36 protein-coding genes and 2 tRNA genes are annotated in these 47,732 nt (G+C 38.1%); 17 read left to right on the top strand and 21 right to left on the bottom strand.

Annotated elements, in window-relative coordinates; genetic code table 11:
- The first annotated feature begins 244 nt into the window (after positions 1-244).
- On the top strand, positions 245-670 hold the full coding sequence (locus LVD47_RS22020; protein WP_236980703.1) for a transposase: 426 nt from the start codon (positions 245-247) through the stop codon (positions 668-670).
- A complete protein-coding gene (locus tag LVD47_RS22015; RefSeq protein ID WP_236980701.1) occupies positions 667-1,641 on the top strand; it encodes an IS3 family transposase in 975 nt (324 codons plus the stop codon). The genes LVD47_RS22020 and LVD47_RS22015 overlap by 4 nt, the downstream gene beginning before the upstream one ends.
- An 86-nt stretch (positions 1,642-1,727) precedes the next feature.
- Here the strand turns inward: LVD47_RS22015 and LVD47_RS22010 are convergent, their stop codons facing one another.
- Both LVD47_RS22010 and lipB read right to left on the bottom strand, forming a co-directional pair.
- A complete protein-coding gene (locus LVD47_RS22010) occupies positions 1,728-2,240 on the bottom strand; it encodes an acyl-CoA thioesterase (protein WP_236980699.1) in 513 nt (170 codons plus the stop codon).
- Between the two features lie 206 nt (positions 2,241-2,446).
- Positions 2,447-3,172, bottom strand: a complete 726-nt coding sequence (gene lipB, locus LVD47_RS22005; RefSeq protein ID WP_236980696.1) for a lipoyl(octanoyl) transferase LipB — start codon at positions 3,170-3,172, stop codon at positions 2,447-2,449.
- Positions 3,173-3,463: 291 nt separating this feature from the next.
- On the opposite strand from lipB, the gene LVD47_RS22000 reads away from it, so the two are divergent.
- From LVD47_RS22000 to LVD47_RS21985, 4 genes are read left to right on the top strand one after another with little or no spacing between them, the layout of a single operon-like run.
- Positions 3,464-4,144, top strand: coding sequence for a metal-dependent hydrolase (locus LVD47_RS22000; RefSeq protein WP_236980694.1), 681 nt, complete (start codon positions 3,464-3,466; stop codon positions 4,142-4,144).
- Positions 4,145-4,147: 3 nt separating this feature from the next.
- Complete coding sequence (locus tag LVD47_RS21995; RefSeq protein ID WP_236980692.1) at positions 4,148-4,948, top strand: ParA family protein; 801 nt, start codon at positions 4,148-4,150, stop codon at positions 4,946-4,948.
- A 42-nt stretch (positions 4,949-4,990) separates the two neighbouring features.
- Positions 4,991-5,893: a ParB/RepB/Spo0J family partition protein gene (locus tag LVD47_RS21990; protein WP_236980690.1), complete on the top strand. Its 903-nt coding sequence runs from the start codon at positions 4,991-4,993 to the stop codon at positions 5,891-5,893.
- Positions 5,894-5,895: 2 nt separating this feature from the next.
- Positions 5,896-6,489, top strand: coding sequence for a DUF5683 domain-containing protein (locus LVD47_RS21985; RefSeq protein WP_236980688.1), 594 nt, complete (start codon positions 5,896-5,898; stop codon positions 6,487-6,489).
- Positions 6,490-6,612: 123 nt separating this feature from the next.
- On the opposite strand, the gene LVD47_RS21980 is transcribed toward LVD47_RS21985, so the two are convergent.
- The 5 genes from LVD47_RS21980 to LVD47_RS21960 all read right to left on the bottom strand — a co-directional run bounded on the left by LVD47_RS21980 (position 6,613) and on the right by LVD47_RS21960 (position 17,316).
- Positions 6,613-6,933, bottom strand: a complete 321-nt coding sequence (locus tag LVD47_RS21980) for an SCP2 sterol-binding domain-containing protein (RefSeq protein ID WP_236980687.1) — start codon at positions 6,931-6,933, stop codon at positions 6,613-6,615.
- A 133-nt stretch (positions 6,934-7,066) separates the two neighbouring features.
- Positions 7,067-12,643, bottom strand: coding sequence for a T9SS type B sorting domain-containing protein (locus LVD47_RS21975; protein WP_236980686.1), 5,577 nt, complete (start codon positions 12,641-12,643; stop codon positions 7,067-7,069).
- Positions 12,644-12,652: 9 nt separating this feature from the next.
- Positions 12,653-15,055, bottom strand: coding sequence for a hypothetical protein (locus LVD47_RS21970; RefSeq protein WP_236980685.1), 2,403 nt, complete (start codon positions 15,053-15,055; stop codon positions 12,653-12,655).
- 10 nt (positions 15,056-15,065) lie between these two features.
- Positions 15,066-16,088 carry a PorP/SprF family type IX secretion system membrane protein gene (locus LVD47_RS21965; protein ID WP_236980684.1) on the bottom strand — a complete coding sequence of 341 codons (1,023 nt, stop codon included), beginning with the start codon at positions 16,086-16,088 and terminating at the stop codon, positions 15,066-15,068.
- Positions 16,089-16,323: 235 nt separating this feature from the next.
- Entirely contained in the window at positions 16,324-17,316 is a 993-nt protein-coding gene (locus tag LVD47_RS21960) for a Gfo/Idh/MocA family protein (protein WP_236980683.1), read from the bottom strand.
- Positions 17,317-17,405: 89 nt separating this feature from the next.
- Here LVD47_RS21960 and LVD47_RS21955 point away from each other — a divergent pair, with 89 nt between their 5' ends.
- Positions 17,406-18,536 carry a putative sugar nucleotidyl transferase gene (locus LVD47_RS21955; RefSeq protein WP_236980682.1) on the top strand — a complete coding sequence of 377 codons (1,131 nt, stop codon included), beginning with the start codon at positions 17,406-17,408 and terminating at the stop codon, positions 18,534-18,536.
- Complete coding sequence (locus tag LVD47_RS21950; RefSeq protein ID WP_236980681.1) at positions 18,520-19,188, top strand: spermidine synthase; 669 nt, start codon at positions 18,520-18,522, stop codon at positions 19,186-19,188. Before LVD47_RS21955 ends, LVD47_RS21950 begins: the two co-directional genes overlap by 17 nt.
- A 485-nt stretch (positions 19,189-19,673) precedes the next feature.
- Here the strand turns inward: LVD47_RS21950 and nagB are convergent, their stop codons facing one another.
- Positions 19,674-21,605, bottom strand: a complete 1,932-nt coding sequence (nagB, locus tag LVD47_RS21945; protein ID WP_236980679.1) for a glucosamine-6-phosphate deaminase — start codon at positions 21,603-21,605, stop codon at positions 19,674-19,676.
- Positions 21,606-21,712: 107 nt separating this feature from the next.
- Here nagB and LVD47_RS21940 point away from each other — a divergent pair, with 107 nt between their 5' ends.
- Entirely contained in the window at positions 21,713-22,783 is a 1,071-nt protein-coding gene (locus tag LVD47_RS21940; protein ID WP_236980677.1) for a substrate-binding domain-containing protein, read from the top strand.
- Between the two features lie 65 nt (positions 22,784-22,848).
- Positions 22,849-23,457 carry a hypothetical protein gene (locus LVD47_RS21935; protein ID WP_236980675.1) on the top strand — a complete coding sequence of 203 codons (609 nt, stop codon included), beginning with the start codon at positions 22,849-22,851 and terminating at the stop codon, positions 23,455-23,457.
- A gap of 108 nt (positions 23,458-23,565) precedes the next feature.
- Here the strand turns inward: LVD47_RS21935 and LVD47_RS21930 are convergent, their stop codons facing one another.
- From LVD47_RS21930 to LVD47_RS21915, 4 genes are all read right to left on the bottom strand, one after another.
- Positions 23,566-24,009, bottom strand: a complete 444-nt coding sequence (locus LVD47_RS21930; protein ID WP_236980673.1) for a hypothetical protein — start codon at positions 24,007-24,009, stop codon at positions 23,566-23,568.
- An 87-nt stretch (positions 24,010-24,096) separates the two neighbouring features.
- Positions 24,097-24,534, bottom strand: a complete 438-nt coding sequence (locus LVD47_RS21925) for a hypothetical protein (RefSeq protein ID WP_236980672.1) — start codon at positions 24,532-24,534, stop codon at positions 24,097-24,099.
- A gap of 148 nt (positions 24,535-24,682) precedes the next feature.
- On the bottom strand, positions 24,683-25,072 hold the full coding sequence (locus LVD47_RS21920) for a DUF6122 family protein (RefSeq protein WP_236980671.1): 390 nt from the start codon (positions 25,070-25,072) through the stop codon (positions 24,683-24,685).
- 627 nt (positions 25,073-25,699) lie between these two features.
- Positions 25,700-25,787: transfer RNA gene (locus LVD47_RS21915), tRNA-Leu, on the bottom strand.
- Between the two features lie 168 nt (positions 25,788-25,955).
- On the opposite strand from LVD47_RS21915, the gene LVD47_RS21910 reads away from it, so the two are divergent.
- Positions 25,956-26,028 (top strand) — tRNA-Gly (locus LVD47_RS21910).
- A gap of 237 nt (positions 26,029-26,265) precedes the next feature.
- On the opposite strand, the gene LVD47_RS21905 is transcribed toward LVD47_RS21910, so the two are convergent.
- Positions 26,266-27,138, bottom strand: coding sequence for a bile acid:sodium symporter family protein (locus LVD47_RS21905; protein ID WP_236980670.1), 873 nt, complete (start codon positions 27,136-27,138; stop codon positions 26,266-26,268).
- Positions 27,139-27,358: 220 nt separating this feature from the next.
- Between LVD47_RS21905 and LVD47_RS21900 the strand changes: the two genes are divergently transcribed.
- Positions 27,359-29,428 carry a T9SS type B sorting domain-containing protein gene (locus LVD47_RS21900; protein ID WP_236980669.1) on the top strand — a complete coding sequence of 690 codons (2,070 nt, stop codon included), beginning with the start codon at positions 27,359-27,361 and terminating at the stop codon, positions 29,426-29,428.
- Between the two features lie 509 nt (positions 29,429-29,937).
- On the opposite strand, the gene LVD47_RS21895 is transcribed toward LVD47_RS21900, so the two are convergent.
- Both LVD47_RS21895 and LVD47_RS21890 read right to left on the bottom strand, forming a co-directional pair.
- Positions 29,938-30,555, bottom strand: a complete 618-nt coding sequence (locus tag LVD47_RS21895; RefSeq protein WP_236980668.1) for an L-threonylcarbamoyladenylate synthase — start codon at positions 30,553-30,555, stop codon at positions 29,938-29,940.
- 11 nt (positions 30,556-30,566) lie between these two features.
- Complete coding sequence (locus LVD47_RS21890; RefSeq protein ID WP_236980667.1) at positions 30,567-32,021, bottom strand: sigma 54-interacting transcriptional regulator; 1,455 nt, start codon at positions 32,019-32,021, stop codon at positions 30,567-30,569.
- A gap of 295 nt (positions 32,022-32,316) precedes the next feature.
- Here LVD47_RS21890 and LVD47_RS21885 point away from each other — a divergent pair, with 295 nt between their 5' ends.
- A complete protein-coding gene (locus tag LVD47_RS21885) occupies positions 32,317-33,210 on the top strand; it encodes a glycosyltransferase family A protein (RefSeq protein ID WP_236980666.1) in 894 nt (297 codons plus the stop codon).
- 168 nt (positions 33,211-33,378) lie between these two features.
- Here LVD47_RS21885 and LVD47_RS21880 read toward each other — a convergent pair whose 3' ends face one another.
- The 4 genes from LVD47_RS21880 to LVD47_RS21865 form a co-directional block, all read right to left on the bottom strand.
- Positions 33,379-33,594 (bottom strand): hypothetical protein, encoded by a 216-nt coding sequence (locus LVD47_RS21880; RefSeq protein ID WP_236980664.1) that lies wholly within the window; start codon positions 33,592-33,594, stop codon positions 33,379-33,381.
- Entirely contained in the window at positions 33,563-34,405 is an 843-nt protein-coding gene (locus tag LVD47_RS21875; protein ID WP_236980662.1) for a S24 family peptidase, read from the bottom strand. Before LVD47_RS21875 ends, LVD47_RS21880 begins: the two co-directional genes overlap by 32 nt.
- 97 nt (positions 34,406-34,502) lie before the next feature.
- Positions 34,503-35,255: a triose-phosphate isomerase gene (tpiA, locus tag LVD47_RS21870; RefSeq protein ID WP_236980660.1), complete on the bottom strand. Its 753-nt coding sequence runs from the start codon at positions 35,253-35,255 to the stop codon at positions 34,503-34,505.
- A 75-nt stretch (positions 35,256-35,330) separates the two neighbouring features.
- Positions 35,331-37,529, bottom strand: a complete 2,199-nt coding sequence (locus tag LVD47_RS21865) for a glutamine synthetase III family protein (RefSeq protein WP_236980658.1) — start codon at positions 37,527-37,529, stop codon at positions 35,331-35,333.
- Positions 37,530-37,778: 249 nt separating this feature from the next.
- Between LVD47_RS21865 and LVD47_RS21860 the strand changes: the two genes are divergently transcribed.
- From LVD47_RS21860 to LVD47_RS21845, 4 genes are all read left to right on the top strand, one after another.
- Complete coding sequence (locus LVD47_RS21860) at positions 37,779-39,761, top strand: ComEA family DNA-binding protein (protein WP_236980656.1); 1,983 nt, start codon at positions 37,779-37,781, stop codon at positions 39,759-39,761.
- Between the two features lie 54 nt (positions 39,762-39,815).
- Positions 39,816-41,204, top strand: a complete 1,389-nt coding sequence (locus LVD47_RS21855) for an exonuclease domain-containing protein (RefSeq protein ID WP_236980654.1) — start codon at positions 39,816-39,818, stop codon at positions 41,202-41,204.
- A 105-nt stretch (positions 41,205-41,309) separates the two neighbouring features.
- Positions 41,310-41,891, top strand: a complete 582-nt coding sequence (locus tag LVD47_RS21850) for a MiaE family protein (RefSeq protein WP_236980652.1) — start codon at positions 41,310-41,312, stop codon at positions 41,889-41,891.
- 236 nt (positions 41,892-42,127) lie between these two features.
- Entirely contained in the window at positions 42,128-43,423 is a 1,296-nt protein-coding gene (locus tag LVD47_RS21845) for an ATP-dependent DNA helicase (RefSeq protein ID WP_236980650.1), read from the top strand.
- 860 nt (positions 43,424-44,283) lie between these two features.
- On the opposite strand, the gene LVD47_RS21840 is transcribed toward LVD47_RS21845, so the two are convergent.
- Together LVD47_RS21840 and LVD47_RS21835 are read right to left on the bottom strand one after the other, a co-directional pair.
- A complete protein-coding gene (locus LVD47_RS21840; RefSeq protein WP_236980648.1) occupies positions 44,284-47,139 on the bottom strand; it encodes a T9SS type B sorting domain-containing protein in 2,856 nt (951 codons plus the stop codon).
- An 89-nt stretch (positions 47,140-47,228) separates the two neighbouring features.
- Positions 47,229-47,732 (bottom strand): hypothetical protein (locus LVD47_RS21835; protein WP_236980646.1); only part of this gene is annotated, 504 nt, incomplete at its 5' end.

Here is a 47,732-nt window from a genome sequence, read left to right as displayed (position 1 = left end):
ACGGTACATATAGAGAATACACAATGACCGGAAGGGGGATAGCATTTTTTTAAAAGGGTGAAATAAGGGGTAAGACAAATCCCTTTCCCACAAGCACATCCGAATCTTCCTTCCCCAGCCGAATTGATCTTTGAAAGATTGTACATTGATTACCAACTGTCTATGACACCTCGAGGTTTATAACCCCCGACTTGTCAATGCCTGAAATAAGTTGACCATTTTAGGATTAAAAAAAGGAAATAAAATGGCAAAGAGGAAACAATTTAAAATGACAATCGAAGAGCGTCGAAAAAGAAGTTTTAGTACTAACTTTAAAATTCAAAAGGTACGGGAAATTGAAAGTGGGAAGACAAAAATTTCAGAACTCTGTTCCCAGTATGAGCTTGCATCGACAAGTGTATACAGGTGGCTGAGAAAATTTGGAACGATGAAAAATAAGACTGAACGGGTGATTGTTGAAGTGGAAAGCGACACGAAACAACTTTTAGAGTTAAAGCGTCAGGTAGCAGAACTGGAGAAAATAATCGGACAAAAACAAATCCTTCTTGATTTTAAAGACAAGATGATAGAACTGGCCGAGCAAACGTACGGAGTAGATATTAAAAAAAAATTTTCTACCCCACACTCGAACATATCTGGCTCACGCGAGAACAATACCCCTTCACCATGAACCGGTTATTTCAGGCAGTTGGATTAAGCAAACAGGCTTTTCATCAGAAAATGGATCGTTTGCACAAGGTGCGTTCTGAAGAGCAGCAACTTTTGTTGCTTCTGTATCAGATACGGGACGAGCACCCTACAATGGGAGTTAGGGATATATATTATAAACTACATCCGACACATATTGGCCGGGATGCATTTGAGGCCTTCTGTTCCACACAGGGGGTACGGATTAAGCGAACAAAAAACGAGCGCAGAACAACAAACAGCTCGGGAGTGATTCGATTCGACAATTTAATAAAGGGCTTTGAATTGGTAGGACTCAACCAAGTTTGGCAGAGTGATATTACTTATTTTGAAGTGAACCGCAGGTTTTATTATCTCACTTTTATTATGGATGCTTTTTCCAGAAGGATCGTGGGGCATGCAACAGCAAAAAACTTGACAACAGAATGCACGACCCTGCCCGCTTTAAGAAGGGCTATAACAGTCAGGAAAAAGGAAAAACAAGACATCAAGGGAGTAATATTCCACTCCGATGGGGGCGGTCAATATTATGATAAAGAATTTTTAAAAGTAACTCAAAAAGAACAGATTCAAAATAGTATGTGTGAGTTTGCCTGGGAAAACGGTAAAGCAGAAAGACTCAACGGGGTAATAAAAAACAATTATCTCAAACACCGTTCTATTACCAGTTTTATAGATCTAGCCAAAGAAGTTGACCGTTCAGTAGCACTCTATAATTTTGAAAAACCACATATAAAGTTACAACGAAAAACCCCAATTGAGTATGAAAAACACTATATTGAGTTGGGACAACAATCCGACGATGACAAGTCAGCGACGGAAGTAAAAACTCAGTATAGAAGGGCTTTTTCAGCCCTTCGGGCTGAGGACAACAATCCTTCTGAATCCAATATCTCTCAAAAAGTAAAATTCAGAAGAAGTTTTAAGTACGAAAAAAAAGTCAACCTTATTTAGGCATGAACAACTAGCTTCTGACTCGTAACTCGTAACTTTTCACTTACTACTAACTAATAATTTGCCTACTGCTGGCAACTAAAGGATCAGCTAAAAATCTTCTTCAGGTGGTCAGCACTTTTGGGATCCATCCTTCCTGCCATAATCAATCGTAAATCCCTTCGACGCAACGCTCCTTCAAAAAGCTCTTTTTCCCGCTTTGATTCAGGAATAATACCCGGCGCCTTGGAAGGTCGTTTGGTATCCTCATCAAGTGAAACAAAGGTAAAAAAGGCATCATTGCATTTTGTCTTCGTACCTTTGAGGTCTTCTGAATATACTTCTACGAAAACTTCCAGCGAAGTACGGAAAGTCCGGGTCACAAACCCCTCCAATGTAATCATAGACCCCAGATCAATCGGTTGCTGAAATGATATATGGTCTACTGCTGCCGTAACGACAGGGGTATTGCAATGCCTCATTGCACTCAACGCACAAACAATATCCATCCAGCGCATCATTACCCCCCCCATCAAGTTACCGAGATGATTGGTATCATTGGGCATTATCAATTGAGTCATTATTGTATGGGAATCTTTTACCTTTTTTGTGCTACTCATACCTCCTGGGCTTTTATGAAAAATAAAGACGAAGATATACAAAGAAAATGTTTATAAAAACTTCAAGTAATCGTGACGTTGCTATCCCTGAAAACTCAAATATTCACTTAAGAGCCAGTCGGTTGCTCTTCTAAAATTCAAGAAAGGATACTCTTTATTGAGTCAAGACAATTTCTAATACAGGCAATTCCATATATATAAACATCCTAATTCTCATCTTCCATATAGTCAAAACGGGATACCCGCGTTCCAAACAGGTCGTTAAAATGTTTAATAAATTTTCGTTGTACTTCACGCATATCTACGCTCTGTTTTAACTCCTGCGCTAATGAAGTTACTGTTTTGTCTTTTTCACGTATTCCACAGGGAATAATATTCTCAAAAAAATCCAGATCCGTATTTACATTAAAAGCTAAGCCGTGCATACTCACCCATCGACTCATGTGAACACCTATCGCACAAATCTTTCGTCGGGGATTTTCCCCTAGCCATACCCCGGTAAAATCATCAATCCTATACCCCTTAAGTCCATAATCATCCATAATCCGGATGATTACTTCTTCGAGCATTCTTATATATTTATGAATATCTCTAAAAAAATATTCCAGGTCTAAAATCGGATACGCTACCAATTGACCGGGACCATGATAGGTAATATCCCCACCTCTATTTATTTTATAAAAAGTGACTTCTTTTTCAATAAGAGATTCCGCATCTACCAATAGATTCCCTTCATCCCCAGATTTACCCAGGGTGTACACATGATTGTGCTCGCAAAAAAGTAAGTAATGTTCCCGCCCTCCTGTTTCCGAAACAGGAATGGACAATGCCCTCTTTTCCTCGATTATCTGCCTTTGTAAATTAAATTGCTCTTCCCACGCTTTGGCAAAATCAATTTTCCCCCAATCTTCAATAATTAATGAATTTTTCATACTTAGAAGTTTTCATCGGAACTTTATACACAAAGCAATCAATTTTCAAATGTTGAATTTGAACAGTTAAAGTATACAAAATGTTGCTGCGAGAGCCCTTTAACATTATATACATTCAACTTTTTTCTATATATTCCTTTTAATAAATAATATATATCTTCGCAATAGTTTGCAAAAATGGGCACAAATACGGCAAATATCATCACATAAATGTCATTATTTCAGGCAACACATAGTCTAGTGTCTACGTAAAATTCAAAGGTTGCAAGATCAAAATTAAAATTAAAAATTATGAATATTACCTTTTTGGGACATTCCTGTTTTTTATTTAAGCACAATGGTAAAGTCATACTAGTAGACCCATTTATTAGTGGTAATCCCCTGGCATCAGAAATTAATGTAGAAGAGATTCCTGCAGACTATATAATACTCACTCACGGTCATCAGGATCATGTACTTGATGCTGAAAGAATCCTGGAACGAACCGGAGCCAAAGTAATATCCTCGTTTGAAATAGTATCCTGGTACGGGGAAAAAGGATTCGATGGCCATGGAATGAATACAGGGGGTTGTTTTGAATTTGAATTTGGTAAAGTCAGGGCAGTAAATGCAGTTCACTCCAGCATGTTGCCTGATGGCAGTTACGGAGCCAATCCATTGGGTTTTGTAATAGAAAACGATTCATCTACCTTTTATATAGCCGGCGATACCGCCCTCACGATGGATATGAAATTGATTCCATTATTATGTCCTCCTTTGGATTTTGCCATTTTACCCATCGGTGGCAATTTCACCATGGATTATAAAGATGCAGTGCATGCAGCAAATTTTATCGAATGTAATAAAATAATTGGTTGTCATTTTGATACCTTTGACGTGATAAAAATAGACCACAAAGAAGCGGAAAATTACTTTAAGGAAAATAATATAGAAGCATATATTCCCAATGTAGGTGAATCACTAGATCTTTAATGTATGAGTAAAGTTATTGCAATAGCAAATCAAAAAGGAGGTGTTGGAAAGACCACAACAGCAATAAATCTTTCGGCCTGTTTGGCTATATTAGAAAAAAAGGTATTGGTCATAGATCTGGACCCCCAGTCCAATACCACATATGGGCTGGGAATCACAAAAGAACAAGTCGAAGTTTCTGTTTATGATTGTTTACTTAATGAACATCCTGTAGAAGACGCAATCATTGAAACGGACACCCCTAATCTTTTTGTTCTGCCATCCACCATAGACCTAGTAGGGGCTGAAGTCGAATTGGCCAATGCTTCACAGAGACATTTGAAAGTAAGAAATATTATCGACCAGGTAAGAGGGGATTACGATTATGTATTTATAGATTGTTTACCAAGTTTGGGTATTCTTACTTTAAATGCATTGTCTGCTGCTGATTCAGTGCTTATCCCTATCCAATGCGAAATATTTGCATTAGACGGGCTTGGAAAATTGAAAAATACGATAAAAGTAGTAAAGCAAAATTTTAACCCAAAATTAGAGATTGAAGGAATAATCTTATCCATGTACGATAAGCGGCTTAGATTGGCAAATATGGTTGTTGAACAAGTACGAGGAATGGTAAAAGATCACGTTTTCGATACTATTATACATAGAAACTCAAAAATCGGGGAATCTCCAAGTGTTCAAAAACCTGTTATTATATATGATGCCGGCAGTAAAGGATCTAGAAATTTTCTCAACCTAGCACATGAATTTATTAAAAGACAATCTAATAATATAAACTCCAGGAATAAAGTTGGAAGTGTGTAAAACATCATTAATAACAGATTGTCGGGAAATAAAAAGGATATTATGGCCAAGATAAAGAAGAAAGAATTAGGGAAAGGGTTAAAAGCATTGCTTTCGAACCTGGAAGAAGAGGAAATCACAGAAGGAATAGTCCCTGTGACAGAGGATAGTGCTGACACACAAGACCAATTGATTTTTAAAATCCCGTTGAAAAATATAGAACCCAATCCCGATCAACCCCGTACTGATTTTGATGATGAGGCCATAGAAGAATTAGCAAAATCGATAGAAACTTACGGATTGATCCAACCTATAACGATCCGAAAACTGAATTCCGATCAATACCAAATAATAAGCGGGGAACGAAGATTTCGGGCAGCGCAAAAACTAAAGTTGGAGCATGTTCCTGCCTTTGTCAGGATAGCAAATGACACAGAGCTTCTTGAAATGGCTTTGGTAGAAAATATACAACGGGAGGATCTCAACCCGTTGGAAATATCCATTACCTACCAGCGATTGATTGAGGAATGCTCCATCACACATGAAGAACTTTCCAATAGAATTGGAAAAAACAGAAGTACCATTACTAATTATATACGACTATTGAAACTGCCGCCACAAGTGCAAAAAGGGTTGAAGAACAGATCTTTATCAATGGGACATTCGAGAGCACTGGTGGGATTGGAGCATATTGATGAAATATTGTATGTATATGACAAAATAATCAGTGATGGCCTCTCTGTTCGTGCTACTGAAAAGTTAATTAGGGATATGCATACACCCAAAAGCCAACCCGCAACCGAAGAAAGAAAAGATCCGGAAATTCAAAAGATTGAAGATAAATTAACACACCTTTTCGGAGCGGAAGTAAAAATTCAAAGCAGGAACGGAATGAAGGGAGAAATCAAAATTAAATTTGAAACACCCAATCATCTCGAAGAAATTTTGGAAACCTTAGACCAGTAAGAATGTGGAAGAAAGCCTTCGCAGGATTAATCTTCGCGTATCTAGTATCACCCAATATATTAGCAGCCCAAAACAAGAACAGTTCAATTGAGTCTGATTCAATGGTGATGGCTGATTCAGCAACAATTTCGATTATATCTGAAGAACTGTGGTCACCGATACCGGAAAGAGCAGCATTATTGTCATTTATCTTGCCTGGCAGCGGCCAAGCTTACAATAGATCCTGGTGGAAAGTGCCTATTATTTACGGTGGATTGGGGGTAAGCGCATGGGTAATTGCCGACAATAAAAGAAATTACGATTTATTCCGAAATGCATACAACAATCGCGTCCAGGGAAATCCGGATCCATTTCTGGATATTTATCCCAACCTGAATACTTTAAGCTCAATAAGAGATACATATTATAAATGGTATCAGCTTAGTATAATCGTTACGGCTGCCATTTATCTAATGAATGGTATTGAAGCCTATGTAGATGCACACCTAAAAAATTTCGATATAGGTGAAGATCTCTCTTTTACCATTCCTTTGGATACCAATCCATATTCTGTATACCAGATTCCCGTTTTCGGAGTCACTTTCAGGCTACAATAGGTGTCTTGAGTCTTCTTAAATGCACAAAAATCGAAAAGCTTTTTATCTTTTACTTTAGTGGAACAATGTGAGCAATAAAAATGCTTCCATCCCTTCCTACTATAAATTCTCAAAATATCATTTTCACATCAGTCCAAAAATCTTTGCATACTTCAACATTTCTCCCTGATTAGATATTTTCAATTTTCCTGTTAAAATAGCCATCATAGGATTTAATTCTCCTTTGAGGATCTTTGTTAAATTATTCTCCGAAGACTTCACCACACAATTCGCATCTCCATGTAGTCCTTCTTCTGCTATACATTTACCATCCTCTACTTTCACCGTAATTTCATGAGTGGTATTATCCTCTGAAATGACAAAATGAAAATTAGTCTCCAAATCTGTCAGGACATCTTCATTAACCTTTTCCGGTAGGGAAAGTAAAAACTCTTTGCTATTCATATTTTCATTATTTATCCTATCATAAATTTTCCCCAAAAACGTATCGGGGTATATTGAAGTAAAATTACATAAAAAAGGCTGCCCAATACATACAATACAGGCAGCCTATACACATAGTTCTAGTTTTTAAACACTAGCGTATAATCGTCACATTTCCTTTTTCCTCGTAAGTATCTCCACCTATACACAAAACATTCAAATAATATCCATAAACATCCGGAGCCAGTTCTTCACCACGGAACGTACCGTCCCATCCTACTGACAAATCATTGGTTTCAAATACTTTTTGCCCCCACCTGTTATATACTATAAATTCGACTTCATCAATGCTTTCCCCTCTTACATATAATATATCATTGGTCCCATCCTGATTCGGGGTAAATGCCCGTGGTACAAAAATATACGGAGGCTCACATTGTGGGTTGAGAACAAAAATGGTAATACTCTTGGTAATGGAACATCCATTAGAATCCACTACCGTCAACATAAATTCGGTAGTTTCAGGAGGAATCACTTCCGTCACCGCTTGATCGGGGTTGTCCACCAAATCCGCTGGCTCCCATTGATACGATTCAAAATCCCCACCTACCGCAGTAAGGGTAGCTTTTTCACCACGTATTACGGTATCCCTGTCAGAGGTGATTTCCAACTCCTGCAACGCCGGTGGTATACGCAGCATTACTGTATCCATACTCAGGCAACCATCACTGAAATATACAAATGCGGTTACAATCGTATTACTGTCAGGGGTAATAATTCCCATCCTGGGATCAGTTCCTGAAACTTCAACCCCATCTGACCAAACAATGCTATCAAAGGCTTCCTCAGTATCAAATTCTACGGAAAGAATAACTTCATCCCCAGGGCATATTCCATCGGTTTGGGAAGCTGTTAGTTCAATATTTCTGAAACTTAAATTGATTGTATCCCTGAATGTACATCCATTAATTTCAGCCACAACTGAATATTCACCCATATCTTCAAATAAAAATCGTATCGGATTTTCAGTACCCATTAATACGCCGTCAGGATTATACCACTGAATATTCATAGCATCCCTTCCACCGCCTACTAATAGCTCTGCAGTATCCCCCATACAGAAAGTTGTATTTTCTGCAAAAATGATATCAGAATCCGCTTCTATAAATACAGTCACTCTACCCGTGGTTGTACAGGTGGTGTCGTTCGGATGTATAATTATAGCTTCATAAATACTATTTTCATCTATGAATGCAATTGGGTTAGCTATTGTATTATCTTCAATATTCGGCCCTGTCCAATTATAAAATAAATTAGGGTCTCCACCCGGATTCAATTCTACAGATTGTGGATCGCACAAATAAATAGTGTCATTAAAGAGTGGGCTATCAGGGTCGATCAAAGTTACCAGGGTAGTTGATTCCACACATTCATCACCGGTCAACCTCACGGTTAACTCAAAAGTACCAAATTCTCCAAAATCATAAACAAATGAAGGTTCAGTAGAAATTATGGAATCATTATATTCCCATTCAATATCACCTGAATCGGGTACATCAAGTGCTACAAGGGTAGCAATGGTTTCTCCGCATTCAAATGAATAATCGATATCAATCTGATCATCAATAGGGATTACAATTACATTCTTTCTGAAGCTATTGGAACATCCCGATTCAGGATCAGTAATAGTCACTACAAATTCCTGACTTGTATATAAACGAGCAGAAGGATTGGCCACTCTGGAATCTTCAAAAAAGGCTTCCGGTTGCCAATAATAATTTAAAGTACTATCGCCATTAGGGTTGAGGTATACAAGGTCACCCTCACAAATGGTTATCGTAGAAGTATCAAAGGCAATACTATCAGCAGAATCATCCAATAGAATAACTACTTCCCCATTATCTGTACATATCTGATCACCATCTTCCAAACTAACTTCAACAGCATAAGTTATATCATCATCCACTTCTGCTATAGGATTATAAGAATTTGGATTATCAAGACCAGTGGAAGGGGTCCATTCATAGTTAAGATCATTTCTACCGAAAGGGTTCAGCGCTATTAAACCAGGCTCACAAACAATAATAGTAGTATCCGGGGCTTGTATCCCGTCCGTAATGTTTATTCTTCTTACAAAAGACCTGCCACATTCATCATTCTCCAATTCCACCCTAATATCATATTGCCCCGCTTCTTCGAATGAATAGTCAATAGAAGTTCCCGTACCAATACTATCTAATGCTCCGTTGTTGTCTAGGTACCAGTTTACGGTATATCCAATGGCAGGATCATTGAGTACAAAGGTATAATCCAAACCTTCACATCCACCGTTGGTCGAAAAGTCCAACTGGTTGAAAAAATCTCCTACCTCAATAATTTGGGTCACTGTATCCACACAACCATCAGCAGTCTCGGCAATTAGTGTTACTTCATATTCGCCAAAACTGTCATACGTAAACGTGGGCATCTGAGCTGTACTTGTTTTGGATAGGTCATTACCATCAAAAAACCATTTCGTAGTATACAATCCATTGAACTGGGGCCTGAATTTCACTGTTCGGGTCACATCACAAATATCATAGATATGATCAAAACCAGCAACAGGAACTTCATTGAACCGAACTAATACAAAACCCGTATCGACACACATCGGATCATTACGATCGGTAACGATTACTTCAAACAGGTTACTCTGATCAACAAATACCAATGGATTGGCAGCTGTAGGATTTTCAATTAGGGTACTATCTATCCAATTATAGGTATAACCGACAAAAGATCCCGGATTCAGATAAACCTCTCCGGGTGTACACAAATCTATAGTGTCCATAGGAACGGTAACCCCCAAAAATACATTAATAGGATTTTGTATGGTAAAAGTACACTCCTCGTTAGAAATAACTGCTTGTACTACATATCTTCCTTCTTCCTCAAAATCGTATGAAATTAATTCACCTTGACCAATCTGTGAGACAGCATCGTTTTCGATCAAATTCCAAATTATATCATACCCGGAGACATCTTTGTTCAATTGCAAAAATTGAATATAGTCCTCACAATTGCCAAAATTTAATATTTCGAGGTCCGTTTCGGGATTATACACTTCAACAATTCTTGTCTGGGAATCTGTGCAACCGTCATACGTTTCGGCATACATTGTTACACGATAATACCCAACAGAAGGAAAAGTAACATTCGGGTTATTCTCCGTAAATTCAACAATTTCACCACCTATAACGATTTCCCACCTTACGTTTGCCAAATTCTCCACTACAGGTGAAAACACTACAGAAAGATCTTCACTACACAAGTCCGCAACATTGGTAAAATCGGCGATGGGCCTTTCATTTACGCGAACGAGTACAAACCCGGTTCCCACACATGCAGGATCATTTTTGTCACTTACAGTAACTTCAAACCTCGTGGTTTCATTCACGAATACAGATGGGTTCGGATGGTCCGTATCCTCGATTAATCCATTGTCTGTCCAGGTATAGATATATCCTTCGAAAAAAGAAGGGTTAAGGCTTATTTCTCCGGGAGTACAAATATCTATGGTATCCATAGGGACCGTTACGCCAAGGAATACATCCAATATATCGGAAACCCTGAAAGTACATTCTTCGTTCTCAATTACGGCTTCCACACTATACATTCCGGCACTTCCGAAGTCATAGGTAATTTGATTACCTTCCCCGATCTCTGTTACTTCATCGCCCTCTATCAAACTCCAGGTAATCGAATATCCTGATACATTCTTGTTTAATTTAAGTACCTGGTTAAAATTATCACAATTCCCAAAATTGAGAATTTCGAAATCGGTTTCAGGATTGATAACCTCAACCAGTTTGGAAGTCTCTTGTTGACATCCATCTTCGGTCTCAGCATAAAACCGGACGTTATAGTATCCGGGAGCCGGGAATTCAATTTCAGGTGAGAACTCTGTGCTTTCTATCACTTCCCCACCTATTTCAAATTCCCATTTATAGTTGATTATATTTTCGTATTCAGGCAAAAAGCTCACAAGAAAATCTTCAGAACAATAGTCCTGAACGTAAGAGAATTCGCCTACCGGCAATTCCCCTACTCTGACCAGGACAAATCCTTCCCCTGTGCAAGTTTCATCCGAACCATCGGTGATCGTAACAGGGAAAAGTGTAGTATTTGATACCAAAACCATCGGGTTAGGACTGTTAGGATTTTGTACCAAACTATCAATATTCCATTGATATATATAATTTTCGTTGAAATCAGGATTTAAATAAACCACCCCGGGTTCACAGATATCAATGGTATCCATCAAAAGATCTAACCCCTGAATAACATTTATTGTATCTGTAGCTGATACGGTACAACTCATACTCTCCGCCGTTACCTTAATTCCATAATCACCTTCAGAAGGAAATTCGTATGAAATGGTAGTGCCTGTGCCTATGGAAGTCTCACTTCCATTCTCCTCAATCAGGAACCAATTAATATTGTAATTTCTCACATCTTTATTCAGAGATAATTCCTGAATCAAATTATTACAATTACCCACATTGACCACTTCTATGTCGTCTTCAAAAGAATATACTTCTATGACCTTTCTTGCAGTGTCCACACAATCTTCATCATTTGAAACAGCTAATTCAACCATATACATACCAGGGCCCGGAAATGTCATTACCGGATTGGCATTACTTGATGTGGTTGATGTGCTGTCGTCAGTATAAAACCTCCAACTATATGAAGTAGCTCCAAAACTCCTGTTTTCGAACATTACCCTCCCTGGATTACAAAAGTCGACCGTGTAATCAAAATCAGCACTAAAGGTGCGGTCCGAACAATCCACAAAGTTCAATTGGATTTCTTTAATCGTAGAACCTACGAGTCGCCCTTTTTTATATTGCTCTACACAAATAGCAATGTTGTATGAACCGATTTTACTGTTAGTATAAGTAATAATCCCAGTATTTTCATCAATGGATAGGTCTCCATTATTTCCAAACGGATGGTGTGCATCAAAACCATTTTTGTATCCCACATTTTCGTATGGTGGTTTATCGGGTGTATCGTTTTCATTGTTCGGGGCTTCTCCATCATATGGAGTGCAAAGAGAATATTTATATTCTTCGTGTTTCTTTACCTCAAAACCGGGATCGAAAACTTCCTCCTCATTAATACAACTGTATAATGGTGTTACTTTGTCAAACGAAGGAATACTCGTATACCATAAATATCCGTTTAAGGTCATTGTCGTAACCAGCGTAAAGCCTGTGTTTTCAGGATCTAAAATATTTTCAATATTGTCGGGCCTGCAACAAGATGAATAAACGAATTGATACCCTTTGGCAGAAATGGGCACTTCAACGGTGCCTTTATAAACGGCCACTTCCCGGCACTCCTGGTCTTCTATTTCCACGCAACCGGAATTGAGATTATCTTCTTTTCTGTATTTCCGCTCCAGGTTTAAGGGAATCCTGCCGTTTTCTCCACAATCAACCAGTAGCTCATTTTCCAGGTTAAATACACCCAGGGTAACTTTATCACTAAACTCTGGTTGTGGACCAAACCGACCACAATCCCTTTCCAGCACCAAAGTGAATTCATACAATCCGTCTTTGATAAATTTATAGTTCAGCTCCCCTCCTGTAAATGGTATCGAATACACCAATGTCGATAATCCCACCAATATGATGGTCATCAGGACTTTAGGAAAACTAGAATTATATCTGTAAAAGTTTATCATCTGTTCGTATTAATTTCTAATTATATCAACTATTTCAATACGCCGTTCTCGGGAGGCTGCCGGGTTATACACTGAGTTTCGCACGTCTTCCGCATCACCACTTACGGTAGAAGGCGCGTTTTCATCACCGTAGGCCCGACCTTCAATATTGAGCTTGCCATTGGATATATACTGGGTCAAAAGGCCATCTTTATACTTTTCGATTTCCTGTTGCAGCGAGTTTATCCTTCTTTTACTTAAATTAAGATTATAATTTTTCAGGTATTTGGGACTTGCATAACCACTAACAACCAGGGTAATATTTTCGCCCTTTGACATCTCTTCTTCCAATTGTTCAAGGAAACGATCCAAATCTTGCTTACCGGCCAAAACTTCGTTATCGAAGAAATTCTCTACATCTGCCTCCGCCGTTTCTTTTGCTTCCCCCATTAAATCCTCACTAAACAACTCTGTAAATGTACTTTTCCTGGAATAATACGGTGGAAATGTTTCTCGATAATTCTTATCCGTAGTAACAGACCAGGTTCTGGGATTTGGAAAATCATTGTCAAAAAATAATGGTAGCACCAGGTAGGATTCAAGATTTCCTCGATTCAAATATATCTTTTTTACAATTTTGAGGTCATTTGGATAATCAGCACCTCGGATAGTGAGATCCTCATCCTGATACCCCCTTTTTGTTACGTTAATAGAATATTCAAAGTCTCTATCAATGGGCAACACCAAAGAGTTAGTTAAATTATTGAGTTGATATATATTCTCTTTATCAGGATTGGCCCGATCCGAAATGGATATAGTAGGACCATTTACCGGTTCTCTGGTTTCGAAATCAAATGTCAATAATTCCAGGGTCAATTCTTTTGGTGTCAGGAACAATCTCTTTATTATCGTATCCTGTCCGCTCAACTGCGCTAAATCCAATGTTGTTGAATCCGGAATAAATCCACCTTTAGACGCTTTTACTTTATAGGTACCCCGAAGTAAATCCAATTCATATTCATGAGATTCTTCATTGGTCTCCTCTATTACCAGGTCGCTATTTCGGAAGACTTCCAATGTAGATCCCAAAATGGGTTCCCCATTGAGTTTATTAAATACTAAAACTTTAATCAGTCGTTTACGCGGTTTTAGATCAGCCTCATAAATATCAAAGCAACAAGCTTGTAGTGCTGTATCCAATTTATAGGACTCATTCCGGTTAGACGCAAAATAGGCTTTTGACATTTCTTTATCCCAGGTGAAATATAAATCGTCAAAACTGGAATTTATCGGACTCCCCAGATTTTCAACTCTTGATTCATTTTTAATAGGTATAAAAACCTGGAACATATCCATTCCCCCGTATCCTGAATATCCATTTGAACCAAAAAACAGCGTCTTACTGACATCGTGGTAAAAAGGAGCAATTTCGTCTAATGGTGTATTTATGGCGTAAAGATTCTCAGGTGCTGAAAACGCTTCATTTTCAAACGTACTAAAATATATATCGTACCCACCACGTCCTCCGGCCCTGTTAGAGGAAAAATACAATCCTTCCGATTCTCCGTCCGGGCTTACTCCATAAAAGGGGGATGTATTGTTGTAGGCCGTATCATTGACATTTTCAATTTCGATAGGTGATGACCACTGTCCTTCAATCAATCCCGAATAATATATATCACAGCGGGTTAATTCTCCCGTCACATAGCTACAAATCGAATAAAATGCCTTTGTACTATCCGAATTGAGGGAAAAGTGGGATTGGTAAAATACCGAATCCGGATCATTAACAAATGAAAAAACGGAGTCCAGTTGGTCGTTTAGAACCACGCCTACCGGTTTTTTGGAAGGATCATCACCCGGATATCTTAACCCGGTAAAGACCAAATTTTCACCTACTTGTATAGGTGCAAACTCAGATTGAATAGTATTGACCGAATCTCCCAGTTTCTTTATGGTAGAAGTAAAAGGGGGCTCCTCGTTTTCTTCAGCCCAGTCAATCGACTCAAGTCGGTTCTGAGCAGTTTGAATATAAATATTATCTTCCTCGTCGTTTTGATTCAAATACTTGTTATAATATTTCTTAGCCTCCTCATAATCTCCAAGTTTAAACAATACCTCTGCTAAGTAATAGCTGGACAGCGGAAGTTCACCTTCATCCTTAAGCATATCAGCACTCTCATAGTAATCCCTGGCAATTTCAAATGCAAAGAAATTACGAGCAGATTCCGCAGCCTTATAATACATTTGGGCTGTTGGATTCTTAAACTCCAAAACCTCCTGATAGTATTTTAATGCCGCATAGTAATTCTTTTCCTCAAAAGATTCCTCAGCAGCATTAATAAATGCCTGTCGAGTTTGCCCGTGCAATACAGACATTGCACACATGACAAAAACTCCGGCAATTAAAATACTTTTATATAATTTGTTCAAAGCCATGCTTTTAATAAATTCTACATGTTTTAAAATCGTCAATTTCATCTACATCCTTAATGATGTAGCGCACCCACACTTCTGGGCCACCACGCTGATTAGTGGCTACATTAAATTGAGAGACATTGATATCATAAGTGACTCCGACATCAAATGAATTGTATCTTATACCCACATAAGGTGAAACAGCATCCCACATTGTACTCAGACGGGCGTAACTTCCAAGGGATAAGAACAGATCATCACCACGTCGTTGATTGACATGAAATTCAAACTTCGTTCCAAAGGTCAGTTCTTCATAACTTGATTGCCATTGACTCCCAGCATTTAGGTTCCAGCGGAATCGATCACCCAATCCCAGCCACAAATCCCCATACACAGTTGTTCGAAGAGGAAGCCTGGGAGGATTATCTGATTCAAGGAAATTCTGAGCGGGTTTATTAATATTAAAAAAGCCGGTCCCAATATTCAAAGAATTTTTTTCCGTTTGATATCGATAATTCAACCCTGCCGCTAAATGAAAAAAGCTGGCATTCATACGATCAAAATTTTCACCTGTTGGGTTAGCCGGATCATATTGCCCGTTTATAAATTGGCCGTCAAAACTCAAATCATCCTGACGTAAAGTTCTCTGGCCGAACCCTACTTGTAATCCGCCTGTAATTATGTTATTGGGATTTAGGAAGTGAGAATATGAACCATTCAACGCAATTTGCAACAAACTCAATTTGGAAAAGCCCGCACGGTCGTAATTCAAATTAAGACCATACCCAAACAAACTATTGTCAGAGGTGGGCGGTTGAAATTTGGAATCGTAAGAACCTGTAAATGTCATGTAATCTACCGGAACCTGTTTCCACTGTCGTTTGTAATTGCCTTCTAACCTGTGCTCGCCATTAAAAATCCCCGTCAAAGCAGGATTCATAATTCGAAAACTATGATCGAACTGAGACATGTGTATATCCTGTGTAAACACCTGATAACCAAATAAAACGAAGACCACAAGTATTTTAAAATGTAAATGTTTTCTCATACGATCGCTCTATATTCCCATTAGTACATTCAAATACTATACCAATTGTCGATATATAAAGTTAAATCGAGAAATTTATTACATAAATCCTATATTCTGGAAAAATATTAAGATATGAGATTATTTCACCATATTTAGTGTAATATATTCATGGAGAAAGTATATCGTTAAAAGAATTATATTAAAAAAATGATATATGAGATATTCCTCTCAATACTTTGATTAATATTATTTGTTAATTTCTTACAGATTCAATGTTATCTGGATATACCAAACCTATTTGATCTCTGATATGATCCAGGTTTCCCATTAATTCAATTGAATTTTCAAGATTAAATTTTGAGCTTTCTTTTTGACCATCCAGGATCATTTCATTTACGTGTTCTATCTCATGATAATACCCAAAACCAATTTTGGGGTACCTGTATTCCCTGAAATTTCTGCCTTCTTTACTAATGAATAAATCCGACTCATGCCATCTTTCAGGAATAACAATAGAACTATTCCCACATTTTATCAACGCTTGTACATTGGAATCCGTGGTAATATCAGAACTTACCATGGCAGACCTTCCTTCTCCATAATCAAATATGGATGAAAACCTCAAGTCTACACCTTTGCTGACGTATCCATTTGTAAGAATATTTTGGGGGCTTCCCATTATTTGAAGAGCCAAAAATACAGGGTATATACCAATATCCATTAAGGAACCACCAGCCAAAAGAGGATCATAAAGACGGCTGGATGAATCGTACTCCGAAGTAAAACAAAATTCAGCGTATAGCGCACGTATAGAGCTATCAAAGGATTCTATTGTCTCCATTAGCGGTTCAAAAAAAGGTAAAAAGCGTGTCCACAATGCCTCCATAACAAAAACCCCCTTATCATTAGCACGCTTTTGGATATCCAATAGCTGGTTTTGATTCACACAGATAGGTTTTTCACAAAGCACATTAATTCCCCTGTCAATGCATTCAATTAAAAGCGGATAATGATGGCTATGCGGAGTAGCGATATATACCACATCTATCAACGGATCTTCTAATAAGCTACTATAACTGCCATAGGCCTTATCAGCATAAAATGTACTTTTGTATTGATTTGCTTTATCCAGGTTTCTGCTTCCTACGGCATAAACATTACCTATCCTTGATAGATTAAGATCGTGCAGGAATTTTTTTGCAATTTTTCCCAATCCAAGAACTCCCCAATTAATTTGTTTTGACATAAATTTTCAATTTAACATTCAATATTCACTATAATTGCCGCTAACTTTCGCAATATAAAGACCGTACTTTTATATTTAATATAGTTTGTATGAAATTTTATAATATCAATTTTAAAACTTTTTTTCCGTTAACGCTTACCAAAAGTACTTCAGAAATACTTTTTGGGTTACATACACTGGGTGAAAAATGGAAAAATGTAAGAATAAATACCCACAAGAGCCAGGAATTATACATCAACCCACTTGCAATCCCCAATCCAACCCTTATAACAGAAATAAACCAATTACCTGAAAATACCAATCTCTTTTACGGGAAGTCCTTAATAGCCTCAAAAATCAATAAATTAAAAATAACGGACACAACCATTACTTCCACTATACCAGATCTTCAGAAAATGGAGACAATTTCGGAACCCGAAATTGTAATAGATCTAACTTATTTACTTAAAAACAACGCTAAACAAATAATTGAGGAAATTAAGAGCTTAGAATCAACGGAATGGCAAGGTAAATGGACTTCCTTCGAGAAAGACGTCTATATACATCATTCAGCACGAGTGGAAAATGCTTTGATCGATTCATCCGATGGTCCGGTCTTCATTGGCAGAAATGCTTATGTCATGAATGGGAGCATCCTCAAAGGTCCCTTAGCCATATTAGATAATGTGGTTTTGAAAATGGGTGCCAAAATATACCCGGGCACCTCAATTGGTCCCCATTCAGCAGTTGGAGGTGAAATTAAAAATTCTATTATCCATCCCTTTTCCAATAAAACCCATGATGGGTATCTGGGAGATAGTATACTCGGATCTTGGAACAACCTTGGGGCTAATACCAATGTATCAAATGTTTCCAATAATTTTGACTTCATCAAATCGGTGGATTGGGCATCTGGAAATATAATTACCCTTTCTACAATCAAACGGGGTGTAGTAACAGGAGATTTTGTAAAAACTGGAATAAACACTACTATATATTCAGGTACTTTAATAGGTCCTTTTTGCAGTCTCGCTACTACCCTGCCTATAAAAGGATTAATACCATCTATCAGGTGGATCACCAATGAAAAAAATACGACATACCAATTGGAAAAGTTGATAAGTCACTGCAAAAACCAAATGCAGCTGAAAAATAGGGAATGGACCGATGATTGGGAGCAAATTCTCAAAATTGTAGCAGATCAAAAAATAAAAGGAGCTAGTGATGATAAAATGGTATAAGAGAATACTATCTCATTTTTTTCCCCAACATATTGAATCCATAGAAAGCAGTAAGAATGATTACCTGGATTTGTATTTGATAAAAAATAGATTGCAATTGTCTACACACGATGCAATCTATTCCTTTGATGATTTATATTACAATTTTAATTACCTATTCAAAACCATTAAAATTCCACCCTCCGGGGCAAAAGTTTTGATATTGGGAATGGGACTTGGAAGTATTCCCTACATGCTGGAAAAAAATTTCAGGAAAAATTATGAATATACCGGTGTCGACAATGACGAAACGGTATTGTATTTATTTTCAAAATACCAACAAAAAAGACTTCAATCCTATATCCAATTATATGAGGCAGATGCATACAACTTTATCAATCTCGATGAAGAACGCTACGATATGATCTGTATCGACCTCTTTGTTGGTGAAATCATTCCCGAACAATTTTTCTCCATTCGATTTATTACGGACGTAAAATCATCGTTAAACCACAATGGAATCGTATTATGGAACATGTTATATTCCGATCGCAAATCACAAAAAGAAACGGATTATTATTACCACAATACCTTTCAACAGGTATTTCCAAACGCACAAAAAAAAGAAATTCTCGGAAATATGATGCTGATAGGACAAAAAAAGGGAAATTAGAAATTTGTCTATTAGGATCTATGACAAGCCATATTCAATAGGAATCAGTCCACCAGGTTTTACCGCCCCCCAACAATCTTTATTACAGTGAGAACTGATCTCCTGAGCTATTTTAGTCTGATCCCGGAGAAATAGTTTTTGTTGTAAAGGGAGAGGAAAGGGAATATACAAGACATCTTCCTGAAGCTATTTCAGGCTCAAGAAAAGGGCAGGAACGTAAAATATTTACCTTCCCGATCCAAGCTTTGAGATCTAAAATTATGTATTTACCACTTGAAAACAACAACCCTCTACCTAAACACCTTCGGTTCCCCTATTCGGTCAACTTTTCTATTCTCAAGTGCTCGGAATCCTACCCAATGCACTGAACTCCTATCAATATACAAATGTCATAACAACTATCCCTGGCAGCGTAACCTGATAGAGCCTCTTCCGACCTAGAATTCAAAAAAACATCAGATCAACTTATTTTTTTGAATACGGTACTATTTCAGGCTATTCGTCTCAAACTTCCATTTAACGAACGCCTCCATTGCTTCGTATTCCGCTAATCCCAATTCGTTGTATAAATTTGCCGTTTCACTGTTTCGATCTTCAGCCCTTTGCCAAAACTCACGTTTATCATTTCCAGGAAATGGAGCACGGTCTTTCTGAGATTGGTGCATAAATATTGCCATTCTTTTCCGCAGAACCTCATCGGGGCTTAAAGGGACAGCCATTTCAATTTCATCAATGCCCCACTCGTGCCAGGCGCCCCTATATAACCACAACCAACAATCCTTGAACCATGACTCTTTTTTAAGTTGTTCACAGGCTCCAAAAATAGCATCCAGGCAAACTTTGTGGGTGCCATGAGGGTCAGCCAGGTCTCCTGCAGCATAGATTTGATGGGGCTTTATTTCCTGTAGGAACTCTTTTATAATAGAAATATCTTCTTTGCCAATAGGTGATTTTTTCACCTTTCCGGTTTCATAAAACGGAAGGTCAAGAAAATGGATATGGTCATCTTTTGCTCCGGCTATTCTAGCACCTGCACGAGCCTCTCCCCTTCTAATCATTCCTTTTATTTCACGAACTAAAGCAATATCAGGCTCCCCACCTTTTTTTGATTTTAAAGCGTTGCGGATTCTTTCATACTTTTTATCCACAGCTTCTTTGTCGAGTTCATATGTATGGGTAATATCCTGAATAAATTCAACAAATCTTTTCACATCGTGATCGTGCACAGCAATATTCCCGGAAGTTTGATACGCGACATGAACATCGTGCCCCTGTTCCACTAACCTGATAAAGGTTCCTCCCATCGAAATAACATCATCATCCGGGTGCGGACTAAAGATTACTACTCTTTTTTTTCCGGGTTTTGCACGTTCGGGACGTTGTGAATCATCCGCATTGGGTTTTCCACCGGGCCAACCGGTGATTGTGTGCTGTAGTCGATTAAAAATCCGTATATTAATATTGTAAGCAGTATCATATTCCAGGATCAAGTCACTCAACCCATTGGTATTGTAATCTTCATCTGTAAGTTTAAGAATCGGTTTCCCTACTTTTTGAGCCAACCATACAATAGCTCTACAAATCAATTCATCGTTCCAATTGACTAATCCTACCGACCATGGTGTTTTTATTTGTGTCAAATCGTTAGCGGCACTTGAATCGACCAGGAACCGGGTATTCGGATGTTTTTGTAAATAAGTTGCCGGACACGAAGAAGAAATCTGTCCTTCTACCGTTCTTGCCACTATTTCAGCCTTTTGCTGGCCAAATGCCATAATATAAATCGTTTTGGCCTTCATTATCGTATCAATACCCATGGTGATTGCCCGATAAGGCACTTTTTCTTCACTGATAAAACTTTTGGTAGCGTCTTGCCGCGTGAGGTGATCCAATTTGACCAACCTTGTTCTACTGGAATCCCAACTACCAGGTTCATTAAACCCGATATGACCTGTTCTTCCGATGCCGAGAAGTTGGATATCTATCCCCCCCAAAGCATCAATTTTTTCTTCGTATTCCCTGCAATACTCTTCTACGTACTCGATTGGAATTTCTCCGTTTGGAATATGTATATTCTTGGGATCTATATCAATGTGATCAAAAAGATTTTCATGCATAAACTTCCAGTAACTCTGGTCGTCATCTTTTTTCATCGGATAGTACTCATCCAGATTGAAAGTAATAACATTCTTAAAACTCAATCCTTCTTTTTTGTGCATCCGAATTAATTCATCATACACTTTAACCGGCGTAGAACCTGTGGCCAGGCCCAAAACCATATATTCACCTTCTTGCTGTTTTTGTCGGATGGTAAGGGATATTGATTTTGCAACATTTTTTGAAGCCTCCAAATTATCTTCATAAATTCGAACCGGAATCTTTTCGAATGATCTTAATTGATACTTTAAAATATCCATGCTTTTTCAATTTAGATTACAAAGATAAAAATGATTTTTAATTCCATTGTGTTCGCACACACAATATTTATAAAAGATTTTATATAATAGACAAAAATTTAAGATACGTGAAAAAGAGAATAAAGATTAAAGATATTGCCATAAGAGCCGGTGTATCAACAGGTACTGTAGATCGCGTTATCCACAAAAGAGGGAAAGTATCAAAATCTTCTAAAGAAAAAGTGCTCAAAGCAATGGAAGAATTGAAATACAGCCCCAATATTATAGCACGGACTCTAGCTCGTAAAAAAGTGACTACACTTTCTATTCTCATCCCCTACCCCTACCAGGATTTTTACTGGAAAATGCTCAAATCGGGTATTGATACGGGATTGAGAGATTACGAGCACTTTAATCTATTGGGGAATATATATTTTTACGATATGTTTGACGAGTCTCATTTTCAGTCCGTAGCTGAGCAAGCCCTTACCCCGGAAACAGACGCAGTCATAGTCGGTTCCGAATTCAATCATCAAACCATTAATTTTTTAAAGAAGAGTAACAGGAATGAAATCCCTTCGATCGTAATGAATGCCGAAATAAAATCGGTTCCCTGCTTGTCTTATATAGGTACCAACTCCTATCAAACCGGATGCCTAACCGGAAAATTAATTGTCACCAAAGGCAATCTTACCCAAGTCCTCGTACTGCACAATACTAAAAACATTCAAAACGCACTTCACTTAAAAAATAAGGAAATAGGATTATCAGACTTCATCAGCGAATCAAAAGCAGAGGTGGGAATCCATACCCTTTCGGTTGATGACCATCAAATATCTGAAATAGAAATCGTAAAAAAAATTCGAAATAAAATCGACAAGCTCAATATTGATTGTATTTATGTAACTTCATCCAAAGGCTATATAATTGCTAAATCAATAAAAAGTCTCTACCCTGAAATTTATATAATCGGTCATGACCTGATCGACAATAATGTAAAACTTCTTACAGAAGACAAAATAGATGTCATCATCAATCAAAGCGCTGAAAAACTGGGATACTTTAGTATCAAAACAATGGTCAACCATATCATCCTGGAAAAGAGAATTGATAAAAAATATTACTTACCCCTGGATATTGTTTACAAAGAAAATTACCAGTTCTACCTCAAAGATTCTGATATAAATACCCTGTATTAAGGGTTAAGATTATTAGATTCCATCCGAATTGATTTTCTTTGTAATCTGAAAAAACTCATAAAACTATGTTTTCAATAAATATATACTTAAAACTGGCAATAATAGCTGTTTGTTTGGTCGGAGGAGCTGTCCTGGCTTCTATTTATGGATTTTGGTATGCATTCCCTTTCTTTTTGGTAGGAGTGTTGCTTTTAGTGAGTTATATTATGCTGGGGACTGTTCAATCTGCTGCACAAATCATGCAATCAATGGATATGGCAGGGGCAGAAAAAAGATTAAATCTAACTCTTACACCTAGGTTACTTTATCCTGCTAACAGAGCCTACTTCTACATGCTCAAAGGGACTATCGCTCAAAACGATAAAAATCCGGATGAAGCTGAAAGATATCTTCAATTAGCCAGATCTACCAAACTTCCTTCAGACAACGAAAGAGCCATGGTAAACATCCAATTGGCAAATATGCAAGCCAATCGGGGGAACTGGACTTTTGCACAAAAACTGTTTCGCGAAGTAAAAGATCTTAAAATAACGGAACCTCAAATAAAAGAACAGGTAGATCAATTTCGAAAGGCTCTCAAAAACAGGGGAAGCATTAAAGCCGCACAAAGAGGGGGTCAGGGGGGAGCCATGATGCAACAAAGTAAAAAGAGAAGACGTCCCAAAATGCGATAAAAAGGACCTATCGTACTATAATTTCGAAGGACTGGGATTTGCCCTGGAATTAATTCTATTGAATAAACCTTACTGATCCCAACATCCTTTCCGATACGGATTTGTATCTTATCTTTGAAGGCTGTCGAATTTGATCACAAAACCAGTCTTTTGTTTATACAGCGGATAATATCCTTTGGGAATATCGATATCATAATGATTTCCTTTAACAATAATCGTCCCATTATATCCGTCTTCCATTTCAAAGGATTTTCCTGAGAAAAATTCTTTTACAGCGAAATCACTCAAATCAGAACGCGCAATAAACATACTTCGTAAAGACTCCTTGTCAAAACTGAGCCTGGCTATTGTAATCCTATCTTCTATGGTAATGCTCTTAATATCACTGCCAATAACACACAATCCTTTCCCCTGGCAATTCTTTTTCTTTCTTCCAATACCAATTCCGGTTGTAGTAGTTTCAACGTTGTCATAAACCATGGAATTTACGTGAGTTTCACTACCTGCTAACGTCAATAGACACAATACCAGGATATAATAAACCATCGGCATAGATAATAGATTTTTTGGTTTTTAAATAAAGATATAAAAGAGAAGTGCGGTGAAGATTGGATATGTATTTCACCGCACCTCATAGTGTTATCCTTCGATTTGAATGAGAAAACCGCCCTCTGATTTCTTGATTCTGTGACTTCCTGCAGGAATTTTAATTTTTATGCTCTTCCCTCCCATTTTGAGATTACCTACATATGGATCCTTCATAATAAAACTCTTTCCGGAGAAATGTTTTTCTATGGTCGACTTGGTCATTGATCTACTTTCAGCAAAAATACTCGATACGGCTCCACTTTTTGCAAAGGTTAACCTCGCATTCCCGAAATTATCTTCCATGGTACCTTTGAAAGATGTCTCTGATACAAAACAGACGCCTGTTCCATCGCACTCTGCAGTCGGTCTTCCATATCCAATTCCGGTTGTAGTTGTTTCTACCATTAAATCCGAACTGACAGGTATTTCCCCAGACGGTGTTACCGAAAGAAACAACATTAAAAGATTAATAAATACATTAAATAACATAGCTCTTAAGTTTTATGAATTAAATAATTAATATCCATATCACTTCAAAACTATATCTATCACGGTATGGGATCCTCACCTAAAAGGGGGATTTACAGATGCCTTTTTACTATTTCATGCCTAAATACTTATTCATGGATATGAATTTTCAATTCACACCTAAAATATTTGAAATCCATCTCAAAAGTTCCATTGCCGGTGCATCATCCATACAGGTTCTGCAATAATTATACATGATCAGACAATCGATAAAATCCGTAACCATATGCCACAAAAGTCCTATGCCGATTATATTTATAGGCCTGCGAAAAAAGAGAAGCATTGCATACACAATCACAGCATAATATGTATGCAAAGGGTGATATTGTATACTGCACCTATTGGCCTGAAAAATTGGATTCGCCAGCAAATGGTCCAGGTCAACCAGCATGGTAGCAATAAGAATTAAATACACTTTTATCCAATCATTTCTAAAAAATACATAGGCTATAATTAAAGGAAAGCCAAAGTGTAAAAAGTAATGTATTATTCCTTCCAAAATTTACAACTTATAAAGTGTTATATGACCAAGAACTTGTGTACAAGGTACTATTATTCTATTCAGCACAAGACTAAATTCAACTTTTAGATGACCATCCAAGGCATCCCTGCAAATGGACATCCATTTAATCAATTTTGTTCAATATACACACCAATTTTCTATATGTGTCCGGCACCGGAGAATTTCTGTAGCCCGTTAATAATTGTCGGATAATAACCTTATTCACAAAGATATTAAGCCAGAGTTCAAGTATGTCTCAATTAGTACTTGATACGATTATTTGGTCCTCATTTTACAGCACAAAGAATGAACAAACAGGTCATTTACTCAAATTGGACGATAGTCACATAGTTCCGAAGCGGGTACGCTTTTTTAAATATTAATCTAAAAATCAGTTCTTTAGAAACAAAGGTTAGGATAGGAAAATACAAACCCTTGCGATCTTTTTCTAATACTATGATAGCTACAAAAATTCTAAACCTTTTGGAACCAAAGTTTCATATAGCGTTGTAAAGCATCAATGATCCCTTTTTACAAACTGGATTTCTACATATTACAATCGGGGCGATCTTGTAGGCGCATAAAAAAAGGAGTCACGAAAAAATTCATAACTCCTTGATTATCTGGTACCCGGGGCGGGACTTGAACCCGCACGACCGCAATGGTCACAGGATTTTAAGTCCTGCGTGTCTACCAATTCCACCACCCGGGCACTTCATTGATATGCTTCTTGAAAAGCGATGGCAAAACTAACATCTTAATCCAAAGTAAACAAGAAAAACCTTAAAAATTAATTACTTTATTTTTTCTCCCAAAATATTTGAGATTAATTAAATCCTATTATATTTGCATTCGCTTTTAACCACGAAAAGCTTTATATGCGAAAGTAGCTCAGCTGGTAGAGCACGACCTTGCCAAGGTCGGGGTCGCGGGTTCGAATCCCGTCTTTCGCTCATCAATATAATTAGACCGCTTCCTTTTTAAGGGAGCGGTTTTTTTATGTCCGGCAATTTGGTGAAAACTTTCTTGCAGAAGGTGGAAGACCTAAAATTCCGATCCATTTGATTGGAGAAGCTTAATTTGAAATTTGATGCCGCCCTTCCACTTTTGGGATCGCGTAGTCAATCCCGTCTTTCGCTCATATGGCAATGTAATTCATTCCTGAATTAAAATGGATTCTATTACTCCATTTATGCTGTGTCTACGCGCCCCGAACTCATGCGTAATCCCAAATAAATAATCGCTCCTCCCGTCAAAAACATAATGATACTATACACCGCCGGAGCTATCGCAAAGGCGGAATTACCCAATAATCCGCCCGCAACAGCAAGGGCTAATGTACCATTTTGTATTCCGGACTCCACAGAAATACTTATGGCCTGAGGAGTCTGTAACATCAATAACTTTGCACCAAAGTAACCGATAACCATTGTAATCAAATTTAGCAAAAATGTAACGATACCTGCCTGGGCAAAATACCCTGGCATTTGATCCTTTTCCCGAATAATTATCCCCACAATAATGAGCATTAACAAAATAGCAGAAGCAATACGAACAGGTTTACCCATTCTATCAGCAAACCCAGACCGGTACTTCCGAATAATCATGCCCACAGCTACGGGAATAACTACAACAATGCACATTTTTAAAATGGTATCCAGCACACTGAGTTGTATCATTTCCGCCTGATCCAAAAACGAAACCATTGCAAAATTTACAATTAGTGGAATGGTAAAAACGGTAACAATACTGGAAATGGCCGTCAAAGATACCGATAGCGCGGTATCCCCTTTTGCCAGGTGTGCAATTAAATTTGAAGTAGCTCCCCCCGGACAGGCTGCCAATATCATTACCCCGATGGCTATATCGGGGGGGACATTCATTATCGAAACCAAAAGATACCCTATAATTGGCAACAGAATTAACTGATTGCACAACCCTATAACTACGGCCCTGGGATATTTGACCACACGCTTAAAATCTTCAATTACCAGTGAAAGTCCCATGCCCCACATAATAATTACCAAAGCAACAGTCAATATAATATTCGAAACACTATCCATAAGTACACACTAATATTTTTTAAATATTCAATATTACAATATTTAAAAATAACAATACATACAAAATGGTAGATTTTTCCACACATTAATTATTTAATGGCCCTTCTGATAAAAAAGAGATAACACTTTCTTATTTTGGGTTAAATTGTATGATAATTATCGACTATTTAGGGTAAGTTGATTATTTTAGCCGTATTGGAAAATCCAAGTTATTGGGAATATGAAAAATCTTTTTATACTTTTTTTATCAATATCTTCATTACACATCACTTTTGCGCAGGATATTTCCTGGAGCAGCAATCGGCCGGAAAACACCTTAATCGAGGGTTGTGGAAACGGAGAATTCGTAATAAGTAATGAAGGTGATGAACAAGTAGATCTTGAAATTCAATTGTCAGGGAATTACAGCGAAGAAGACCTGGAGACCGAATTTGAAAATTCCATCACTATAGATGCTGGCGACACCTATACATTATCTATAGCAGCGGTAGAAGATAATAATACTGAAAATGACGAAAATGTCGTTATTGCCGTAGTCTTAGGAAACGAAACTATACTTTCGGCAGACTTATCCCTGGAAGATGAAATTTCTCTCAGTTTGGATCCCAATGACAATTTTACCGTTTGTCCTGATATGAGCATACCTCTAACAGCAGAATCGAATGGAAAAATCAACTGGACACCGGGAAATTTTTCGGGAAATACCTATAATTTAATCCTGAAGGAAGAAACCACTGTTATGGTAAGTGCCAGTCAGGGAAGTTGTTTTGAATCCGAAGAAGTGACAATTACGCCAACCACTTTCGTAAATATAAATACCCAGGGAGATACCCTGTATTTATGTAAAGATGAAGATCCGGTTACAGTAAGTGCTACCAGCTTTGAAAGTAATAATATTGAATGGAGTTCAACGGGGTTTTTATTTACTCCTGTCACCAATTCCCAGGTACAAATTGATCCCAACAGTTCTGGTTGGCTATACGCCACTACTGAACTGGGAAATTGCATTGTTACAGACACTCTTTATGTTCAGGTTGATAGTCTTCCCGAAATGGAATTCGACACAATTCCCAATAAGGATCCTTATTGCCCAGGTGAAATTGTTACTATGTATGGCATGAAATTACAACAAGACTTATATCCCGATGCCGTTTATGAATGGACACCGGAAACGGGTGTAATATCTGACGTCAATAAAGCCAACCTGACAATCTCGACCACTGATACGATCACATTTGTCAGAACTACAGAAAATAATGCATGTGTAAGTACGGATAGTATTACACTCAATGTAGATAATCCGCCGATAGAACTGAATTTCACCGATACTGTCGTATGTCCAAATCAAAGGGTGGAAATAGTCCTTGAAAACCCCGAAACTTTTGAAGATTACGAATGGAGTCCGGAAGAAAAAGTCAGTTGTACTAAATGTCCCAATCCCAGTGTAACTGTTACAGAAGCTACCACAATTGAACTGATGCTGGAAACAGAACATTGCCCTACCAGTGCCAGTGTAAATTTAAATATCCAACAACCACAGAATATAGATATTACTGGTGACGGCCCGGTTTGTCCCGGAGAAGAAGTCCAGTTGACCGTAGCACAAAGAGACAACTACGAATCCTTCTCATGGGATGGCAACGTCGATTTTTCTTGTACAGATTGTCCGGAACCTTCTATTAGTTCTTCCGAAGTTCATAGCGCTACATTGACTGCAGTGGATGCCGAAGGATGTCTGGGTATAGGCAATTATATTTATGATGTTTATGAACTTCCTTCGATAGCTATCCAAACCGATCAACAGGAGGTCCCTCAGGGGGAGTCTGTAGTAGCTAATTTAGTTACGAACCAATCCGATGAATTTACAGATATTATTTGGGAGGTAAACGGACAAACGGTAGACGGAAGTGATATCACCAATTCCCTTACAATGCCGGAAGAGAATAATACAATCCGGGTAACTGCATTGACAGAAGAGGGATGCCCCGTTTCAGCTTCAATAGAAATAGAAACGACAGAACCTTCTTACTTTATCCCGAATGCTTTTACACCCAGGGGAAGGGCCAATAATATTTTTAGAGTAGTCATTAATGGCAATATAATGGTAAAAAGTATGAGGGTTTTTGCCCGGTGGGGGAACCTTGTTTTTTCCACTACTTCTTCCGAAGGCTGGGACGGTACGAAAGATGGTGAATTACTGCCTTCCGACACCTATGTATACCTGATAGAAATAGAGTATCCTGACGGCACTGTAGAGGAAGAAAAAGGTGAAATTACCTTACTAAACTAGACCTTCTCCAAAAATCCAAAGGATGAATGGATAAATTCCATCTTAATTTTTCTCAAGAATTTTTGATATCCCTCTTCAAATATATGTATTTTGGGACCAATTCGTTATTGAACTATTAAGGGTAAAGATTAAAAGAATTTAACATATTTTTTTGACTAAAAACGATAACGTTTTACCGTGTGGATCGTTTTATTATTAAAACTAGCAGATTATTCCTATTTACATATTTTAATTTTTACCCAAATGCAAAAGCCAAATCAAATATCAGTTCTCTCAGAAAAAGAAAAAGAGGTCTTGGTAAAGCTACCAGAGACAATTTCCCGGACCGTAAAAAATCAATTAGAATTATTGATCGAGCCCTTTTCATCGCCCAACTCTTTGAACGCAAAGATAAAACGCGTCTTTTTTAGGCCTAATGAATAAGTTTAAAGTTCATTAAAGTTAGGTGATTAAAAAAAGGGAATTCCAATGACGGATTCCCTTTTTTTATTTCTTTTTATAAAAAAAATCTATGAAATTGGTTCAGCTCCTTCCCGAATAATTTCGGGTTGTTCCGAAGTACAATCAATCACAGAAGATAAGGTTGTTTCCAATATACCTCCATCTATTACTGCATCAACTACTTTACCAAATTTTTCATCTATATCGATCGGGTCGGGATAATACTGTTCCATGCCTCCATCTTGCTCTACTTTTAATGATGTACTTACTAAATAATCATTTACATTAGCGAGTATTTCAAGAGCTATAGGATTCTGAGGAATTCTAAACCCTATGGTTTTTCGCCTGCTTTGCACCATCTTAGGTACTCTACTATTGGCATTAAGAATAAAAGTATACGGTCCGGGTATGTTCCTCTTCATCAATTTAAATACGTCATTAGGTATCGGTTTGGTCAATTTGGACGTCTCACTAATATCCGTACACATAATCGTCATCAAATGATTTTTAGGATTACTTCTTTTGATCCTGTGAATTCGCGCAATGCCTTCCTTATTATTAGCCAGACAGGCCAGTGCATACACTGTGTCCGTGGGATAGATAATAATACCACCACCTTCCAGTATTTCAACTATTCTACTGATTTTTCTTCCTTGCGGGTTGTCCGGATTTACATTTACAATCATATCAAATATTTTTAATCATCTAAATCGTCCAACATATTGGCCAATAAATCATTAAAATTTAAATGGCCGTCCCACATCTCTTTATTAAGTACATTTAATTCTGCCAGAGCATGGAGAACAAATTCTTTCCAAAAATGCACATGTGTAGGATTATCAATATAATCAAAAATTATTTCATTAAGACCGGGAACATCATTCAATTTTCTTTCATATTCTCCATTACTGTCATCATTCTCCATTTCTACAATATTTCCCGTGGAAAACCACTTTCGCAATACTTGAAACTGGCTATCCTCATCAATGGTTTTGGAAGGGTTGGAAATATACTGGGTAAATTCCTGTTTAATAGCTTCCCCGATCAAATCTAATGCAACCTGATAAGGCCCTTCCTGTTCTCCCTCATAAACCAATTCGATCTTTCCTGTAATAGCAGGGATCATTGCATAAATATCAGAGACCCTAACGATTGATTCTTTTTCATCATTAGCTAACATCCTCAATTCGACGGAACTCATGATATTCTCAAAAGCCGAAATAGCCATTCGCGCCGAGACACCGCTCTTCTCATCGACCATATCACTTTCCCGGGCAATAAAACCGACGCGCTCAATGATATTCAAAACCGCATCAGGAACAATCACCTCTCCCCTTCCATTTAAATGTCTTGCTTCCTGGGCAGTAATGGCTTTTGCTTCCTCCAACGATTGTGGATAATGGGTCAGAATCTGGCTATCAATCCGATCTTTTAACGGCGTAACTATACTTCCCCGATTCGTATAGTCCTCTGGATTCGCTGTAAAAACAAATTGTATATCAAGTGGAAGTCGCATTTTATACCCCCTGATTTGCACGTCACCCTCCTGAAGTATATTGAATAAACCTACCTGTATTCGTGCCTGAAGATCGGGTAATTCATTGATGACAAATATTGATCGATTGGCCCGTGGAAGTAAACCATAGTGAACCACCCTTTCATCGGAATAGGCCAACTTTAGCGTAGCTGCTTTGATGGGATCTATATCCCCGATTAAATCCGCTACCGTTACATCGGGTGTAGCCAATTTTTCAACAAAACGCTCAGACCTGTGAAGCCAACTAATCGGAGTTTCATCTCCCTTTTCTTCTATCAGGTCTTTAGCAAAACGTGAAATAGGATTGAAAGGGTCGTCATTTATTTCTGAACCAGCAACATATGGAATATATTCATCCAGAAGATCTACCATAGAACGTGCAATTCGAGTTTTGGCCTGTCCTCTTAATCCCAACAATAAAATATTATGTTTGGCCAATAAAGCCCTTTTAATATCAGGCAATACCGTGGTATCATAACCTATAATCCCCGTAAACAATTCTTCCTTAGCCTTTACTTTTGCAATAAGATTATCTCTTATTTCTTCTTTAATGGATTTCGTTCTGTAATCTGCTCTTTTTAACTCCTTCAGGGTTTTGATCTCAGTTAGGTTCATATTCTTCTTTGTCTTTTTTGTAATCTTTTCAGTCAATCGAACTTGTTATTAAGCACTGTAATAGCTTCTATGATAAACCACCAATAAAAGCCTTTGTTGTTTATATAATACATTATTTTATCAAAAAAAAATTCTCAGGCTTCTCTCAACATCCTTCCATTTCCAACATAAAAATATCAAGATAAAAATGCAATGAAATTCAATAAAACTTCTAATCCGAAAAAAATAAAATAAGAATACTTACCTTGAATTAGATTTCATTAAATAGCTTTCCAGCAGCAAGTTTATCCTCTTCATGAAATATTCATTCAATATTCTCAATTACAATTACTTTCCTGAGGACCTACTCAGGTATTTTACAAATTACCCACCGGATAACAAACAATGGGTAATTAACTTATGGGATGACGGTTCCTCAAAACCTTATATTATCCAATTACAAAATATGCTTGCTGACATCCCTCAGATCAACTTCCTACCACAATATCAGAATACAGGCAGGTCAGTCATGCGAAACAAAATCCTTCAACACTCCGCGGAAGAATGGACAATATGCATGGATTCGGACCTGCAACCCGGTACAAACCTTCTTGAATTGTTGGAAATTAATTTAAATAATCAAAAGTACATTTACAAAGGAGTACACAAATACTCCAAAAACAAACCCCGGCTTCCTTTTTTACTCCATTGGAAATATGGCCGGAAACGGGAAACACGTTCAGCTAATAAAGCGTCAAAACATCCATACAAGCACTTCAATACAAGTTGTTTTGCCGTACCATACGACCTCCTGGGAAATGTCTTTTTTGATGAAACTATCAGTAAATATGGACATGAGGATACTTTATTTAGTTCACATCTAAAAAGAAAAAACATACAAATAAAATACCTGGACCTACCCCTTGTCCACGGTGGATTAAAACCCACTAACCAATTTATTGAACAACAATTACAAGCAGTTGAAAATCTAATCGACTTATCCCATCAGGGCAAAGAGCTATACTCAACACTACATAAATACGGCCGTATTACTTCTAAATTACCCCTTATTGATCGATTGTTAAACTCTAAAAATGTTGAAAATTTTCTATTGGACCGACTACACTCCAAAAATCCAGGCTTAGGTTGGTTAGATTTATTGAAACTCAGAAAGTACATTTCCTATAGTAAGGAATTCAATATAAGATAGTAATCTAAGTGAGTGAGGTTGATATCATTAACTAAGTCGCTAAAGTTATGCTTCATTTGGAGGCAATAGAGAATTTCCGAAAAATACTTCCGAATGCTGGATGGAAGGTGAAAATATGAATCTATTAAGCGAATCACCAATATTTTGGAATCACTTGTGCCCTTGTCTTTAAGTATTGAATGAAATTATTTCAACATATGCACCCCACATTTGAATACCAGTGACATCAGGTCTTTCGGAAATTACAATAACTGATGTTTTACCTTCGACCTTTAATTGTTCGGGCATATTGACGGGGACATATTTATTTTTATCTTTATCAATGAGTCCCCAAAACCCACCTTCGAAATGATTAAATACTACCGTTGCCGTTATTTCCTTCATTATCCCGTTCATTAACTAATTTTTCCAAAAGTTTTTTCTGTTCTTCAAAGGCAACCTGTATACTGTTTAATCTTGCATTTAATTCGTTGTGAGTATCGGAAGTAGAATGATCAAATACTGAAATTTTTGTTTTCACATACCAAATCTCACGTAAATCATTAATATTTAATCGATAAGGTTGATATTCATCATTGTCGGAAATAAGCAATAAATGCCGGTGTCGCGCTAAATTATTTACCACTCTCTTAATAACGACAGCGCCCCTGGAAACAATCACATATACATGGTGATCTTTAATGGCAGTACCCCATTCTCGCGGCTCGACAAAACGGCAAACTACTTTATCTCCAGGTAATAAATAAGGTACCATTGAGTCGCCATTTACATCAAAAGAACGAAAAGTACCATACTGAAAATCATAACCGGGCAGACTATAAGCTGGAAGTTCTGAAACAAAATCAGGTTGAATAGTCTCTGCAGCATAACCAGCTTGTGCAGGTACAGGAACGTGAACTATTTTCTCATTATTCGAATTATCAGTAACGATAGTAAGGAGTCTAAATTCATCCGTGTCCTCTTCAATAACCATTTTACCTTTCCCTGTATACAAATAGACAGGGTTGATATTAAAAACTTCAATGGCTGAACGCATGGCTTCCATGGGAATATCCCTGTCCCCTTTAAGAACTTTATTGAGATTTTGAGGAAGATAATTAATATCCAGTGCAAACTGACGGCTGGACCTAATAACACCTTGTTCTTTTAGGTAGTCATGACATTGAATAAATCTTTTCGTAACAATACTGACCATTATTCAAGGGACTTTATAGAAAATGACTTTCAATTATAATATATAAATTGCTGAAATGCAAATATTATAATAAAAATTCAAGATTTCCAATCCTTTTTCAAAAAGAACCCGCTATTGACAGGAAATCACTTGATTGAAGTGATGCTCCACCAATCAATCCACCATCAACATTGTGCTGAGAGAATATTTCCTTAGCATTATTCGGTTTGCAGCTACCTCCGTAGAGGATTTCAATATTTTCTGAAAATTTATTGTCAAAATTATTTGCAATCACTTCCCGAATAAAACCATGCATTTCTTCAGCCTGTTCCGAACTAGCTGTTTTCCCTGTACCGATAGCCCATACAGGTTCATAAGCAATAACCACAGATTCTGCTTCGGTGGCATTGAACTTGCATAAGGTTTTCTCCAATTGTTTTTGGACTACTTTAAAATGATCCCCTACTTCCCTTTGCTCAAGTTTTTCCCCAACACAAAGAATTACTTTTAACCCATTATCCAATGCCACTCTCATTTTATAAAAGATATCGGTATCGTCTTCGTGAAAATAGGTACGTCGCTCCGAATGACCTAATATGACATATTCAATACCTAAATCAGCCAACATTTTTGATGAAATCTCACCCGTATAGGCCCCGGATACTTTTTCGTGACAGTTCTGCGCACTAAGCGAAATTTTATCATTGTTTTTAATAATTTCTTTTATGGAAGCCAAATGTGTAAAAGGTGGTGCTATTATCAATTTGACATCATGGGGGATATCACCCTGGGCAATTTCTTTTGCCAATTGAATTCCTTCCTCGACAGAAGTATTCATTTTCCAGTTTCCGGCAACGATCTTGTTTCTCATAATCAATTATATTTTGGGTGAAAATAAAAAAGGCGGGAAAAAATCCCGCCTTTTATATGATTATTTTACCGTTTTTTATTTGATAAACATCAATTCTCTGTATTTAACTACCGGCCAGTATTCGTCAGAAACCAAATATTCAAGTCTGTCAACGTGAATACGGATTTTATCCATTAATGGTTTCACCTTATTGCAATAAGCACTTGCCATATCTTCGGCTTCTTCCATTTCATTGGCTTTTCTACGCTCATCAGTCATTTCTATTACATACCCTTTGATTTTCGACATATTATCCGAAATATCATTTATTAATGTAACCTGAGCCTCATATTTCTCCTTCTCAAGTCCCAGGTCTTTTAATGTTTTCACATTTATAGCCAATTCATTTTGATACTTGATAGAAGCAGGTAATACATGATTTATGACTATCTCTCCCAACGTTCGGGATTCAATCTGCAAATGCAAGATATAATTCTCTACCATTACTTCGTAGTGAGCAAAAAGCTCTTTCTCTGACATTACTTTACTCTCTTCGAATAGCGCCTTGGATTTGTCACTTACATATGCTTTTAGTGCATCTGGAGTGTTTGGCGTATTTGGCAGCCCTCTTTTTTCGGCCTCTTCTTTCCACTCATCGCTGTATCCATCCCCTTCAAACAAAACAGGTTTGGATTCGATGATATAGTCCTTGATTACACCAAGTATTGCAGCCTCTTTACTTGCACCTTCATCAATCTTAGAAGATACTCTTTCATTAAAATCCAAAAGTTGTTTTCCGACAATTGAATTCATGACCGTCATCGGAGAAGAACAATTCACTGTCGATCCAGCCATTCGAATTTCGAACTTATTCCCAGTAAATGCAAACGGAGATGTTCTGTTTCTATCAGTATTGTCTTTTTCTAATTCAGGAATTTTAGCTAATAATTCCATCACATCTTTCACACCGTCATCGTCAGAAAGTTTCTCCTCGGAAATATCATTGAGAACTTTTGTAAGAAATTCACCAATAAATACGGAAATGATGGCCGGTGGAGCTTCATTGGCACCCAGTCGGTGATCATTCGAAGCTGACGCTACACTTGCTCTCAACAATGGGGCATTTTCATGTACTGCACGTATTGTCGTAACAAAGAACGTTAAAAACTCAAGGTTTTTACCCGGTTGAGTACCCGGTTTCAATAAGTTTTTCCCTGTATTTGTAGACATGGACCAGTTGTTGTGTTTCCCTGAACCATTTACCCCTTCAAACGGTTTTTCATGCAACAAAGCACGCAATTTGTGCCGTCGAGCTACACGATCCATCAAATCCATCAACAATTGATTGTGGTCTACCGCCACATTTACTTCTTCAAACATTGGTGCCAATTCGTACTGCCCTGGTCCTACTTCATTATGTCTGGTTTGAACCGGAATACCCAGTTTATGACATTCTGTCTCCAAATCCCTCATAAATGCATAAATACGCTCAGGAATTGAACCGAAATAGTGATCATCCAACTGTTGACCTTTAGGAGAATTTTTACCAATTAAAGTCCTTCCCGTCAACATTAAATCAGGTCTGGCCAAGAACAAGGCTTCATCAACCAGAAAATACTCCTGCTCCCATCCAAGTGTGACAGAAACCCTGGAAACGTCAGAATTGTTATCAAATAACTTACAAACTTTCAAGGCCGCATTTTCCAAAAACGCTTCTGATTTCAACAATGGTAATTTATAATCCAAAGCCTCACCACCGTAAGTAACGAATATAGTAGGTATACATAATGTTCTTCCTTCTCCTACCTCCAATATAAAAGCCGGAGATGATGGATCCCAGGCCGTATAGCCACGCGCTTCAAATGTAGACCTCAGACCTCCACCAGGGAAACTGGAACCATCTGGTTCTTGTTGTGCTAATGCATCCCCACTTAACTCCTCTATTACACTTCCGTCTGGTTGCAACTCAAAGAAAGAATCATGCTTTTCAGCAGTCCTTCCCGTTAATGGCTGAAACCAGTGTGCATAATGAGTAGCCCCTTTATCCATAGCCCATTTCTGCATCCCTGATGCAACTTCCACGGATAAATCTCTGGACAAATTCTCACCTTCACTAATTGCATCCTTGAGTTTCTTGTAAGTCCCTTCCGAAAGGTATTTCTTCTTTGCTTCGTCGTTAAAAACATTACACCCAAAATACGATGCAATATTTTTGGACTCCTTATCTTCGAAATTGAAGTCCTCTTTGTTTCTGTTGATAATAGTTTCAATAGAACTAAATCTTGGTAGGCTCATTAGTTAATTTCTTTGTTAAAAAATTTGATGTATCAAAAGTAAAATGTTCGCTATTCTATATAGAGTTTATATTTTTCCTGTTTGTCGATTTCAAAGTGACAAAAAGATTGCTTATATTTCTTATTCAACAATTTATATTAGTATTTTTTGTGATTTCAAGAACCGTGAAATATGGATTTTTCACCCAGGTTCAAACTTATAATTTTGGGTCTCATTTTCATCTCTAAATTTTCATTATCACAACTTCCTGTGTATAATTTAGAAGAGAGTGGTCAATTTCTTGATTTTTTAGAAGAAAACCAAATAAATCTTCTTTCAGAACAGACACAAACCATAGAATATCTTCATGGACTTATAACCGCTCCCCTCAATATAAACCATTGCTCCATTTCAGATCTCGAAGAATTGGGATTCCTATCAACATTAGAAATACAATCTTTCACCCAATATAGGAAAAAATACGGACCCTTTATAAGTATTTACGAATTGCAAAGTATCCCTGGGATTTCCATGGAAAAGATTTTGCTACTAAGCAATTTCATCACCGTTAAAGATATAAGCGCCCAACCATTTACTGAAATATGGAAACAATCCCAGGGTTTTGCCCTGGCAAGGTCTACTGCATATATGCCTATCAGAGAGGGGTATAAAAGTATAAGTGGTAATCCCCCAAAATATAAGGGTTCTCCGAACAGCCTGTTGTTCCGATTTAGAAAATATATACCAGGGCAATTTAGCCTTGGATTTACCGTAGAAAAAGACGAAGGTGAACCTCTTAATCCCAAAGATAAATTAGGATTTGATAGTCACAAATTTCATCTCTATCGAGATAATATGAAAGGCTTTTTAAAAACAATTGTAATAGGCGATTACAGGGTAAATCTTGGACAAGGGTTGACACAATACCACGGATTCGGATTGACAAAATCCTCAAATCCGATACTTATCAAAAGAACAGGTAAAGTTCTCCAACCATTTTCCGGCACAAGCGAATTCAATTTTTTCAGAGGAATTGCATTTCAGATCAACCCAATTCCAAAAATAAAAATATGGGGATTCGGCCACGCCCTCAAAAGAGATGCAACGCTCAGAGAAGACGAGGATCGGGGCTCATATTTCAGTGCCATACAGACATCGGGCTATCACAGGACCGAAAATGAAATAAATAAGAAAAATGCCATTAGAGAAACAATTGCAGGGACCAAAATTTTATGGTCATCTGAGCAATGGGACATAGGCTTCAACTCAATGTTTTCATTCTACAATCGTCCTTATCTTCCCGAAAAGCGAATAGATAATTTTTGGCGGCCCACTGGGAAGAAGTTTACTCTTCATTCCATTGATTTTTCAGGAAACATTAAAACCCTACACATTTTTGGAGAAATAGCTACCCAAAATTTTGGCATTCCGGCTTTTTCATTGTCGATATTGCATGGGATAAGCAGGAAACTTGATCTGGCACTCCTCATACGATCTTTCCCTGAATCCCATTACCCCCAATACTCTAACGCATTCTCCTCCCGAACATCTCCAACCAATGAACACGGAATTTATTTGGGAATGAATTATCATTTGAGTGTACTTTCCGAATTATCCCTATATCTGGATACCTGGAAATCAAATTGGCCCACATTTCAACGGACAGGGCCTGCTATTGACCAGGATCTGCTGGTACGGTGGAACTATAAGAAAAAGCGGAATTATAAATTTTATATTCATTTTAAACATAAAATTAGAAATGATAATACATTAAACAATAATGACATATCTTATACAACAAGCAAAAACCATCAAAGTAATTTGCGTGCCAATTTTGAAAAAATAATAAATCAAAAATGGAGGTTTGTGACACGTATTGAGTGGACACGATTCTTATTGGGAAATGGCACATTGGAAAATGGTTATACTTCCTCTCAGGATATACACTTTAAATCCCTCGAATCGCCGTGGTTTTATTCCTTACGCTTTTGCTATTTTAGCACGGACTCTTACGAAAGTAGAATTTATTCATATGAACCGGATGTATTGTATAGTTTCTCCATACCATTTTATTATTTCAAAGGAATGCGGTCCGTCTTAAAAGTTGGAAGAAAATGGAAAAATGGATTAAGACTCGAGCTTCGAACCGGATGGACTTATCTTACAAACCAGGATGTGGTAGGAAGTGGAAACAACACTATTAATGGATCATTCAGCCAACAACTGAAAGTACAAGCCATGTATAAATTTTAGTATATTGGTCGCTTAAAACAAAAAAAAGAAGTTAATGACCTAACCACGATAGTTATGGGAAAATCCAAAAAGTTTGCAATAATCGATGTCGAAACTACCGGCGGAAATTTTAGATCCGATAGAATAACCGAAATTGGAATTGCTATACACAATGGAGAAAAAGTAATCGACCGATTTGAAACATTATTAAATCCTGAAATTTCAATACCACCATTTATTCAAAAATTAACAGGGATAACAAATGAAATGGTAGAAGATGCTCCCAAGTTTTTTGAAGTAGCCAGAAAAATAGTAGAATTAACGGAAAGTTGCATTTTTGTTGCACATAATGTGAAATTCGACTATTTGTTTATTCGCAACGAATTTGAAAGATTGGGATATTCTTATAACAAGAAGCAATTATGTACAAAGCAATTATCAAAAAAACTTTTTCCTGAAATTGGAAAATATAGCCTGGGAGCATTAATTGCATATTTTAATATTAATGTCAGCGCACGGCACCGCGCAATGGCTGATGTGGAAGCCACTGTCATAGTATTCGAGAACCTACTTAAAGCAGATACGCAGCAATCAGAATTCAACCTATTGATTAACAATGGTATAAAACTTAGTAAATTACCCAGTAATTTAACCATTGAAGACCTGCACAAAATTCCTGAAACGTGTGGAATTTATTATTTTTTTGGTGAAAATGACCATCTCTTATATGTCGGGAAAAGTAAAAATATCCAGAAACGGGTGATGCAACATTTCTCTAAACCTACTACCAAATCCAATAAAATAATTTCACGAACCCATAGGATTGATTACGAAGAGACGGGAAGTGAAATACTCGCCATTATCCTTGAAGATTCCGAAATAAAAACAAAAACACCTGAATTCAATATCACCCAAAGAAAGTCAAAAAAACTTTATGGGCTATTAATGGATCCCCATTGGGAAAAACCCGATGAAAATGTAAGATTTATTATTCAACCTCTAAACGGCGAAGATGCGTCCATTTACGCAAAAGTGTATAAGAATAAAAGAAGTGCAAAATCTCACATAACGAAACTCTTGGAAGAATATGAATTGCATGGACATCATGAAATCATCCATTCCGGAGATCGAATTTTAGTCAAAGCGGCAAATGAGTCTAGTGAAAAAATTATTGTACAAAAAATAGAAACTGAAAGTAAATTGGAGGTACTTAAAAATGATCTCAATTCCAGGAAAAATTTCAACTACCTGGTCATTGACAGCAGTTTTTCCAATTCTGAGTATTCCGTTTTCATATTCAAACAAGGAATATTAAAGAAAATGGGGAAACTGGAAAACGGTGAAGCATTTACCTCAGAAAACCATGGATATTTGGATGATATTTCCATTCCGATAAACCTCAATGATTACTTAATAAAATTTATCCTCAAACGGAAAAAGAAATATATTTTGAAAGAGCTTTGATTGATTTTATATTTTTTCAAGTATGGTAAAGTTCTAATATTTCTTGTTGATTTATGACATATACATATATAAGGAATTTACACTATTAAATCTAAAAAATATTCTATGCTGGGATTGAAATTACCAACGGACCCCAGGTGGGTTGACCTTGCAAAAATTAGTCTGGAAGATATATTGACAGACCATGCCTACTGCGAACAAAAAGCTGCTACCTTCTGCATTTCCCTTATCCAACAATTCCCGGATAAAATAAAACTGGTAGAAGAAGTATCTCCAGTGGTGACCGAAGAATGGGGCCACTTCCGCATGGTGTTGGCAGAGTTACAACGCCGAGGACTTAAATTAGGCTTTCAAAGGAAGGACGAATATGTCAACCTGTTGAATCAGTTTGTGCCCAAAGGAGGCTCCAGAGAAAGTCGGTTAATTGAAAAATTACTTGTTTGTGCCCTTATTGAAGCGCGGAGTTGTGAAAGGTTTAGATTGCTTTCTACAGAATTGGAGGATGAAGGGCTTCGGGACTTTTACCACAAGTTTATGGTATCGGAAGCGGGTCATTACCGAATGTTCCTCGGCCTGGCAAGAAATTACGGAGGCACGGAAAAAGTTAATGATCGATGGCAGGATTACCTTGATTATGAAGTAGAGATTATGAAAAAATTGGAATTACGTGGGGATCGGATGCATTAAGGATAAAGGTACCTGAAGAATATGGGAGTTCGAAGACAAAAACAGTCCCTGTAGTCTGTAGACGGAGGATAATATCTAAAATGCATGCTTCAAATTCCGGGAAATCACGAGTTCTTATAATATCCAGAATTCACATAGTTTATAAAATTTATTTAATTTTCAAAGAGGATAACGCAAGAACATAATTTTCCAACATTTAATCAATCCATCACCCAGGAAACCCAAAATCCCAACAAATGGATATCCAAAGCCAAAATATTCTGAAGCTGGATGAGCAATTCAATGCTATAATTGACGAATTGGAAAATTCAGGTAACACACCTTATTTTATTACCGGAAGGGCCGGCACTGGAAAATCAACCTTATTGCGCTTATTCCGTCAATCCAGTAGAAAAAAAATAGTCGTACTTGCCCCAACAGGGATAGCAGCACTTCACGTCGGGGGACAGACGATCCACTCCTTCTTTAGGTTCCCGCCCAGATTGTTGAGTCCTTCAGAAATAAAAAGGTCCAAAAACAAAAAACTCATTAATTCACTGGATATAATTGTGATCGATGAAATCTCAATGGTCCGAGCCGATATGATGGATAACATCGATCAATATTTGCGTCTTAACAGGAATAGTGAAAAACCTTTTGGAGGGGTAAAGATGGTATTTTTCGGAGATCTTTTTCAGCTTCCTCCAGTAGTAGCCCACGCTGCAGAATCCCAATACTTAGAGGATCATTACGATTCTCCCTATTTTTTTTCTTCCCATGTTCTCGTTGAAAATCCGGAGTTGTGTTGTATTGAATTAACCAAAATTTACAGGCAGAGAGAAAAGGAATTTATTAATATACTAGAGGAAATAAGGATGAATACAGCAGATTGGGATACCCTGGAAACTATCAACCGACGATTTCTTCCAGGAAAATCTCCACCGGAAGATAGTATCACAATTTGCTCACGAAAATACATCGCTAAGGGAATTAATATCAATAAACTCAATACTTTGCCAGGTAATCCCAAAGTATTTCAAGCCAAAACAACCGGAAATTTTAGTAGAAATACAAGCCCTGCACCTACTGAATTAATTCTCAAAAAAGGGGCCCAGATAATGTTTGTGAAAAACGATCCCGCAAAACAATTTGTCAACGGTAGTTTGGGCAAAATAGTAGAGATAGGAGACCATGCTATAAAGGTTAGACTACAGAATGTAAAGACCCCTAAAACAATTACGGTCTATTCGACAATCTGGGAAAATATCAAATATAAAATTAATTCCGAAGGAAAGATCGAATCAGAAGTTACCGGAACGTTCGAACAATTCCCTGTCACCCTGGCCTGGGCTATTACCATACACAAAAGCCAGGGTATGACCTTCGACAATGTCGCTATAGACCTTGGAACCGGGGCATTTGATTTTGGACAGAGTTATGTAGCTCTCAGCAGGTGCACACACTTCAATGGTATATTTCTAAAAAGACCATTCAAGCCCAATGATATCATGACTGATGATAAAATAGTAGAATTTTATAGAAAAAATTTTTAATTTTAAGTATTGAACAAATTGAACAATACAGGTAAATCATGAGAGGAATAAACAGTAACCGAAGTAAAAAAAGCGTAAAGAAAACAAAAAACAAAACTTTTCAACGGAAATTCTATATCATTCTGGCTTTGATTACCATTATCCTCGTTATTCTTGTTTATCTGGGCTACAGCAGTTTTTAGATGTGTTGTGAAGTATGGGCAATAAGGGCAAAGAGTTCATTTTTATTAGTTTTCCATCCCTATACTTAAAACAAGACATATTATTGGGACAAAAATTTTGTATTTAATTTTTGATTGAATTAATACTAATTATTCGCCTCAAGTTTCGAGTTAAGTACTTTGAGTTGAAATAATGCTTTTATTTCCCATTCTCTATGAACTGCGAGCTATGAGCCGCGAGTAAATATGTCTTGATCGCTATTGATCATTATAAGATTCTACATTGCAGGATTAAAGGATTGGAATAAGCAGTAAGTATAATTGACAAATCTGCCTCAGCCATCAGGTAGGATTCTATATAATGCGTAATTAATAAAGCAGTAAATTGATTTATAGAAATTTATTAATTAAGATTATTCTTAATATTTGTCAAACCTTGCCTATGCAGATCTCTTCCCACTATTCGGGCGCAAGAACCTTCCAGCGATGCTTGTGGGATGGGAATGGAATTTACGTCCATTCACCATAGGCCTCAAGCTGCGACCTATGGGCCGCTAGTTGACCAATAATGCCTTGATTGCATATTGAAAATTGAAGGATTGACCGATTGATCACTACTCACAGCCAAAATCTCGCAACTCGTAACTTTCTTACCAACTGATAAATTACCCACTTGCCAACTGATTCTTTTCATACTGCTTACCGCAATACCACTACCGACCCCGCCTTTGACTTTTTCCGCCCATGGTCATCTTTGTACACCACCTGGACGATATACACACCCGGTGGAAGATGGGCCCATACCTGAGCAACTACGGTCGGTCCGGAAGTAGAATGCAACACTCCGCCCCATTTGTCCAATAATATAACCGATGTCAGAGAACCGCAGCCCGACAGGAAAATTTCCAATCCGTCATTGTTCCCGTCCCCATTCGGGGTAACCGCATTCGGGATCGATACCGTACAGGCCGGACAATCGTCTCCTGACTCTACCCGGTACACTCCTTCATATTCACAGTCGCCAGAAAGAATCAAAAACGGGTATGCCCCTATCGCTTCCACACTCCGGGCACGCCCCGGATTCCCGTCCGGCCAGGTAAAACTGATTCTTGCCTCGTCTTCCGGAAGCGTGAGTGTCAGGGTACTCCCTTCGCACCACGGGATGGTTTCACTGTATTCTTCCGATGGATCCGGTACGGTGGTTACCGTCACAAATTTCACTCCCGTACAGCCCGATTGGTAGCCCGTCAACCGGTACCTACCCGGTTCGAAAAAGGGAATTTCCTCTCCCGGGTAGTATATCACGCCTTCAGTGATGACCGAATCCAGGCCCGCTACAGCCAGGTTTCCTTCCTCGCCGCCGCATATCCGCAGGGTATCCGGGTAGGAAGTAGGAAAGGACACTGAATCCAGCCGCTCCACTTCGATATCCCCTCGGTACACACAGCCGTCCCGCTCGGCTTCCACCCAGTAAGGGCCTGTATTTCCCGAGTACAAGGTCACCGAATCACTGGTTTCACCATTCCACCAGAGTATATTGGTATATTCACTTACCGGTAGGCCCAGGCGGACAATGTCTTCTGAACAAACCGCTGCCGGTTCGAACAACAACTCCTGCGTCCCCGTTTCTTCCAGCGTAACGATTGAAGTGTCTGTGCACCCAGACTCCGGATCACCGATCCGTACTATATATTGATACTCCCCTTCCGTATCCGTACCGGGGACAAAGGTCGAGCCCCCGCTTTCCAGGCCCGGTTCCAGCCAACGTACGCTACCTTCCGGTGCCGGCAACACCGCGTTCAGGTCGATGGCAGGGCCTGAGGGACAATACGCAATTACCGTATCCCGACCCGCAACATTCCCTATAGATTGATCCAATACGGTAATATCCACCCTACCGGTACATACTCCCTGACGAACCTCTACAAATGGATTCATATCATCTACACCTATCCAAATTGAATCTGCAGTGCTTCCATCCCACCATTCGATTGAATGTAACTTTCCAGGAGGAAAACCAATCTTTATTTGCCCTCCCGAACAAACCTCTACTGTATCCAATTCTATATTCTCCAAATAGGTCTCCAACCACTCCACTCGAATAACTGCCGTGTCTGCACAATTCCCTTCTTCCAGTATATACAGATAATCTCCGTCTTCATCAACATATGGGGTAAACTGTCCCCTCCCTCTTGTCAACTCCGGTTCAAAACGCCCCGAAACCGTATCTACTCCTTCACTCAGGTAATCTTTCAGGTCAATATACCCGTCCCCGGGGTCGGGTTTTGGGCAGTATTCTACCAGCGTATCCCGTCCCGCATACACCTCGCTCTGCTCCAGTTGGTACACACTCCATGATGAGGTGCTGTCTTCCCCTACGTACATGGTCACCGCTACCGCCCGCTCCCTACGCTCTTCCGGATCCGACGGGTCCCAGTCCGCCCGGTAGCGCAGGCTGCTTAGGAATGCTTTGATCTGATCCTCATCATCTCCGTAGGGATTCAGCCACACCCAACGCGAAGGGTCGGATGTGGCTTGTAGCTGGTCTTCGAAACCCTCCGAAAAGATCTCTTCTTCCGGGAGCAGCGGCTGGTCGTAGTATTTCAGCCGGAAGGAGATTTTATCCACCTGGGCATCGCAGGTGGATATCTCAATGTCTTCCGCCATCAGCGGCGCTTCTTTTATACAGGTGGTCAGCGTGTCGTAGTAGCCGGCCGTGATATGACCGGAGGAGTTGTCCGCATCCAGGTCAATGCGAAGGGGGGACTGGCGGAAGTCTGTGGGGGTGGCTATTCCAAAGAATACCGAAGGGTAGGTCAATTCCGGGCAAATTTCTTCAATAATTCCCGATTCAACATTAATTTTTACTGGGTGGAAGTTTTCATTATTTCCTTCAATAGATATTGCTCTAAATTTAATTATTTGCAAAGTTTCGCAAGCCTCAAAATTAATAGCCGGGACAAAATAACTATAATTCCCTTCGTCAACCACTGGCTTTAATTCTAATTCCTTCGATACCGGGTCCCATATTCCAATGGTCGCACCATCCCCTTGTTTAGACCCCACAAGAAAGTTTTCACCAATAATTCCCGATATGGTATTTCCTCCACTAATTCCTTCGTCATCTATCTCTTTTATAAGTATCCGGTTTCTTAGATCAAAGTCATATATTCTGGAATCAACATTTCCCCCACTAATCACAAAACGCCCTTCTTCCGAAGCAGCGAGGAAATAATTATCCTCATCTCCTTTCTTTAACTCTTCTATTGATATTATATCTGTTACTTCTCCGGATGACACATTATATCTTAGTAACCGGTATTGGGTAGTCAGGTATAGATGCCCGTCGGGATGAAATGTCATGTCAGTTATACCCAGTTCGGGACTTACAAGTAAATCCTGAAAATCATCAACCAGATTCTTTATACAGTTTTTTGCGTCTAATTTTTCAACCGAAGAAGAAATTATTTGGGGCTTATAATATATCTCCTGGCCATTCATCTTGTAAAAACACAAATGAAAAAAAATAACGATAGCAATAAATTTTTTCATCATTCATACTTTTTCAACATAAAAAGATCACATTAAAAATTAGAAAAGAGTGTATCCTTCCGAATACACTCTTTTTCCTATTTATTCAAATATTAATACGGGCAATCAAAACTGCTGATCGCTGGTGTCTGCGATTGTTCTTCCGGTGCACGGTCGTAATAATAATAACTCAGTGCGGTCGCATCCGGACGGACAATGCGCAAGGAGTAGTCCTCCGAACCGCCATTATCTGCCTGAGACACAAAAGTATAACTTTCCGTTTCATCAATGTCATAATACTTATATTGTGAAGGGTTTCCAGTAAAACCTGTTAAGAGCGCATGAAAACTACTACCTATCAATACAACCACAGTATATGATGTTGCCGTACCCGAAAGTTGCCTTATATTGGCTGCTGCTTCGCAGGTGCCGTCCGTCGGCGCCGGACACTCAAAGTTATAATCCTCTACAAGATGAGGCCCTGTCCCAGAGAAAAACTCGAGGTCATCGCTTCCCCAGTGCGGTTCCAGTTCTATATATCCGGAAATGCTCGCGGAAGGGTTATCAGGATCTTCGATTTTAAAATCATAGTCCTCCCCGCCATTGATCGTCATGGT

This window comes from Membranihabitans maritimus, from assembly GCF_021729145.1.
In the GTDB taxonomy this organism is placed as follows: domain Bacteria; phylum Bacteroidota; class Bacteroidia; order Chitinophagales; family Saprospiraceae; genus Membranihabitans; species Membranihabitans maritimus.
The sequence above is the reverse complement of the archived record's forward strand: the minus strand, read 5'-3'. Positions and strand labels throughout refer to the sequence as shown.

Excerpts from the sequence above, each read along its gene's own strand:
- LVD47_RS22020 (WP_236980703.1), top strand. The coding sequence starts at position 245 with ATGGCAAAGAGGAAACAATTTAAAATGACAATCGAAGAGCGTCGAAAA.
- LVD47_RS21990 (WP_236980690.1), top strand. The coding sequence starts at position 4,991 with ATGGCCAAGATAAAGAAGAAAGAATTAGGGAAAGGGTTAAAAGCATTG.
- LVD47_RS21930 (WP_236980673.1), bottom strand. The coding sequence starts at position 24,009 with ATGCCGATGGTTTATTATATCCTGGTATTGTGTCTATTGACGTTAGCA.
- LVD47_RS21975 (WP_236980686.1), bottom strand. The coding sequence starts at position 12,643 with ATGATAAACTTTTACAGATATAATTCTAGTTTTCCTAAAGTCCTGATG.
- LVD47_RS21995 (WP_236980692.1), top strand. The coding sequence starts at position 4,148 with ATGAGTAAAGTTATTGCAATAGCAAATCAAAAAGGAGGTGTTGGAAAG.
- LVD47_RS21905 (WP_236980670.1), bottom strand. The coding sequence starts at position 27,138 with ATGGATAGTGTTTCGAATATTATATTGACTGTTGCTTTGGTAATTATT.
- LVD47_RS21840 (WP_236980648.1), bottom strand. The coding sequence starts at position 47,139 with ATGATGAAAAAATTTATTGCTATCGTTATTTTTTTTCATTTGTGTTTT.
- LVD47_RS21985 (WP_236980688.1), top strand. The coding sequence starts at position 5,896 with ATGTGGAAGAAAGCCTTCGCAGGATTAATCTTCGCGTATCTAGTATCA.
- lipB (WP_236980696.1), bottom strand. The coding sequence starts at position 3,172 with ATGAAAAATTCATTAATTATTGAAGATTGGGGGAAAATTGATTTTGCC.
- nagB (WP_236980679.1), bottom strand. The coding sequence starts at position 21,605 with ATGGATATTTTAAAGTATCAATTAAGATCATTCGAAAAGATTCCGGTT.
- LVD47_RS21895 (WP_236980668.1), bottom strand. The coding sequence starts at position 30,555 with ATGATTGTAAATGTAAATCCGGACAACCCGCAAGGAAGAAAAATCAGT.
- tpiA (WP_236980660.1), bottom strand. The coding sequence starts at position 35,255 with ATGAGAAACAAGATCGTTGCCGGAAACTGGAAAATGAATACTTCTGTC.
- LVD47_RS22015 (WP_236980701.1), top strand. The coding sequence starts at position 667 with ATGAACCGGTTATTTCAGGCAGTTGGATTAAGCAAACAGGCTTTTCAT.
- LVD47_RS21980 (WP_236980687.1), bottom strand. The coding sequence starts at position 6,933 with ATGAATAGCAAAGAGTTTTTACTTTCCCTACCGGAAAAGGTTAATGAA.
- LVD47_RS21885 (WP_236980666.1), top strand. The coding sequence starts at position 32,317 with ATGAAATATTCATTCAATATTCTCAATTACAATTACTTTCCTGAGGAC.
- LVD47_RS21960 (WP_236980683.1), bottom strand. The coding sequence starts at position 17,316 with ATGTCAAAACAAATTAATTGGGGAGTTCTTGGATTGGGAAAAATTGCA.
- LVD47_RS21900 (WP_236980669.1), top strand. The coding sequence starts at position 27,359 with ATGAAAAATCTTTTTATACTTTTTTTATCAATATCTTCATTACACATC.
- LVD47_RS21935 (WP_236980675.1), top strand. The coding sequence starts at position 22,849 with ATGTTTTCAATAAATATATACTTAAAACTGGCAATAATAGCTGTTTGT.
- LVD47_RS22000 (WP_236980694.1), top strand. The coding sequence starts at position 3,464 with ATGAATATTACCTTTTTGGGACATTCCTGTTTTTTATTTAAGCACAAT.
- LVD47_RS21880 (WP_236980664.1), bottom strand. The coding sequence starts at position 33,594 with ATGAAGGAAATAACGGCAACGGTAGTATTTAATCATTTCGAAGGTGGG.
- LVD47_RS21855 (WP_236980654.1), top strand. The coding sequence starts at position 39,816 with ATGGGAAAATCCAAAAAGTTTGCAATAATCGATGTCGAAACTACCGGC.
- LVD47_RS21925 (WP_236980672.1), bottom strand. The coding sequence starts at position 24,534 with ATGTTATTTAATGTATTTATTAATCTTTTAATGTTGTTTCTTTCGGTA.
- LVD47_RS21850 (WP_236980652.1), top strand. The coding sequence starts at position 41,310 with ATGCTGGGATTGAAATTACCAACGGACCCCAGGTGGGTTGACCTTGCA.
- LVD47_RS21865 (WP_236980658.1), bottom strand. The coding sequence starts at position 37,529 with ATGAGCCTACCAAGATTTAGTTCTATTGAAACTATTATCAACAGAAAC.
- LVD47_RS22010 (WP_236980699.1), bottom strand. The coding sequence starts at position 2,240 with ATGAGTAGCACAAAAAAGGTAAAAGATTCCCATACAATAATGACTCAA.
- LVD47_RS21955 (WP_236980682.1), top strand. The coding sequence starts at position 17,406 with ATGAAATTTTATAATATCAATTTTAAAACTTTTTTTCCGTTAACGCTT.
- LVD47_RS21965 (WP_236980684.1), bottom strand. The coding sequence starts at position 16,088 with ATGAGAAAACATTTACATTTTAAAATACTTGTGGTCTTCGTTTTATTT.
- LVD47_RS21845 (WP_236980650.1), top strand. The coding sequence starts at position 42,128 with ATGGATATCCAAAGCCAAAATATTCTGAAGCTGGATGAGCAATTCAAT.
- LVD47_RS21875 (WP_236980662.1), bottom strand. The coding sequence starts at position 34,405 with ATGGTCAGTATTGTTACGAAAAGATTTATTCAATGTCATGACTACCTA.
- LVD47_RS21890 (WP_236980667.1), bottom strand. The coding sequence starts at position 32,021 with ATGAACCTAACTGAGATCAAAACCCTGAAGGAGTTAAAAAGAGCAGAT.
- LVD47_RS21950 (WP_236980681.1), top strand. The coding sequence starts at position 18,520 with ATGATAAAATGGTATAAGAGAATACTATCTCATTTTTTTCCCCAACAT.